At 51.9% G+C, this 57,024-nt stretch carries 58 protein-coding genes, 3 tRNA genes and 1 pseudogene (2 of these 62 only partly in view); 16 read left to right on the top strand and 46 right to left on the bottom strand.

Translation table 11 applies throughout. The features are described from left to right. From WMW72_RS24255 to WMW72_RS24290, 8 genes are all read right to left on the bottom strand, one after another. Positions 1 to 7 carry the start of a YnfA family protein gene (locus tag WMW72_RS24255; RefSeq protein WP_341418163.1) on the bottom strand. 320 nt of this gene lie to the left of the window's left edge, so 7 of the gene's 327 nt are visible here — the first part of the coding sequence; the start codon lies at positions 5 to 7; its stop codon lies off the left edge, out of view. Between the two features lie 199 nt (positions 8 to 206). Next, positions 207 to 1,010 carry an energy-coupling factor transporter transmembrane component T family protein gene (locus WMW72_RS24260; protein ID WP_341418164.1) on the bottom strand — a complete coding sequence of 268 codons (804 nt, stop codon included), beginning with the start codon at positions 1,008 to 1,010 and terminating at the stop codon, positions 207 to 209. Continuing rightward, positions 998 to 1,897 (bottom strand): energy-coupling factor ABC transporter ATP-binding protein, encoded by a 900-nt coding sequence (locus WMW72_RS24265; RefSeq protein ID WP_341418165.1) that lies wholly within the window; start codon positions 1,895 to 1,897, stop codon positions 998 to 1,000. The genes WMW72_RS24260 and WMW72_RS24265 overlap by 13 nt, the downstream gene beginning before the upstream one ends. After that, positions 1,894 to 2,706: an ATP-binding cassette domain-containing protein gene (locus WMW72_RS24270; protein WP_341418166.1), complete on the bottom strand. Its 813-nt coding sequence runs from the start codon at positions 2,704 to 2,706 to the stop codon at positions 1,894 to 1,896. The genes WMW72_RS24265 and WMW72_RS24270 overlap by 4 nt, the downstream gene beginning before the upstream one ends. 65 nt (positions 2,707 to 2,771) lie before the next feature. Beyond that, positions 2,772 to 3,254: a CD3072 family TudS-related putative desulfidase gene (locus tag WMW72_RS24275; RefSeq protein WP_341418167.1), complete on the bottom strand. Its 483-nt coding sequence runs from the start codon at positions 3,252 to 3,254 to the stop codon at positions 2,772 to 2,774. Positions 3,255 to 3,265: 11 nt separating this feature from the next. Continuing rightward, complete coding sequence (locus tag WMW72_RS24280) at positions 3,266 to 3,832, bottom strand: CD3073 family putative ECF transporter S component (RefSeq protein WP_341418168.1); 567 nt, start codon at positions 3,830 to 3,832, stop codon at positions 3,266 to 3,268. A 400-nt stretch (positions 3,833 to 4,232) separates the two neighbouring features. Further along, the gene (locus tag WMW72_RS24285) at positions 4,233 to 5,066 is read right to left on the bottom strand and encodes a 1,4-dihydroxy-6-naphtoate synthase (protein WP_341418169.1); all 834 of its coding nucleotides are present in this window, start codon (positions 5,064 to 5,066) and stop codon (positions 4,233 to 4,235) included. Next, the gene (locus tag WMW72_RS24290; protein WP_341418170.1) at positions 5,063 to 5,800 is read right to left on the bottom strand and encodes a futalosine hydrolase; all 738 of its coding nucleotides are present in this window, start codon (positions 5,798 to 5,800) and stop codon (positions 5,063 to 5,065) included. Before WMW72_RS24290 ends, WMW72_RS24285 begins: the two co-directional genes overlap by 4 nt. Positions 5,801 to 5,968: 168 nt before the next feature. Between WMW72_RS24290 and WMW72_RS24295 the strand changes: the two genes are divergently transcribed. The 6 genes from WMW72_RS24295 to WMW72_RS24320 all read left to right on the top strand — a co-directional run bounded on the left by WMW72_RS24295 (position 5,969) and on the right by WMW72_RS24320 (position 12,913). Further along, positions 5,969 to 6,988: a Gfo/Idh/MocA family protein gene (locus WMW72_RS24295; protein ID WP_341418171.1), complete on the top strand. Its 1,020-nt coding sequence runs from the start codon at positions 5,969 to 5,971 to the stop codon at positions 6,986 to 6,988. Between the two features lie 295 nt (positions 6,989 to 7,283). Then, a complete protein-coding gene (locus WMW72_RS24300) occupies positions 7,284 to 8,384 on the top strand; it encodes a citrate synthase/methylcitrate synthase (protein ID WP_341418172.1) in 1,101 nt (366 codons plus the stop codon). A 368-nt stretch (positions 8,385 to 8,752) separates the two neighbouring features. Then, a complete protein-coding gene (gene cls / locus WMW72_RS24305; RefSeq protein ID WP_341418173.1) occupies positions 8,753 to 10,201 on the top strand; it encodes a cardiolipin synthase in 1,449 nt (482 codons plus the stop codon). A 367-nt stretch (positions 10,202 to 10,568) separates the two neighbouring features. Beyond that, a complete protein-coding gene (locus tag WMW72_RS24310; RefSeq protein ID WP_341418174.1) occupies positions 10,569 to 10,808 on the top strand; it encodes a DUF1904 family protein in 240 nt (79 codons plus the stop codon). An 85-nt stretch (positions 10,809 to 10,893) separates the two neighbouring features. After that, the gene (gene msrA / locus WMW72_RS24315) at positions 10,894 to 11,859 is read left to right on the top strand and encodes a peptide-methionine (S)-S-oxide reductase MsrA (protein ID WP_341418175.1); all 966 of its coding nucleotides are present in this window, start codon (positions 10,894 to 10,896) and stop codon (positions 11,857 to 11,859) included. A gap of 118 nt (positions 11,860 to 11,977) precedes the next feature. Then, on the top strand, positions 11,978 to 12,913 hold the full coding sequence (locus WMW72_RS24320) for an alpha/beta hydrolase (protein ID WP_341418176.1): 936 nt from the start codon (positions 11,978 to 11,980) through the stop codon (positions 12,911 to 12,913). 95 nt (positions 12,914 to 13,008) lie between these two features. Here the strand turns inward: WMW72_RS24320 and WMW72_RS24325 are convergent, their stop codons facing one another. Next, a complete protein-coding gene (locus WMW72_RS24325) occupies positions 13,009 to 13,293 on the bottom strand; it encodes a hypothetical protein (RefSeq protein ID WP_341418177.1) in 285 nt (94 codons plus the stop codon). 248 nt (positions 13,294 to 13,541) lie between these two features. Further along, positions 13,542 to 13,766: a DUF1128 domain-containing protein gene (locus WMW72_RS24330; RefSeq protein WP_341418178.1), complete on the bottom strand. Its 225-nt coding sequence runs from the start codon at positions 13,764 to 13,766 to the stop codon at positions 13,542 to 13,544. 170 nt (positions 13,767 to 13,936) lie between these two features. Here WMW72_RS24330 and WMW72_RS24335 point away from each other — a divergent pair, with 170 nt between their 5' ends. Further along, entirely contained in the window at positions 13,937 to 14,338 is a 402-nt protein-coding gene (locus tag WMW72_RS24335) for a secondary thiamine-phosphate synthase enzyme YjbQ (protein ID WP_341418179.1), read from the top strand. A gap of 93 nt (positions 14,339 to 14,431) precedes the next feature. Here WMW72_RS24335 and WMW72_RS24340 read toward each other — a convergent pair whose 3' ends face one another. From WMW72_RS24340 to WMW72_RS24350, 3 genes are all read right to left on the bottom strand, one after another. Continuing rightward, positions 14,432 to 15,019, bottom strand: coding sequence for a TetR/AcrR family transcriptional regulator (locus WMW72_RS24340; RefSeq protein ID WP_341418180.1), 588 nt, complete (start codon positions 15,017 to 15,019; stop codon positions 14,432 to 14,434). A gap of 156 nt (positions 15,020 to 15,175) precedes the next feature. Further along, on the bottom strand, positions 15,176 to 15,817 hold the full coding sequence (locus WMW72_RS24345; protein ID WP_341418181.1) for a YigZ family protein: 642 nt from the start codon (positions 15,815 to 15,817) through the stop codon (positions 15,176 to 15,178). Positions 15,818 to 15,955: 138 nt separating this feature from the next. Continuing rightward, the gene (locus WMW72_RS24350) at positions 15,956 to 17,311 is read right to left on the bottom strand and encodes a glucose-6-phosphate isomerase (RefSeq protein WP_341418182.1); all 1,356 of its coding nucleotides are present in this window, start codon (positions 17,309 to 17,311) and stop codon (positions 15,956 to 15,958) included. An 83-nt stretch (positions 17,312 to 17,394) separates the two neighbouring features. Here WMW72_RS24350 and WMW72_RS24355 point away from each other — a divergent pair, with 83 nt between their 5' ends. After that, the gene (locus WMW72_RS24355) at positions 17,395 to 18,729 is read left to right on the top strand and encodes an NAD(P)-binding domain-containing protein (protein ID WP_341418183.1); all 1,335 of its coding nucleotides are present in this window, start codon (positions 17,395 to 17,397) and stop codon (positions 18,727 to 18,729) included. A gap of 119 nt (positions 18,730 to 18,848) precedes the next feature. On the opposite strand, the gene ppnP is transcribed toward WMW72_RS24355, so the two are convergent. Together ppnP and tkt are read right to left on the bottom strand one after the other, a co-directional pair. Beyond that, positions 18,849 to 19,166, bottom strand: a complete 318-nt coding sequence (ppnP, locus tag WMW72_RS24360) for a pyrimidine/purine nucleoside phosphorylase (protein ID WP_341418184.1) — start codon at positions 19,164 to 19,166, stop codon at positions 18,849 to 18,851. Positions 19,167 to 19,185: 19 nt separating this feature from the next. Continuing rightward, a complete protein-coding gene (tkt, locus tag WMW72_RS24365) occupies positions 19,186 to 21,189 on the bottom strand; it encodes a transketolase (RefSeq protein ID WP_341418185.1) in 2,004 nt (667 codons plus the stop codon). Positions 21,190 to 21,504: 315 nt separating this feature from the next. Between tkt and WMW72_RS24370 the strand changes: the two genes are divergently transcribed. After that, positions 21,505 to 22,650 carry a GGDEF domain-containing protein gene (locus tag WMW72_RS24370; RefSeq protein WP_341418186.1) on the top strand — a complete coding sequence of 382 codons (1,146 nt, stop codon included), beginning with the start codon at positions 21,505 to 21,507 and terminating at the stop codon, positions 22,648 to 22,650. A 117-nt stretch (positions 22,651 to 22,767) separates the two neighbouring features. On the opposite strand, the gene purU is transcribed toward WMW72_RS24370, so the two are convergent. Together purU and WMW72_RS24380 are read right to left on the bottom strand one after the other, a co-directional pair. After that, the gene (gene purU, locus WMW72_RS24375; RefSeq protein ID WP_341418187.1) at positions 22,768 to 23,661 is read right to left on the bottom strand and encodes a formyltetrahydrofolate deformylase; all 894 of its coding nucleotides are present in this window, start codon (positions 23,659 to 23,661) and stop codon (positions 22,768 to 22,770) included. Positions 23,662 to 23,768: 107 nt separating this feature from the next. After that, a complete protein-coding gene (locus tag WMW72_RS24380) occupies positions 23,769 to 24,896 on the bottom strand; it encodes a deoxyribonuclease IV (protein ID WP_341418188.1) in 1,128 nt (375 codons plus the stop codon). A gap of 174 nt (positions 24,897 to 25,070) precedes the next feature. Here WMW72_RS24380 and WMW72_RS24385 point away from each other — a divergent pair, with 174 nt between their 5' ends. Beyond that, on the top strand, positions 25,071 to 25,514 hold the full coding sequence (locus WMW72_RS24385; protein ID WP_341418189.1) for a DUF2621 domain-containing protein: 444 nt from the start codon (positions 25,071 to 25,073) through the stop codon (positions 25,512 to 25,514). A gap of 141 nt (positions 25,515 to 25,655) precedes the next feature. Here WMW72_RS24385 and WMW72_RS24390 read toward each other — a convergent pair whose 3' ends face one another. From WMW72_RS24390 to WMW72_RS24415, 6 genes are all read right to left on the bottom strand, one after another. Next, positions 25,656 to 27,026 (bottom strand): S-layer homology domain-containing protein, encoded by a 1,371-nt coding sequence (locus WMW72_RS24390; protein WP_341418190.1) that lies wholly within the window; start codon positions 27,024 to 27,026, stop codon positions 25,656 to 25,658. A gap of 73 nt (positions 27,027 to 27,099) precedes the next feature. Further along, positions 27,100 to 27,867 (bottom strand): glycerophosphodiester phosphodiesterase, encoded by a 768-nt coding sequence (locus WMW72_RS24395; protein ID WP_341418191.1) that lies wholly within the window; start codon positions 27,865 to 27,867, stop codon positions 27,100 to 27,102. Between the two features lie 372 nt (positions 27,868 to 28,239). After that, complete coding sequence (locus WMW72_RS24400) at positions 28,240 to 28,428, bottom strand: YjfB family protein (protein WP_341418192.1); 189 nt, start codon at positions 28,426 to 28,428, stop codon at positions 28,240 to 28,242. A gap of 223 nt (positions 28,429 to 28,651) precedes the next feature. After that, positions 28,652 to 28,734: transfer RNA gene (locus WMW72_RS24405), tRNA-Leu, on the bottom strand. 96 nt (positions 28,735 to 28,830) lie between these two features. Then, a complete protein-coding gene (locus tag WMW72_RS24410; RefSeq protein ID WP_341418193.1) occupies positions 28,831 to 29,250 on the bottom strand; it encodes a pyridoxamine 5'-phosphate oxidase family protein in 420 nt (139 codons plus the stop codon). An 86-nt stretch (positions 29,251 to 29,336) separates the two neighbouring features. Continuing rightward, positions 29,337 to 31,652 (bottom strand): sensor histidine kinase, encoded by a 2,316-nt coding sequence (locus tag WMW72_RS24415; RefSeq protein WP_341418194.1) that lies wholly within the window; start codon positions 31,650 to 31,652, stop codon positions 29,337 to 29,339. A gap of 73 nt (positions 31,653 to 31,725) precedes the next feature. On the opposite strand from WMW72_RS24415, the gene WMW72_RS24420 reads away from it, so the two are divergent. Continuing rightward, positions 31,726 to 31,926: a hypothetical protein gene (locus WMW72_RS24420; RefSeq protein WP_341418195.1), complete on the top strand. Its 201-nt coding sequence runs from the start codon at positions 31,726 to 31,728 to the stop codon at positions 31,924 to 31,926. A 344-nt stretch (positions 31,927 to 32,270) separates the two neighbouring features. Then, positions 32,271 to 33,203, top strand: a complete 933-nt coding sequence (gene corA / locus WMW72_RS24425; RefSeq protein WP_341418196.1) for a magnesium/cobalt transporter CorA — start codon at positions 32,271 to 32,273, stop codon at positions 33,201 to 33,203. Positions 33,204 to 33,566: 363 nt separating this feature from the next. Here the strand turns inward: corA and WMW72_RS24430 are convergent. The 3 genes from WMW72_RS24430 to WMW72_RS24440 all read right to left on the bottom strand — a co-directional run bounded on the left by WMW72_RS24430 (position 33,567) and on the right by WMW72_RS24440 (position 34,232). Beyond that, positions 33,567 to 33,654 (bottom strand) — tRNA-Ser (locus WMW72_RS24430). A gap of 7 nt (positions 33,655 to 33,661) precedes the next feature. Further along, positions 33,662 to 33,737, bottom strand: a tRNA-Asn gene (locus WMW72_RS24435). 18 nt (positions 33,738 to 33,755) lie between these two features. Next, entirely contained in the window at positions 33,756 to 34,232 is a 477-nt protein-coding gene (locus WMW72_RS24440) for a SprT family protein (protein WP_341418197.1), read from the bottom strand. Between the two features lie 141 nt (positions 34,233 to 34,373). Here WMW72_RS24440 and WMW72_RS24445 point away from each other — a divergent pair, with 141 nt between their 5' ends. Then, positions 34,374 to 34,739, top strand: coding sequence for a hydrolase/acyltransferase (locus WMW72_RS24445; protein ID WP_341418198.1), 366 nt, complete (start codon positions 34,374 to 34,376; stop codon positions 34,737 to 34,739). 79 nt (positions 34,740 to 34,818) lie between these two features. Then, on the top strand, positions 34,819 to 34,962 hold the full coding sequence (gene cmpA / locus WMW72_RS24450) for a cortex morphogenetic protein CmpA (protein WP_341418199.1): 144 nt from the start codon (positions 34,819 to 34,821) through the stop codon (positions 34,960 to 34,962). 83 nt (positions 34,963 to 35,045) lie between these two features. Here cmpA and WMW72_RS24455 read toward each other — a convergent pair whose 3' ends face one another. From WMW72_RS24455 to WMW72_RS24505, 11 genes and pseudogenes are all read right to left on the bottom strand, one after another. Further along, positions 35,046 to 37,280 (bottom strand): Tex family protein, encoded by a 2,235-nt coding sequence (locus tag WMW72_RS24455; RefSeq protein ID WP_341418200.1) that lies wholly within the window; start codon positions 37,278 to 37,280, stop codon positions 35,046 to 35,048. 66 nt (positions 37,281 to 37,346) lie between these two features. Beyond that, entirely contained in the window at positions 37,347 to 37,697 is a 351-nt protein-coding gene (locus WMW72_RS24460; RefSeq protein WP_072331189.1) for a type II toxin-antitoxin system PemK/MazF family toxin, read from the bottom strand. Positions 37,698 to 37,700: 3 nt separating this feature from the next. Further along, positions 37,701 to 37,982: a CopG family ribbon-helix-helix protein gene (locus WMW72_RS24465; protein ID WP_072331191.1), complete on the bottom strand. Its 282-nt coding sequence runs from the start codon at positions 37,980 to 37,982 to the stop codon at positions 37,701 to 37,703. 234 nt (positions 37,983 to 38,216) lie between these two features. Further along, positions 38,217 to 39,407 (bottom strand): alanine racemase, encoded by a 1,191-nt coding sequence (gene alr, locus WMW72_RS24470; RefSeq protein WP_341418201.1) that lies wholly within the window; start codon positions 39,405 to 39,407, stop codon positions 38,217 to 38,219. Positions 39,408 to 39,653: 246 nt separating this feature from the next. Further along, on the bottom strand, positions 39,654 to 41,087 hold the full coding sequence (locus WMW72_RS24475) for a LolA family protein (RefSeq protein ID WP_341418202.1): 1,434 nt from the start codon (positions 41,085 to 41,087) through the stop codon (positions 39,654 to 39,656). A gap of 126 nt (positions 41,088 to 41,213) precedes the next feature. Then, positions 41,214 to 42,182, bottom strand: a pseudogene (locus tag WMW72_RS24480) (undecaprenyl-phosphate glucose phosphotransferase); the annotation flags it as partial. A gap of 276 nt (positions 42,183 to 42,458) precedes the next feature. Beyond that, positions 42,459 to 42,866 carry a divergent PAP2 family protein gene (locus WMW72_RS24485; RefSeq protein ID WP_341418203.1) on the bottom strand — a complete coding sequence of 136 codons (408 nt, stop codon included), beginning with the start codon at positions 42,864 to 42,866 and terminating at the stop codon, positions 42,459 to 42,461. Positions 42,867 to 42,881: 15 nt separating this feature from the next. Next, entirely contained in the window at positions 42,882 to 43,244 is a 363-nt protein-coding gene (locus WMW72_RS24490) for an EamA family transporter (RefSeq protein WP_341418204.1), read from the bottom strand. 8 nt (positions 43,245 to 43,252) lie between these two features. Beyond that, positions 43,253 to 45,079: a hypothetical protein gene (locus WMW72_RS24495; RefSeq protein WP_341418205.1), complete on the bottom strand. Its 1,827-nt coding sequence runs from the start codon at positions 45,077 to 45,079 to the stop codon at positions 43,253 to 43,255. A gap of 14 nt (positions 45,080 to 45,093) precedes the next feature. After that, positions 45,094 to 45,999: a decaprenyl-phosphate phosphoribosyltransferase gene (locus WMW72_RS24500; protein WP_341418246.1), complete on the bottom strand. Its 906-nt coding sequence runs from the start codon at positions 45,997 to 45,999 to the stop codon at positions 45,094 to 45,096. Positions 46,000 to 47,536: 1,537 nt separating this feature from the next. Beyond that, positions 47,537 to 47,689 carry a hypothetical protein gene (locus tag WMW72_RS24505; protein WP_341418206.1) on the bottom strand — a complete coding sequence of 51 codons (153 nt, stop codon included), beginning with the start codon at positions 47,687 to 47,689 and terminating at the stop codon, positions 47,537 to 47,539. A gap of 352 nt (positions 47,690 to 48,041) precedes the next feature. Between WMW72_RS24505 and WMW72_RS24510 the strand changes: the two genes are divergently transcribed. After that, entirely contained in the window at positions 48,042 to 48,227 is a 186-nt protein-coding gene (locus tag WMW72_RS24510) for a hypothetical protein (RefSeq protein ID WP_341418207.1), read from the top strand. Next, complete coding sequence (locus WMW72_RS24515) at positions 48,202 to 48,564, top strand: transposase (protein ID WP_341418208.1); 363 nt, start codon at positions 48,202 to 48,204, stop codon at positions 48,562 to 48,564. Before WMW72_RS24510 ends, WMW72_RS24515 begins: the two co-directional genes overlap by 26 nt. 15 nt (positions 48,565 to 48,579) lie before the next feature. Here WMW72_RS24515 and WMW72_RS24520 read toward each other — a convergent pair whose 3' ends face one another. The 9 genes from WMW72_RS24520 to WMW72_RS24560 form a co-directional block, all read right to left on the bottom strand. Further along, a complete protein-coding gene (locus tag WMW72_RS24520; RefSeq protein ID WP_341418209.1) occupies positions 48,580 to 49,986 on the bottom strand; it encodes an undecaprenyl-phosphate glucose phosphotransferase in 1,407 nt (468 codons plus the stop codon). Positions 49,987 to 49,993: 7 nt separating this feature from the next. After that, complete coding sequence (locus WMW72_RS24525; protein ID WP_341418210.1) at positions 49,994 to 50,863, bottom strand: glycosyltransferase family 2 protein; 870 nt, start codon at positions 50,861 to 50,863, stop codon at positions 49,994 to 49,996. Positions 50,864 to 50,865: 2 nt separating this feature from the next. Next, positions 50,866 to 51,795 carry a glycosyltransferase family 2 protein gene (locus tag WMW72_RS24530; RefSeq protein ID WP_341418211.1) on the bottom strand — a complete coding sequence of 310 codons (930 nt, stop codon included), beginning with the start codon at positions 51,793 to 51,795 and terminating at the stop codon, positions 50,866 to 50,868. Between the two features lie 133 nt (positions 51,796 to 51,928). Continuing rightward, on the bottom strand, positions 51,929 to 52,780 hold the full coding sequence (rfbD, locus tag WMW72_RS24535; protein ID WP_341418212.1) for a dTDP-4-dehydrorhamnose reductase: 852 nt from the start codon (positions 52,778 to 52,780) through the stop codon (positions 51,929 to 51,931). Beyond that, positions 52,777 to 53,799: a dTDP-glucose 4,6-dehydratase gene (gene rfbB, locus WMW72_RS24540; protein WP_341418213.1), complete on the bottom strand. Its 1,023-nt coding sequence runs from the start codon at positions 53,797 to 53,799 to the stop codon at positions 52,777 to 52,779. The genes rfbD and rfbB overlap by 4 nt, the downstream gene beginning before the upstream one ends. 14 nt (positions 53,800 to 53,813) lie before the next feature. Then, on the bottom strand, positions 53,814 to 54,362 hold the full coding sequence (gene rfbC, locus WMW72_RS24545) for a dTDP-4-dehydrorhamnose 3,5-epimerase (protein WP_341418247.1): 549 nt from the start codon (positions 54,360 to 54,362) through the stop codon (positions 53,814 to 53,816). Between the two features lie 11 nt (positions 54,363 to 54,373). Continuing rightward, positions 54,374 to 55,117, bottom strand: coding sequence for a sugar phosphate nucleotidyltransferase (locus WMW72_RS24550; protein WP_341418214.1), 744 nt, complete (start codon positions 55,115 to 55,117; stop codon positions 54,374 to 54,376). 166 nt (positions 55,118 to 55,283) lie between these two features. Beyond that, positions 55,284 to 56,651, bottom strand: coding sequence for a sugar phosphate nucleotidyltransferase (locus WMW72_RS24555; protein ID WP_341418215.1), 1,368 nt, complete (start codon positions 56,649 to 56,651; stop codon positions 55,284 to 55,286). Then, a protein-coding gene (locus tag WMW72_RS24560) for a GDP-mannose 4,6-dehydratase (protein ID WP_341418216.1) crosses the window boundary here: on the bottom strand, positions 56,648 to 57,024 show its final stretch. 574 nt of this gene lie beyond the right edge of the window; only the last 377 of its 951 coding nucleotides appear in the window; its start codon lies beyond the right edge, outside the window; its stop codon occupies positions 56,648 to 56,650. Before WMW72_RS24560 ends, WMW72_RS24555 begins: the two co-directional genes overlap by 4 nt.

Below are 57,024 nucleotides of genomic sequence, written 5' to 3' on the forward strand. Positions count from 1 at the left end.
CGACCATAGTCAACCTCCCGGATCATGTCTAGCCGCTCCTGCAGCCTGCCCCTGATATCAAACTACCTGCGCAACCCATAGTAACGCCTTCTCTAGGATAGACCAACCCTCAGCCGCAAGCAACTGCCGCCGCAAGCCAGCGGAACAGCAAAAAGACCGCCGCCACCAGGTCGAAAACGACCGGGCAGGGCGATCTATTGAGCTTTTTACCACGTTGAGAAGAAAGGGATCAATCCTAGCAGAAGCACCGTCGACGCGAGCACCAGGTAGTCCCGGAGCTGCAGCCGGTAGATCCGGATCGGTGTGCGCCCCTCGTCCCCGGTGTAGCAGCGCGATTCCATCGCCGTCGCCAAATCCTTCGCTCTCAGGATCGAGAGCACGAACAGAGGCAGCAGCATCGGCAGCACGCCGCCGAACCGACTGAGAACACCCTTGCGGTGAAACCCGCCGCCTCGGGCCGTTTGCGCCTTGCGGATCTTATCGAATTCCTCCAGCAGCAGCGGAAGGAACCGCAGCGCGATGGAGAACATCATCACCGCTTCATGAACGGGGACCTTCCACTTTTTCAGCCCGCCAAGCAGCAGTTCGAGTCCCTCAGCCAGGACGACCGGGGAGGTGGTACGAACCACCAGGGACAGCACGAGCACAATCCCCAGGATCTGCTCGCACATCTTGACCCCTCGAATCGCCCCTTCATAAGAGAATTCCATGAAGCCCCACTGGATCAGCGTCTCCCCGGGCGCCGTGAGCAGCGTAGCTTGGTAGATCATCGTAAACACAAAGAATAATACCAGCGAAAGCACCGTGATGGCCAGGATGCGCCAGGATAGCTTGGCTACCCCCCACAGCCCGAACAGCAGCACAACCAGGAAGCTTTTCAGCCCCAAGTGCTGGGTGAGCAGGAGGGCCAGCGTGTACAGCAGTGCCGCCACGATCTTCATCCGGGGGTCCCAGCGCTCCAGCAGGGAATTCTTCTTCTGATAAATTAAATAGCTGGCTACTGAAGCCATGGGCTTTCCCCCTTCGCGGATGGCTGCTTCCGGCCGCACAGCCGGATAAGCTCAGGGACAACCTCCCGCAGATCCCAAGGCCGGTCCAGGGAGACGCCATGCGTCTCCGCCAGCAGCTCCGCCAGCGCCAGGGCCGCAGGCAGCTCCCAGCCCATCGCGCCGAGCAGCGACCGGTCGGACAGCACCTGCCTCGGAGGCCCGTCAGCGATGAAGTCACCCTCCTTGAGCACCAGCACGCGCGACGCATGCTCCAGGATCTCCTCCAGTTGGTGGCTGACCCATAATATCGTCGTACCTTGCTCGGCGTTGAGCCCATGCAGCATCTCGAACAGCGCCGTTCTTGACGGATAATCGAGTCCGGCCGTCGGCTCATCGAGGATGATCAGCTCTGGCTCCAGTACGACGACTCCGGCGATGGCGACCCGCCGCTTCTCGCCTCCGCTGAGCTCGAACGGGCTGCGCGACGCGAACGTCTCGTAGTCCAAGCCAACCGACTCCATTGCGCGCTTCACCTTCGCCTGCTTCTCCTCCGGCGTATACGGGCTTTGCCGCAAGCCGAAGGCGATATCCTCCTCGACCGTCGACGAGAACAGCTGATGCTCCGGGTATTGGAAGATAAACCCGACCCGATCGAACAGCTCGGGGCGCTTGGCGCCGTAAGGGTCCGTATTCTCCAGCAGTATCTGACCGAAGGTCGGCTTCAGGAAGCCCTTGATCAGCTGCATAAACGTAGACTTGCCCGAGCCGGACTTGCCGGCCACGGCCAGCATCTCCCCGCTCGGAATATCGAGCTTCACCTGCTTCAGGATCAGCGTGAGGTCCGCGGGACGCGACTTCCTCCGGCGCCTCTCGTAGGAGAAGGCTACTTCGTTCAGTGATGTATTCATAGCCAACCCCTCAATTCCTGCAGGTCTGCCGACAACGAAACAGGGAAGCCTGCACGGCGCAGAGCGAGGGTTATGCTTCGCTCAAAAGGCAGCTCCAGCCCGCACGAGACCAGGAGTTTTTCGTCCTGCAGCAGCTCCTCCGGCTTGCCGATCCGCCGAACGCGCCCTTCCTGAAAGAGCACCAGGCGGTCCGCCTCCAGTACTTCTTCCAGATGATGCGTAATATAGATCATGGCGAAGGGGTGCGCCTCACGCGCAGCGCGCAGCGTCTCGACGAATTCCTTGCGCGCGATCGGGTCCAGCATCGAGGTCGATTCGTCCAGGATCAGGTACCGCGGTGCAAGCGCCAGCACGGAGGCTAGCGCCAGCTTCTGCTTCTCGCCGCCGGAAAGCTGCGTGACGAGCCGATCCTCGCCCGCATCCAGCTTCACGACATCCAGCGCCCAGCGGATGCGGCTCTGCATCTCGCTTTGCGGCCAGCCGATGTTGGACAGTCCGAAAGCAATGTCCTCGCCTACCGATACGCCGACCTGCTGGTTCTCCGGATTTTGAAAGACGATCTGAACGGAGCGGCGAATGGCCGCGAGACTGGCCGGGTCCGACGTCGAGAGGCCGTCCACCGTAATGCTTCCTTTCGTAGGCTGCTCGATGCCGTTCAGCAGCCGCGTCAGGGAGGATTTGCCCGAGCCGTTGGGTCCAAGAAAAGCCACGAATTCATCCGGCGCGATGTCCAGATCGATATCCCGGAGCGCCCAACGGTCGGAGTCGTTCCCGAAGTAAGAGAACGAAGTATCGCGTATGGATATCATAAGGTCTCACAGCCTTTTCCAAATGGTTTGGTACAAAAGCTCGTAAGCTTGCTGTCCATCACGCCTTACGTATGGACTGGCCCAAAGACGCTTTTCTCGTCCGAAGGATCGAAATGCCCTTCATCCGTATTCGGGATTTGCCAGAAGAAATCGACGCGCACGCCTTCCTCAGCCGATAGAGCCAGGAAGTCCTGGATGAAGACACCGCGGCCCGGATCGCATGAGGGGCTGCCAGAGATGGCAAGCCCGCCGACGATCGTATAGCCGTGATCCTGATAAACCTTGAGCTGCTCGACCACTGGGGCCAGGATCTTACGGTTATGCGCATGAAACTCAGGCGTATCGTACTCTTCTACGGTCATCGGAGGACGCTCGGGTCCTAAAAAGGTAAACTCGGGGCAGGGAAGCTGCACGATGCCATACTCCTGCTCATGGGCCCAGTCGACGGCCGCCTTCATCACGCCGGGACTGCGGGCTTCGCCCGCTACGACCGCGCTCTGGTTCAATACACAATGGGAAGCCACCAAAATTTGTTTACTCCGCTTCATCGTGTATCACCTCAACCTTTGATGGAGCGATCGGGACGCTTCAGCAGCGACTGCGGGATGCCTTTGACCACATAGTAGATCAGCACCGCAGACAGCACCTTGTCGATCAGGTTGTCGAACAATCTAGGCAGGAACGTAGCTGTAAATACGCTGGAGCCGGCTTTCTTCAGCCACAGAACGGCGATATCCTGTGCTCCGCCTGTCAACCCGCCGAATACGGCGACGGCGATTACCGTACCGACCGCCGGGCAGACAACGCCCAGAATCAGGCCGGCAATGACAGAGGAGGATAATGTATAGCGGCGTTTGACGGCGATATAGCCGACGATCAATCCGACCAGCGCGTTAACAACAGCGAATGGAATCGAGGTATAGGATTTCGTCACGCCGAGCACTAAGTTCGTCAGGATGCCGACGAGCATCCCCCAGAAGGGGCCGTACACGACTGCGATAAAAATAGTTCCGATCGTATCCAGGAACAGAAACGGAATTTTCAAACTGCCGATGACGGTTCCGGCAATCACGTTGATAGCGACCGCAAGCGCGCCTAGCGTAATGATCAATGTTTTTTGGTTCATGTGAGAGGACCTCCTAAAGTTTATACAGAGCTATAGGCTTTACGATGAAATGCGGCGTTTAAAAGTAAACGCACAATCCCTCCCTTGTACATAAACGAGATAACATTTTGGCGCCTTACGAATGTCATCTACCGACGAATAAAACCAAGTAAAGTTATTGAATAACTATAGAATCATTGTAGGATCTTTCGGGTAAATGTCAAGAATTTTGTCGAATAAAATTTTCCCACCTGCAAGATAGACGGATGCAGCACACCTTTCATGCAAGATGAAGGAAAGATACGTGTGGAGCTATTACGCCAAATGAAGGCTTGATGCTAACCTTTCTCTCGGCTTCCATAAACAAAAAGCCCGCCGGAACCCCGGCGGGCTGAAAAACAATGGATGGCGACCTATAGTCTTACCGCAAGGCTGCGGGATCGATGCTAGGCACCAGTCCCTCACGGGCAGCCCGGCCGAGCAACGCTTCCACAGCGGCATAGCCGTCTGCTCCCAGATCGGCCGTGAACTCGTTCACGTACAGATCGATATGGGCCTGCGTCACCTCCGGCGACATCTCCTGCGCATGACGCTGCACGTAATCGCGGGACGCCTCAGGATGCGCCCAGGCGTATTCGACGGACTGGCGAATCCAGCCTGCGATCGCCTCCCGGTCGAGTCCCCGGCGCGCGATGATCGCGCCGAGCGGGATCGGCAGCCCGGTGTCGCTTTCCCACCAGCTACCGAGGTCCGTCACCAGCGACAGCCCGTAGGACGGATAAGTGAAGCGCGCCTCATGGATGACAAGGCCTGCATCGATCAAGCCATCGCGCACGGCAGGCATGATCTCATGGAACGGCATGACCACGATCTCGCCGACACCTCCGGGCACGTTCTGAGCCGCCCACAGGCGGAACAGCAGGTAGGCCGTCGAGCGCTCGCTCGGCACCGCTACTCGGCGGCCGGACAGCGCAGCGGCTCCGTCATCGCTGCCCCCGGCGCGCAGCACCAGGGGGCCGCAGCCCCGGCCCAGCGCGCCGCCGCAAGGGATCAGCGCATAGTCGGACAGCACCCATGGGAGGGCGGCGAACGAAATCTTCATCACGTCCAACCCTTCCTCGCTGGTTGCCAGACGGTTCGTGATATCGATATCGGCGAACGTAACATCCAGCTCGGGAGCGCCTGGCACGAGACCGTGCGCCAGCGCATGGAAAACAAACGTGTCATTCGGACACGGAGAGTAAGCTATTTTCATGATAAAACCTCCTTGAGTACGGCTCCGGCTGCTTCCAGAGCCTTCAATGCATCGCCGATCCGCCAAGCGTCCCGGTCGCGCGGGCCGATCGCGTTAGAGATCGCCCTGAGCTCCAGCACGGGCACTCCCTGCTGCTGAGCAGCAATCGCGACGCCGTAGCCCTCCATCGCCTCAGCCAGCGCGCCCGGTACCCGCGCCGCCAGTTCCTCAGCCGTAGCGGCCGTTCCCGTGACGGTGGTCACCGTCAGCACAGGGCCCAAGCGGGCCTCCAGCCCTGCCGCTTGCAGTGCTGCCGTCCAGGCCGAGGCAAGCGACGCCTCGACCTGCACGCGCGAGGAGCCGAAGCCCAGCTCGTCCACCGTGCGGAAGCCATCCGGCGTCTCCGCGCCCAGATCGGCCGCGATAATCTCGCCCGCCACGGCCAGCCCGCCCAGGCCGATATAGCCGGCGAAGCCACCGCCGATGCCGGCGCTGATCACGAGGCCGTATGCCCCCGGGGCTGCGGCCAGCGCGGCAGCTGTGCTAGCAGCGGCTGCCGCTGGGCCGACGCCGGCGGCAAGCACGTCGAACCGGCCGCAGGACTCGCCGGTCCGGGTCAGCCCGCGCAGCACGGCCTCCTTCTCCGCCTCCACCGCGGTCACGATCAGCACGCGTGCACCGCCAAGGTGCGTGAAGCTGCTTTGGGCTTCAGTCTGCCCGGACTGTCCCGCGGCATCTGGAAATGGTATATGCATCGTCGTCATTCTCCTTCGAGTCGAAACCTAATCTATCCTTACTCCGAGTATACCACTTCTCTTTCCGTTGTTGCTAACCTTGTGTGGGCAGGAAAATGCCCGTTCAGGGTCGAAAAAGACAGCTATCCAAGCGCATTTGCAGCTATTTGAGAAAGGAACGATACTGATATGATCCGATTCGGCATTATCGGCACCAACTGGATTACCGAGGCCTTCCTGAAGGCCGCTGCTCTGACGGAGGGCTTCGAGCTGACCTCTGTTTACTCGCGCAGCGAGGACAAGGCCCGCAGCTTTGCGGCGCAGTGGGGAGCCGCTCACAGCTATTCTGATCTCGAGGCCTTCGCCGCCAGCCCGCACCTGGACGCCGTATATATCGCGAGTCCGACCTCGCTGCACGCCGAGCAGGCCATGCTGTGCATGCGCCATGGCAAGCATGTGCTCTGCGAGAAGCCCCTCGCCTCCAACGCACACGAAATTGAAGCCATGGTCGCGACCTCGCAGGCACACGGCGTCTTGCTGATGGAAGCGTTGAAGACGACGCTATTGCCTAACTTCGAAGCCATCCGTGAGAACTTGCCCAGGATCGGGAAGGTGCGCCGCTATGTAGCGAACTACGGCCAGTATTCGTCCCGCTATGACGCCTATAAGCAGGGGACGGTGCTCAATGCGTTCGATCCGGCCTTCTCCAACGGCTCTCTCATGGATTTGGGCGTCTATGGTGTCTATCCGCTGATCACCTTGTTCGGCCCGCCTCAAAAAGTCCTTGCAACGGGTGTACTGCTGGAATCCGGCGTGGATGGGGAAGGCAGCGTGCTGATGACGTATCCGGGCATGGAGGCGGTCGTGATGCATGCGAAGATCACCAACTCTTCGCTGCCCTCGGAAATTCAGGGCGAGGACGGCAGCCTGGTCATCGACAAGATCAGCCAGCCCGGCCGCGTAGAGCTGTATCTCCGCGACGGGTCCCGCGAGGATCTCACCAGGCCGCAGGACGAGCAGACGATGGTGTACGAGCTTCGGGAGTTTCTGGGCATTCTGGAGCGCGGTGAGCGGGAGTCCTCGGTCAATTCTCACCTGCGGTCGCTGCAAACCATGCAGGTCCTGGACGAAGCCCGGCGGCAGATCGGACTGGTGTTTCCGGCTGACCTGAAAGCCGCGGCTGCCTCCTCTTCCGAAGGCACGCGCTAAGCGCGGCCTTCCCCTGTGTCGGCGTCGCGAAGCAGGGAACCGGGCTAAGCCCGGTCCCTAGCCTTCGACGGGCAGAGTAACGAAAGCAATTGGCCGGATCTTCCCATGCCCCTCCTTCTCCTTAGTGAAGAAGCTTCAGCACCTGCAGACTCCGCTGTTTTTACCGTCATCAATCTGCCCTTCCATTTCCAATCCCATTCAAACCTTATCGGTTCGATAAATTAAATGAATTGGTATTCATCCAGGTGATAGAATATGATTATTATCACAGTAAACCATAGATGGAGGAATATCCATGTCATCGAATTTGTACGTACCGGGGTTGGAAGGCATCGTAGCGACGCAAACGGGAATCAGTATGGTGGACGGAGAGAACGGGAGACTGGTCTACCGCGGCTGCTGGGCGAAGGATCTGGTGATCGGACATTCCTTTGAAGAAGCTGCCTATCTGTTGTGGCACGGCCGTCTTCCCGATAGCAAGGAGCTGGTCCAGCTGAAGGAGACGCTGCAGACTCACCGCGTCTTGCCGGTGTCTATCGTGCGGCTGATCGAGGCACTGCCGCCGGACCTTGATGTAATGAGCGCACTCCGTACGATCATATCAGGGATGGGCGGCAACTTTCAGGCTTGGCCCCCTACGATCGATGACGGCATTCGGCTCACGGCCGCGGTCCCTACGATCATTGCGGCCGTCTACCGGAGGAGCAAGGGTCTTCCGGCGGTTACGCCTGACCCTAAGCTCGACACCGTCGCCCATTACCTATACCTGCTCACCGGCACGGCTCCCACCCCGTCCCAGGTGGCGGCGATGAGTGCCTACGGGATCTTGACGATGGAGCACGGGCTGAATGCCTCGACGTTCGCAGCAAGGGTCGTCACCTCGACGGCGTCGGATCTTGCATCCGCGGTATGCGCCGCCATCGGCGCGATGAAGGGCCCGCTTCATGGCGGAGCCCCGAGCGAAGTTCTCTCGATGCTGGACGAGATTGGCACCAAGTCTAAGGCGGAGCCGTGGCTGCGCGAGCGGCTGGAGCGCGGAGAGCGGCTTATGGGCTTCGGCCACCGCGTGTACAAGACGCGCGACCCACGCGCCGAAGCGCTCCGGACCGTGACGGCATCGCTGACGAGCGATGATCCGTGGCTCGACCTCGCCGTGCATGTAGAGAACACGGCCATCCGCCTCCTCGAGGAGTATAAGCCGGGAAGGCGGCTTTATACGAACGTGGAGTTTTTTGCGGCGGCGGTTATGCGTTCGGTATCGATGCCGGCGGAACTGTTCACCCCCACGTTCACGGCGAGCCGCATGGTCGGCTGGACCGCCCACATCGTCGAGCAGGCCGCCAATAACCGGATTTTCCGGCCTCAATCGACGTATACCGGGACTCTCCCCGAGTAAGCTGGCACAGGGTTCGGGCGCGGCAACAGCGCGTCACCGGACCCTTTGTCGTTCAGTCCCGATTGTGTGCCGGATCAGCTCAGCGTACAGCCCTTATTTAACCGAACCGAACCGAACCGCTCCGCTTTGACCGGAACCTCCACCGATTGATTGCGGAAGCCGGCTCAGCCTCTTCATGCCTCATGCCAACCTGTGAAACGGCATACCCTCGACACTCCGCCCACCGCTAGCACGACTTAGTACCCAAGAGCCCCTCTCGCCTATCCCCCTCCCAACCTTTCCCTCGGACGCATCTTATATTATGATGGAAGGTAGTCTGTCGTAAGTATAAAGAGTTTGAAGAAAGAAAGCCGAGGTGCTCGCATTGTATGGCTATCCTACATGAAGGCTACGCCCTGATCCCCATCCTGAACATACTGCTTGCCATCACGGTGATTTTCCTGGAACGGCGCAATGTCGGAGTCACTTGGGCCTGGCTGATGGTGCTCTTCTTCCTGCCCGGGGTCGGGTTCCTTCTCTACCTGATTCTGGGCCAGAACCTGAGCCGCCGCAAAATATACAAGCTCCAAAACGAGCGGGAGCGCCAGATCGTCAATGCCCTGGTCGAGCAGCAGAAGGAAGATTTGCGGCAGGACCGTATTCCTTACCGGGATACGGCTATCATGAATTATCAGGACATGATCTATATGAACCTATCCAGCGCCTACGCCCTGTATACACAGGATAATGAGGTGGTCCTGTATACGGACGGGACCGAGAAATTCGAGGCGCTGCTGGCCGACATCGGCCAGGCCGAGGATCATGTGCATCTGATGTATTTCATTATCCGCCATGACTCGCTCGGGACCCGGCTGATGGAGGCGCTGACCCGCAAGGCACGCGAAGGGGTGATCGTGAGGCTGATGTATGACGCGATCGGCTGCTACTCCCTGCCAAAGAGCTTTTTCCACGAGCTGAGAGAAGCCGGAGGTGAGGTCGCTGCCTTCTTCCCGTCACGCATCCCATATCTGAATCTGAGGGTGAATTACCGCAACCACCGCAAGCTCGCCATCATCGACGGTAAGCTGGGGTATATCGGAGGATTCAACGTAGGTAATGAGTATCTCGGTCTCAGCAAGCGATTCGGCTATTGGCGCGATACTCACCTGAAGCTATCCGGGGGCTCCGTGCTGCATATGCAGGCCCTGTTTTTCTTGGATTGGGCGCTTGCCCACCGGCAGGAGATCGAGCTGGCCCCACGCTATTTCCCGCTGATTCCCAATCCAGGACGGGTGGGCATGCAGATCGTTTCCAGCGGACCGGATTCGGAATGGCAGCAGATCAAGCATGCCTACATCAAGATGATCGTAACGGCAAAGGAATACATCTATATCCAAACGCCTTATTTCATTCCGGATGAAAGTCTGATCACTGCGCTGAAGATGGCTGCTCTCTCTGGGGTAGACGTGAAAATTATGATCCCGATCAAGCCCGATCATAAGCTCGTCTACTGGGCGTCGCTCTCCTACATCGGCGAGCTGCTGCCCTTCGGCGTGCAATGCTACCTATATGAGAAGGGCTTCCTACATGCCAAGACGATCGTTGCTGACGGACGGGTCGCCTCCGTTGGTACTGCCAATGTAGATATCCGCAGCTTCAAGCTGAACTTCGAGGTCAATGCGTTCATCTACGATACGGAAACGGCGGAAAAGCTGAAGCTCGTCTTCGAGGACGATATGAAGCACAGCCGCTGGCTGACGCAGGCCGGGTACCAAAACCGGCCGCTGCTGCATAAATTCCGGGAGCCTTGCGCCCGCCTGCTGTCACCGATTTTCTGAACATTCGCGCAGCAGACAAGAAGTGGGCATCCAGTTCCTCTGTGGCCTCGTCCGATGTTTCCGAATGGTCCCGTCATAACCGTCTTGGCCCCTTCCGCTACCAATAACTGGACCGGAGCCAGACCAATTACCTCTATACTCTCCACAAATACCAATAGGGAGAAGAAGCCGCTTCATGCCGCTTCTTCTCCCTATTTTGCTTTTGCCGGACACTTCCGCACCACGTTCCGCACCGATCATCAACTCGGATGATTTACCGTCTGACCAGCTGTCGGACTGGCAAACTCCGCTTTCCAGCTACTTGGCTATCTGCATGCACAATATCCCGCATCGTAAATAGAATCGACTCCCTCCCCGAGGCGCCGTCATGCCGGCCATGCTCATTCCGATCTCCAATCTGGCTTCGGCCGGTATTTTCAATGGCGAGCTCGTCCCCTCCTTCCCCTTCGTGCATGTCTGGTGGTTCGAGCGGGGTCAGGAGACCCGGGACCGCATGGCGCAGTCCATCAACAGCCATCTCCGGGAAGCGGGCATCGCGGAGTCCGAGGTCGCTTTCTCCACGTTCCATGCGTCCAGCTACTATGACGGCGGCCAGCACTTCGGCTGATGCCCCCGCAGGAAAGACAAGACATTATCAAATCGGGTATACTAGAAGAAGCATCACTTATTCCAACCCAAAGAGGTGATTTCGCGTGTCCCTATCTCAACATGAACTTGCTACGTTCGCCGGAGGCTGCTTCTGGTGCATGGTCACTCCTTTCGAGGAAATGCCCGGCATTGTCAGCATCGTATCCGGCTATACGGGAGGCCATACCGAGAACCCGACTTACCAGGAGGTCTGCTCCGATACAACCGGTCATACAGAGGCGGTTCAGATTACGTTCGACCCTGCTCTGTTCCCTTATGAAGAGCTGGTCGAGCTATACTGGCGGCAGATCGATCCGACCGATGCCGGAGGGCAGTTCTGCGACCGCGGCTCTTCTTACCGCACCGCAATCTTCTATCACACCGATGAACAGCGGGCAATTGCAGAGGCTTCCAAGCAGCGGCTCCAGGAAAGCGGACGCTTCGAGCAGCCGGTCGTGACCCCGATCCTGCCTGCCGAGGTGTTCTATCCGGCCGAAGAATATCATCAGGATTACCATAAGAAAAACCCGCTCCGCTACAAGATGTACCGCCGCGGCTCCGGGCGCGACGATTATCTGAAGCAGCACTGGAACACCGACGAGGAGAAGAGCTCCCTGAAAGACAAGCTTACGCCCATGCAATGGAAGGTTACGCAGGAGAACGGCACCGAGCCTGCTTTCCATAACGAGTACTGGGATAACCATCAGGAAGGCCTCTACGTGGACATCGTATCCGGCGAGCCGCTGTTCAGCTCCAAGGACAAATTCGACTCGGGCTGCGGCTGGCCCAGCTTCACCAAGCCTCTCTCCCAAGGAATAATCGAGGAGAAGCAGGACTACAGCCACTTCATGATCCGCACCGAGGTACGCAGCCGCAAGGCTGATTCCCATCTCGGACATGTCTTCAACGACGGTCCCCGGGAGCTAGGCGGGCTGCGTTACTGCATCAATTCCGCCTCGCTGCGCTTTATTCCGAAGGAAGAGCTGGAGCAGGAAGGCTACGGCCGTTACGCTTCGTGGTTTGAATCCTAATATGCGGAGAAGCCCCCTGACGGCAGGGGGCTTTTTTTGTGGCTTCTGAGCCCTGCCCTTGCTACGGCAAAATTTGGGACAACCTATCTCTAACTCGGATGTTGAAAGGAGACCAGCTGTGTTTATTTATATCTTAGCGATCGTGCTCGCCGTGCTGCTGCTCGCCGTCGTGGCAGCCAGCTTCTACTTCTACCGTCTCGCCATAGCCCGGACCGATAAGAGCTTCCTGTCCGGCAATCCAGACCTCCGCTCCAACGAGGAGACCCCCGTCACCGAAGCGCTGGATTGGCTGGATCAGCAGCCGCTGGAGCAGGTAAGCCTGCGCTCCGACGACGGCCTGCTGCTGCAGGGCTACTACCTGGCGGCACCTGCCCCGAGCAGGCAGACCGTTATCCTGGTTCACGGCTACTCCGGTCATGCCAAGCAGAATGCAGCCTTCGCCAAGTTCTACCGGGAGCAGCTCGGCTTCAGTGTGCTGCTCCCGGACAATCGCGGCCATGGCCGCAGCGAAGGCGGCGTGATCGGCTTCGGCTGGCTGGACCGCAAGGACCAGCTGCGCTGGATCGACTACGTGCTGCAGCGCAGCGGTCCACAGACGGAGCTGCTGCTGCATGGCGTCTCTATGGGCGGAGCCACTGTGCTGATGACCAGCGGGGAGACGCTTCCTACCCAGGCCAAGGCGATCATCTCCGATTGCGCCTACACCTCGGTTCGCGAGCAGCTGGCCTACCAGCTGAAGCGGATATACCGCTTGCCGGCCTTCCCGCTGCTTGGCAGCACCAGCCTCCTCGCCAGGCTGCTGGCTGGGTATTCCTTCGCTGAGGCGTCGGCGGTCAAACAGGTCCGTCAGGCGAAGGTGCCTATTTTATTTATCCACGGGACGGGAGATACCTTTGTTCCGTTCGATATGGTACATACCTTGTATGAAAACTGCTCCAGCGAAAAGGCCCTGTTCATCGTGCCTGAAGCGGGACACGGTCTCTCTTATCGCGTCGATCCGGCCAGCTACCGGCAGGCCGTGCAGCAATTTATAGGCAAGTACATGACATTATGAACAGAACCTCCCCCTAGAAGATAGCAAACCCAAAAATCCATTCCTCCGAAGAGAAATGGATTCGCGTAGGGAATATTCGACCGTGATCGGCCGGATTACCAGAAGCCGTCGAAACCGCCGCCAAAGCCGAAGCCGGGAAATCCTCCGAACCCGAAGCCTCCGGCGAAAGGCGACGTACCGATTGCAAGCAAATCGAAGAGAACGAGCGGAATAATGGCTGAAGTCCGGACCGTTTTCCCTTTGCTGCGGACTGACACGAGCAGCTTGCCGCCGCTGATTTTGACCAACTTGCCATGGACAACAGAACCGTCTTTTTTCACCGCATAGATGGATTTACCAACCAGCTTGGCAACATCTTGCTTGCGGACTGCTTTGTGCATCCATATCCACCTCCAATTGGGATCGTCAGGCCTGCTTCGCATCATGGTGAACAGGCGTTAACGCTATATTGTACGGGGTCTTCATCTCCCCCGCCTGTACGGTCGTCCCCTACCGCTCAAGTTGTGCGGTTGTCCGGCTGCCCTGGATGATCACGCAAAAAGAACGCAAAAAAGGCAGCGAAACCCGCTGCCCCTGCTGCTATGCGCCCGGCTCTGTCCGAGCTGCCGATGCTTATGTTTCCGTACACTTACGTCCGGCGAAGCCGGCCCAGCTCCAACGTAATGGCCTCGATCTCACTGATGCTGAATTGGTTTTTAGCGGCCACCATGCTGTAGATGTCACGCAGATCCTCGTACTGCTCGTCATTCAGCGAGGTCGCTTTCAGGGCTGCCCCCGAAGCCATACGGAGTTTTTTCTTGATCTCCTCAATCATATAATCCGTGTTTTCCAACGTATTGTTCGCCAAATCCATGTAGGAACCTCCCAAGCTTGTATGCATTGACTCCTATTGTACCATGTTTGGACCGGCCGCGCTCCGTGTAGATAGAGAAGAAAGGGCTCTCATGGAAGAAAATCAGCGGGCCGGTATGGTAAGATGCATAGTGAATAGGGAAGTTACCTGGACCGAAAGGAAGGATACCCATGATCCATAAGCTCAGCATCCAAACCCATCACCGCGACGAGATGATCGACATCACACGGCAAGTCCATGATCTGTTAAAACAGGAGCAGCTGGAGGACGGAATCGCTGTTGTGTATTCCCCTCATACGACCGCCGGTATAACAATTCAGGAGAATGCCGATCCGGACGTCAAGCACGATGTGCTGATGCGCCTGGACGAAGTATACCCCTGGGAGCATCCCAAGTACCGTCACGACGAAGGCAACACCGCTTCCCATCTGAAAACGATGACCGTCGGCTCTTCGCAGACGATCCTTATTGCCGGCTCCCGACTGGTTCTTGGGCGCTGGCAAGGCATCTATTTATGTGAATTCGACGGACCGCGGGAACGCACTTTCTTGGTAAAGTTGATCCGCGGATAAGCAGAAAAGCAGACAAGCAGACCAGCGTTTAAGCATTAATACGATGAAGCGAGGGGCTGCAAAGAAGTCTCGGCTGTTGTAGGTTCGGATAAATTATCCTTGCAGCCCCTCGCACAAATATTTGACATGTTGTTCAGCTAGCTTCTTCACATCCTTGAAGCTTTGACTGTAATGAATATTATAAGAGATGAATCCGTGCATGGACATGAACAAGCTCCATGGCAAATTGTACATTTTGTTCTCGCTGTTATCCTGCTTGGCGACGACTGAACGAACGACGGTAGCGAATAAGTCCAGGCACTGGGCCTGCTCGGTCCTGGAGTAGCGCTGCAGCTCCGGGTCCTTGATCATGAACATGATCTCGTAGTGATTCGGATTCTCCAGGCCGAACTTGATGAACTCCAGCATCAGCTTCTCCAGTTGGGCCATATCCCCCAGCCGTGTCCGCCGCAGCATCTCCCGCTGCTGGTTCAACAATTGCCGGAAATCCTCTGTGACCAGCGCGTAAAACAATTCTGCTTTCTCACTGAAGTGATAATACAACGCCCCATGACTGTACCCCATCGCTTTTGCGATGCTTCGCATCGTTAAAGCATGATAGCCGTGTTCGATGAACAACTGGCGCGCCTCACACAAAATACGGTTGCGGCTCAGCTCCTGCTCGACTGCTTTTCTTGCCAAATCTTCTCAACTCCTCTTAGCTAGCCTGATGATTTGTAGAGGTAGTTCGGGAAAGTCCCCGGTCTGCCGCAGGCGCCCCCTTCAGATAACCTTCAACATTCCCGGTGTGAAAACTAACTTTCGAACTAGCCATTGTATGGGAAGGATGCCGGCTCCCTAGACAGGAAGCTCGGCATGCTCTACATAACGACTTTCGCCCTTGTCGATGGCGCCCTGCCCTTGCGTCAGATCCGTCATCCATTCGACGAATGCGTCAGCCTCGGCCTCCAGCGGCCAGCAGAGCAGGGTGACTTTATCTGTAAACTCAGTCTCGCCCATCATCGTGCCTCGGTTTCTCAGCTCATTCTCAACTTTGCCCAGCCACGTATAATCGAGGCCGACCCTGACTTCGCGGTGCAGCACACGGTAAACCTGCTCGGCAGCAGAAAGTCCGGTTACAGCGCCATCCGTATACGCACGGATTAAGCCGCCTGCCCCCAGCATGATGCCTCCGAAGTAGCGGGTAACGACCACGGCTACATTTTTCAGCCCCTGGTTCTTGATGACCTCCAGAATAGGCTTGCCCGCTGTCCCGCTAGGCTCCCCATCATCGGAGGCCTTCTGGATTTCGTCACGCTCCCCGATCATGTAAGCTGAGCAGTTGTGGGTGGCCGACCAGTGCTCCTTCTTGATGCCCTCGATAAAAGCAATGGCTTCTTCTTCATCGCTTACCGGCTTGGCGAAGCCGATGAATCGGGATTTCTTGATCACGATTTCCGCAAAACCGAATTGCTTAACCGTTCGATAGTACAGCAGCATGCAGGCGCCACCCTCCTTTCATACTGAATTAACGCCGTAAAAATTCCCTATTTTTTACATTTGAAAATGATTTTGCAAAAAAAGCGATCATCCCTAAGGATGAACCGCTTCTTTCACCTACAGCTAGCAGACTGGGCTTTACTTGTCCAGTCTAGCCTCCAGCTCGGCTTTTTCCCGCTCGTAGCCGGGCTTGCCCAGCAGAGCAAACATATTTTTCTTATACGCCTCAACACCAGGCTGATCGAACGGATTAACGCCGAGCAGGTATCCACTGATGCCGCATGCCTTTTCAAAGAAATACACCATATATCCGAAGGTGTACGCGCTTGTGTCCGGCAGTGTGACGATCAAGTTCGGTACTCCGCCGTCCGTGTGAGCCAGCATCGTGCCCTGGAATGCTTTTTTGTTGACGAAGTCCATCGTCTTGCCTGCGAGGAAGTTCAGGCCGTCGAGATCCTGCTCATCTTGGCCGATCGTAATATGCTCAGCCACTTCGCGAACCTGAATAACGGTCTCCAGCAGATTCCGGTTGCCTTCCTGGATGAATTGTCCCATGGAGTGCAGATCGGTCGAGAAGTCTACGGAAGCCGGGAAAATCCCCTTGCTGTCCTTGCCTTCGCTCTCGCCGAACAACTGCTTCCACCACTCCGACACATAGTGCAGCGACGGCTCATAGTTCACGAGAATTTCCGTCGTCTTTCCCTTGCGGTAGAGTGCATTGCGGACCGCTGCGTACTGGTACGCCTCGTTCTCCGCAAGATTCGGATTCGAATACACTTCGCGGGCATCTGCCGCGCCGCGCATCATCGCCTCGATGTCGATGCCTGCTGTTGCAATCGGCAGCAAGCCTACTGCAGTAAGAACCGAATAGCGGCCGCCGACATCATCCGGAATGACGAAGGTTTCGTAGCCTTCCTCGTCGGACAGCTTCTTCAGAGCGCCTTTCGCCTGGTCCGTTGTCGCATAGATCCGCTTGCGGGCTTCTTCCTTGCCATACTTCTTCTCCAGCAGCTCGCGGAAAATACGGAAGGCAATCGCAGGCTCGGTCGTCGTACCGGACTTGGAGATGACGTTCACGGAAATATCCTTGCCTTCGAGCAGCTCCAGCAGGTGCGTGACATACGTTGAGCTGATATTTTGTCCGACGAAGTAAATTTCCGGCGTCTTCCGCTTATCCTTCGGCAATTGGTTGTAGAAGCCGTGCGTCAGCATCTCGAGTGCTGCGCGCGCGCCCAGGTATGAGCCGCCGATTCCTACGACGATCAGCGCGTCGGAATTGGACTGAATACGCTTCGCTGCCTCTTGAATGCGGGCGAACTCGGCTTTATCGTAATTGACAGGGAGATCGATCCATCCCAGATAGTCATTGCCTGCGCCGGTACCGTTATGAAGCTGCTCATGAGCGGCAGCTACCGCTGCGGACAAATAGTCCACCTCATGTTTACCTACAAAATCAAGCGCCTTGCTGTAGTCGAACTGAAGCTTGTCTGTCATGCGTCTTCATTCCTCCGATCCGAACCATAGGTTCTCTATGTAAGCTAAACATTCGTGATTCCTTAAACTTAGCATACTTTATCTTGCTTCCGAAACGCAAGAGTACATTCACAGGTTTCCATCAAAATGCTAGAATATACCCAGGAGGGATCGCCATGAAAACGATCGGATTTATCGGGCTAGGGACGATGGGCAAGCCCATGGCCGGGAACCTGTTGAAAAAAGGATACAGCGTTACCGTCTATAATCGTACGGCAGGCAAGGCGGACGAGCTCGTCGCGCTGGGCGCGGCGAGCGCATCCAGTGCCGCAGAGGCTGCCCGAGGCAGCGATGTGGTCATTACGATGCTCAGCAAGGACGACGTCGTGCTGGAGACCGTCTTCGGCGAGCAGGGCATCGCACTAGGCCTGCATCCCGGACAAACGGTGATTGACTGCAGCACCGTGTCTCCCGAAACGAGCCGCAGGCTGTATCAGGAATTCGCTACGCATCTCGTCGACTTCCTCGATGCTCCGGTGACCGGCAGCAAGCCCGCCGCAGAAGGCGGCACGCTCGTCTTCATGGTCGGCGGCCAGGAAGAGACACTCGATGCTCAGCGCGATGTCTTCGAGGCCATGGGCAGTAAAATCGTCTACATGGGCCCGTCAGGCGCCGGCTCCTACACGAAGCTCGCGCATAATACGATGGTCGGCATCAACGCCCTGGCGCTGATGGAGGGCCTCTCGATTGCCGCCAAGGCGGGACTGGCCGCTGACCAGTTCCTTGAGGTCGTGCAGGCCGGCTCCGCCTACAGCAAGCAAGCCGAGCTGAAGGGACCTAAGATCCTGAAGCGGGACTTCAGCAACCAGTTCTCCGTGCAATGGATGCTAAAGGACCTGCTGCTTGCGAGCGAGGCCGCGGAGCAGTTCCACATGCCCGCGCCGATGCTTCATAACGCGACGGATATTTTCCGAATGGCTCAGGAACGGGGACTCGGTGAGCTCGATCTCAGCGCTGTGGTCCAATGCTATGAGGATTGGATGCATCTGCAGATCGGACAAGCCGAGACGCCTCTGCACCCGGGGGAGCCGCAGCTTCTTGCCGAACGCCGCCGCAATACCCGCCTGCAGATGAATATTGGGCTGCACCTGTCCGTGTATCAATGGGAGCAGGAGGGCTCCTTCTCCGGCCAGCTGATCGAGGGAACGCTCGTCGACCTGTCGGAGAGCGGCATGCGTATCCTGAGCAGCTTCCCGCTGGCCAAGGATATGTTCATTGTGATCCACTTCCCTCAAGAAGCCGGACTGCCGCCTGTGACGGCTCGCATCATCCGGATCGACCCGGATCACGGACAATTCCTCTACGGATGCTTGCTGTCCGGACTGCCGCCGCATGTCCGCCTGAAGATCGAGGAATACATCCGTATCAAGTCGGAGTAAGATACTGCTGCAAGCAGTTCCTGCCCTGCCTACGATACGACAAACCCCGCCCGTGCTCTCCGTCGTCAACGACGAAGAGCACGGGCGGGGTTTTGCTTGTCCAACTGACAAAGAACCGCTTATTCTTGAATATACGAGCAGATGTAATCCGTAGCCGAACGAACGTCCAGCTTGAACTTCTCGCCCTTAGGCACCGTAAACTCCCCGGTTCCATTGATCTCCAGCCACTCACTGGCACCCGGCAGCAGCACCTTCAGCTCGCCGGCTTGAATCTCCATGATTTCCTTCGTATCGGTGCCGAATTCATACTCGCCCGGCAGCATGATGCCGAGCGTCTTTTTCGTGCCGTCGGCGAAGACAACCGTGCGGCTCGTCACTTTTCCTTCAAAATAAATGTTAGCCTTCGTTAGGACGGTAACTTGTTCGAATTGGGACATGGCTTGTTCGTGTCTCCTTTTACTTAAGCAGTTGTTTGACGCGGTCAACGACGTTCTCTACCGTAAAGCCATACTCGCGAATCACGATCGGTCCCGGAGCGGATGCGCCGAATCTGTCGATACCGAGCACGCTGCCCTGGTCGCCGACATAGCGGTCCCAGCCGAACGAATGCCCCATCTCTACAGCAAGACGAGCCTTGACCTCCGGCAGGATCACGGAATCCTTGTAGGCTTGATCCTGACGGTCGAACAGTTCCCAGCTCGGCATGCTGATTACGCGTACCGCGATGCCTTCCTCAGCCAGTTGCTTCTGAGCGGCTACCGCCAGTTGGACTTCCGTACCTGTCGCGATAATCTGGGCCTGAGGCTTGCCATTCGCGCTATCTGCGATGACATAGGCACCGCGTTCCACTTCACCCTGTGCGGAGCCTGGCAGAGCCGCAGCAGCCTGACGGGAGAAAATGAGGGCAACCGGACCTTTTTTGTTAGCTACCGCATAACGCCATGCGCCTACAGTCTCGGTGCCGTCCGCAGGACGGATCACGGTAACGCCAGGAATGACGCGCAAGGCAGCCAATTGCTCGATCGGCTCATGCGTCGGACCGTCTTCACCAACGCCGATGCTGTCATGTGTGAACACGTAGATCGCAGGCACGTCCATAATAGACGCCAAACGGATCGCAGGACGCAGATAGTCGGAGAAGACGAAGAACGTGCCGCCGAAAACCTTAAGCCCGCCATGCAGCAGCATACCGTTCACAGCAGCGCCCATACCGAACTCGCGCACGCCGTAATAGATGTTGCGACCGCTGTAATCCTTGGCCGTCAGCGTTCCCAGACCCTTCATATGCGTCATGGTGGACGACTCCAGGTCAGCGGATCCGCCTACCAGCGAAGGAACCTGCTGAGCGATCGCGTTCAGTACGATACCGGAAGCTGTGCGTGTGCCCTTGTCAGCCGGTACATCCGCAGGAATCAAGGAATCCCAGCCTTCCGGAAGTTCGCCGCTAATGGCTGCTTCCAGCTGCTTCGCCAGCTCCGGATGAGCCTCGCCGTATGCCTTCACCAATGCATTCCATGCTTCGAAACGATCAATATTGCGGCGCTTGATATCCGCAAAGTGCGTTTGAACCGCTTCCGGCACATAGAAATGCTGGTTCTCGTCCCAGCCGTATACGCGCTTGGTCAATACGATCTCGTCTACGCCGAGCGGGGAGCCGTGTGGGCCGACATGGCCGCCCTTGCCAGCCTTGTTCGGGCTGCCGTAGCCGATGACCGTCTTCACCTCGATCAGCGTCGGACGGAAGTCCGCCTGCGCATCCAGCACAGCCTTGTGGATCGCGTCGAGATCATTGCCCTCTTCCACGCGAAGCACTTGCCAGCCGTAGCCTTCGAAACGCTGCAGCACGTTCTCGGAGAAGCTCAGGTTCAGCTCGCCATCCAGGGAGATATCATTCGAATCATACAGCACGATCAGCTTGCCAAGCTTCAGATGGCCAGCCAGGGAAGCCGCTTCGGAGGAAAGCCCCTCCATCAGATCCCCGTCGCCGCAGATCGCATAGGTATAGTGATCGATAACATGGAAGTCATCGCGGTTGTAGACAGCACCCAGATGCGCCTCGGCCATCGCCATACCTACCGCCATGCCGAGCCCTTGTCCGAGCGGGCCAGTCGTTGCGTCTACCCCTGCCGTATGGCCGACTTCGGGATGTCCAGGGGTCTTGCTGCCCCATTGACGGAAGTTTTTGATCTCATCCATGGACAGATCATAGCCCGACAGATGCAGCAAGCTATATAAAAGCATCGATCCATGTCCGGCGGACAATACGAAGCGGTCGCGGTTGATCCAAGTCGGAGCGTCCGGATTATGCTTCATTAGCTTGGCAAACAGCTCATAGCCCATTGGAGCTGCACCCATCGGCATTCCCGGATGGCCGGATTTCGCTTTCTCAATGGCATCGATAGACAGCGTACGGATCGTATCCACCGACAATTGATCGATCGTCTTGTTAGAAACAGTCATGAGTATCCTCCCAAATTCAAATTCAATATTTTCCTGCTGCAAAGTGATAAAGCAGGCTAAGCAAATATCCTTTATTGTACCATCCACTCCTATAGTTTGCCAAATCGAATCCGAAAGCATGCCTCCCGAATATCCCTGCGTTCCTATGCCTCCGCCCTGTTTGACAAGGCTTTTCAAAACATATAAAAATATTAATTGGAGTCGGAGGATTTGGGATTTCACTGTCGAATTAGTGACTTTAGCACTTAGGAGTTGGAAGGTTTTCCAGGAAAAAGATGTGCCATTCGCACTATACATACGGGCGGGAGTCGATCTATGAATCAAACACTGCTAGCGCTGGCCAATACGAGCCAGACTTATCGTAAAATGCTGAATTTGTACTGGAGCACGATTCTGCTGACGGTGATCTTGGAATTTGCCATTCAGCGGCTGCATTTTCAGGTCAGCCCCGCCGACATTCTGCCGTCACTCATCTGGCAAGCCTTTCTGCTAGCGCTGCTCACGGGAGGCGTCGACCTGCTCTACCGCTACCGCAATGTGCAGAGCGACTGGCTGCTGATTATGATGGGCATCCTGTATGCGTCCTCCATCATCGTGATGAACCCGACGATCGGGATCGTGCCCGCGATCTTCATCTTTCCCATTCTGACATCTGTTCTCGCCTTCAATCGAAAAAGAATCGCCGGGGTCTTCTTCCTCGTACTGGTCAGCTTCGCCCTGCTGTACGCCCTAAGCTCCCCGCTTCGTCATACGATGCAGCCCATGCACATGATCGGCATCCTGTTTCTGTACACGGGAACGACGGTCATCGCTCTAGCCATTACAAGCAGCGGCATCGAGCTGCTGAACAACCTCAAGCACGCCACAGAGGCCAAGCAGGAGCTGCTGGTCAAGAACATCATCATGGATACGCTCTCCAAAATTGACGCGCTTACCGATGTGTACAACCACAAAACCTTCCATGAGTATCTGGAAAAGCTGATCGAGCAAAATGAGCTGAATGAGCTTTCCCTGCAGCTCGCGATCCTCGACATCGATAATTTCAAACGGATCAACGATACGTACGGCCACTGGGTCGGCGATATCGTCCTGATGCGCGTAGCCTCGATTATCAAGGAAACGGTAACGCCACATGATTTCGTCGCCCGTTACGGCGGAGAGGAATTTGCCGTTATTTTCACCGAGAAAACATTGGACGAAGCCCATCGACTCTCCGAGCTGATCCGTCAGAGACTGTTCGTGACGATGCATCCGGAGCTGAACTCCAAGTCGGTCACGATCAGTATCGGCTTGCAGGAGTACGCTAAGGGAAAGGGCAAGGAAGCGCTATTCAAGGGAGCCGATGCCTCCCTATACGCAGCGAAGCGCACAGGGAAAAATAAAACCGTCATTCACTCCTTTCCGCAGGACGTGATGCCTTCAATCTCACCGGGCTTTGTACCCAAGAAAGCCGCTGAGTAGGCCGCTTGTCCAGTTCTCCAGAGAGCCGCGGCGCCCCGTACCGCCTAATCTAGCCAAGAAGGCCTCCATCTCTCTAGCGGAGATGAAGGCCTTCTTTCTTCATTTCATATGCTTGGTTTAGCTGAACACAACCGTCTTGTTCTCATGGACGATAACACGATCCTCGACGTGCCAATTCACAGCTTTGGCAAGAACCGTCCGTTCGATATGGCGGCCGATCCGCTTGAGATCGTCCACATTATCCCGATGGCTGACCCGCTGGACATCCTGCTCGATAATCGGACCTCCGTCCAGCTCCTCCGTCACGTAGTGAGCCGTAGCCCCGATAATCTTCACGCCGCGGTTATGCGCCTGGGCATACGGCTTGCCGCCGACGAAGGCCGGCAGGAAGGAGTGATGGATATTGATGATCTTGTTCGGGAAATGCTCGATGAAGGTCGGGGAAATAATCTGCATGTACCGTGCCAAAATAATCGCGTCCACGTTCCCCTTCACCAGCTCCAGATGGCGGCGCTCCGCCTCGGCTTTCGTATCCGCCGTTACCGGAATATGGTGATACGGGATGCCGAGAGACTCGACCAGGTCCCGCATCTCGTTGTGATTGCTGATGACCATCGCGATCTCCGCGTCCAGGTCGCCGGACTGCCAATGCCACAGCAGCTCCAGCAGGCAGTGGTCTTCCTTGGAGACGAGGATGGCCAGACGCTTCTTGCGGCTCGCCCGCGTGATGCTCCATTCCATCGAGAACTTCTCCGCGATCTTCGAGAAGTCTGCCTTCAGCTGCTGGCGGCGGTTGTCCAGATCCTCCAGATCGAACTCGATCCGGATGAAAAACAGACCGCCCTGAGCCGGCTCCATCGTATACTGGTCAGACTGGATAATATTCGCACCGTAGTCAAATAAAAACCGGGATACCGCAGCAACGATGCCCGGTTGGTCCGGACACGATACGAGCATGCGCGCCCGATTGGCGAGCGCATTGTTTTTTTGCTTGGTGATTTTGGGGACCATGTACCTGCTCTACTCCTTTATTCAACACATCTGGGGCGACTTTGCGCCTGTTGTTTCCCTGCTCTGGCGGCTGCCCGCTAGCCTTACCTTCTACCCTACAACGATCCTTAGACCGCTGTCAGCACATGCTCACCTGCGAACCAGGCGGTCAGACGCTGGTTCACCTGCTCCTCGCTCAGCTCCGGGAACAAGCTCTCGGCGGCGATCAGGTCGTACAGCCGTTCCATCGGCTCGCGTCCGTCGGCCTTCTTGGCCTTCGCGTCGTTCTTCAGCAGCTCCCATGTCGACAGCACGAATTGCCGCGGGTCCAGCTCCTGCTTCTTGAAGAAATGAGCCAGCTTCTCCACATCGGACAAGAAGCCGTCTCCGAACCGCTGCTTCACCGTATCGCTAAGCAGCGCAATCTCCGCTTCGTACATCGGACGCTGCGACGTGGAATCCTTGCCGATCCATGGCGTCTCGAGGATAAACGGCAGATGCTTCAACTGATCGTGATGCACGACGTTGTACATCGTCTTGAAGCCGAGCCAGCCTGCTCCGACCGGTGCGTGGCGGTCCTTGGCTGCGCCCCGCGGGTTTTTGCTGTCATTCAGGTGAATGACAGCCAGCCGATCCAGACCTACCGTACGGTCGAAGTGATCCAGCACGCCGTCCAGGTTGTTCACGATGTCGTAGCCGGCATCATTCACGTGGCAGGTGTCCAGACAAACCGTCAGCCTGTCGTTGCGCTCGACCTGCTCCATGATGGAGGCCAGCTCCTCGAAGCTGCGCCCGATTTCCGTGCCCTTACCAGCCATCGTCTCGAGCGCGATATGAACATTCGTATCCTTCACGCCTTCGAGTACCTCGTTCAACCCTTCGGCAATACGGGCGACTCCGTAATCGGCGTCTTTGTCCGTATACGCACCCGGATGAAGCACGATCTGCTTCACGCCGAGATAATCGGTGCGCCGGATCTCCTCCTGAAGGAAACGAACGGCAAGCTCATAGGTGTCGTCCTTGTAGGAACCCAAATTGACAATGTACGGGGCATGCACGATAATCTCGCCGATGCCGTGCTCCGCCATCACTGCGCGGCCTTCGTCGATGTATTGCTCCTGGATCGGCTTGCGGCGCGTGTTCTGAGGGGCGCCTGTATAGATCATAAATGTACCCGAGCCGTAGCTGACGGCTTCATTGGCTGCATTCAGCAGCCCTTTATCTGAAAACGAAACGTGTGAGCCGATTCGAACCATGTCGCCTTCCACTCCCTTTTCTAGCGATTGCTTGCTTAACTACCTCATATTTTACTAGGAATACGGCAAGAAATCTAGGAAAGGAATTTCCCTTTTGCCCTGCGGCATGCATTTTATTGCACGGTAAATTGCGGTATAATGGAAATTGAGGTGACCAGCGTGGTTTCATTTGTGATGAGTAACGCCCCGCATCCGGCGTTTATGTGGTTTATTATCTTCTGGGTTTTCGTGCTGCTGTTTGCGATGTCGGTAGGCGGCTATTTTATGTTCCGCAAGTTTTTCAAGGTGCTGCCGATGGCGGACGGCAAGTCCAAGCTGGACTGGCAGAATCATTACGTGGAGGCCTCACGGCATCTGTGGACCGATGAGGCCAAGGCTTTCCTGGACGTGCTCGTCGAGCCGGTTCCGACGCCATTCCGCGATATTGCCAAGCATTCCATCGCGGCGCGTATCGGACAGCTCGCACTGGAGGAGAAGGCTCCAGCCGTCACACAAGATCTCTGCATCAAGGGGTACATTCTGGCGACACCGAAGCGGGACTATAAGAGCCTGATCACCTTCCTGGACAAGAAGGAGATCGACTACTCGCCTTACAAGCATCTGCTGAACCAGGCGTGAGGCGACTCAGGTACTGCCGCATCCGGGTATGGCGGGCAGCTCTGTCAGGACCGCTCGCCGGATGACTGACGGCGCTGCATGAACGAATAAGGCTTCCTTTCCCCTAAGGGGAGGGAAGCCTTATTCGTATTCGGACAGCCCTTACTTTTTCTTCTTGGTATCCGGCTGTTGATTGGCTAACTTGACAGAGAGCGTAACGTTGTAGTTGGTCGGCTTCTTCACGTTGGGATCCCGCAGCTGAGACCGGAAGCCGACGAACGATATGCCGTTCACATCCAGCGTAACGGGGAACTCTTCCTTCTTCATGAAGGAAACTCTCCCGTCCATCACGATGTACAGATCGACGTCTTCCTTGGCCTTGAAGTCGATGGTCAAATACTTGCTGCCCTGCGTCTGAACGGCCGCCTCGAGATCTCCGCCGGTGGCCACATTCTTCGTCAATACGCCCTTTTCGTCGAAATAATCCCTCGGCTTAATCACCGATTTGTCCGTCCAATCCCGTGAGCCCGGATCTCCCGGGTGATTCTGAATCCCCCCGGGTGCATTGTTCGGCACCGACGTTCCCGGTGCGGCTCCCGTTGGAGAATTTCCTGTAGGGGTGGTCGCTGTTTTTCCATCCAGGTCCACCGTCGAATAGAAATTTAACCAGGTCTTGTTCTTCAGGAAATGATAGACCCGATCCAGGATGACTACGGCCTCCGCCCGGGTGACGGGGTCACGGGGACGGAACCGTCCATTGTCCGTCGGAGACATGATGCCGTTGAGCTTCAGCCCTGCCAGACCCTTGGCCTGCACATTGGACAGCTGATCGTCACCCAGGGTGCAGTCGCTCGTTCCTGTGCCGATCATCAACGTCTTATACACGGTAGGGTCTCCCGCGCGCATCCAGCCGCTGGTCGTATAGCGCCCGTCGGATACGGCAAAGCCGTAAGCCGGCCGGTCCTCCAGCAAACTCACGGGCATATCCTTGTATTGCTGGATAGCTGCACAAGCGTCGTTATCCGATACCTTGTCCAGGCTGACCAGCTTATTGCCGAACATCGCATACAGGATTTGCGCCAATTCCAGGCGTGAGAGCTGCTGATCGGGATTGAAGGCAAGCTCCCCCTCCTTATCCACACCGAAGCCGCCGATGCGGAAGCTCGCGTCGTACAGGTCGATAATCGGCTTATAAGCCCAATGGTCGGCGGTGACGTCGGCGAAGTAGGCGATCTTGTTCAGATCTGTTGCTTTGGCATTGGGCCGGTATGTGTCGAATAGCCGGTATACCATGGCGGTCCATTCCGCCTTACTGATGGCCTGATCCGGACGGAAGAGACCGTCAGGATACCCGGTTATGATCTGTTTACTTGTCATGACATCAATGGAGCTGGTGGCCCATACATAGCTAGAAGTGACATCGCTATAGCGGCTCGCGGCCTGAATCGGCTGAATCGGAAGCACAGACAGCCCTACCGCCGCAGTCATGGCTACCGCAATGCGGCGCAGCCACTGGTGTGGCATCTTGTTCATGGTTGATTCTACCTCCCGTCTCTTTAACCTATATCGGACGGAGCGGGATATTATTTTACCTATTTAGAGGAAATTACCGGGACCTTGTCTCCAGAATCTCTCGCAGTCTGGCTGGGTAATCCGTAATGATCCCAGAGAAGCCTGCCTCGACGGCCCGCTGCAGCTGCTCCGGCTCGTTAATCGTGTATGGATAAACCTGCAGTCCCTGGCTTACAGCCTGCGCCACATCGTCAGCATCCATGCTTAAATAATACGGGTGCAGGGAGTACACCTCCATGCCCGACAGCTCGGCCAGCCGGCTGTGGTCGATGAAATCCCCCACGTACAACAAACCTACGCGAAGCTCAGGCCGGTCTTGCTTCAGGCGATACAAAGTTTTATGGGAAAAGGAAGATATCACGGCCGTATCCAGACGTCCGAACTCGCTCAGCAGCCGCTGTAGCTCAGCGGATAGACGCGGACTATAGGCACACTTGACCTCTACGTTGATCATGATGTCAGCAGGAATGGCGGCAAAAACGTCTGCCAGCAGTGGAACCCGCTCCCCGGCGAATGACTCTCCGAACCAACTGCCCGCATCCAGCCGTCCAATCTCCAACGCAGTTAGCTGGTGGATGTACCCGCTGCCGTCTGTCGTCCGGTCAACCGTATGATCGTGACAGACGATCAGCGCACCATCTGCCGATTCATTAATATCAAGCTCCAAGGCATTCGCACCATGCGTCAGTGCCAGCTGGAACGAAGCTAGCGTATTCTCCGGCGCTTCTCCCGCAGCCCCACGGTGGCCGATAATCAATGGCGTCGTATGAGATAAATCGGGGCTTTTAATCAGATCTGACATAAGGGTAATCCTCCTCAGCATGAATGAATGATGGCAAGAGCCGTTCACTCCCGGCTGATGTCCTCCCTTATTATCCGCCGTACCTGTGCCGATTTCAAGGTTTATGGGCCGTATCCCACGTTAAGAAGCTGTAAAGGCCAGAAAGTGTCACTGGGCCTCGGGTACAGTCCAGCAGTGGAAATTGGAGGGGCGCTCGGAAGCCTGACCGTCATCGTTCTTTCGCTTGCTGGCCCCGGGATTCTGCGGATGCCCACAGCCTGACAGGGCACGAAAAAAGCCTGTCCTGACCTGCGCACAGCGGCGCCGATCAGACAGGCATGGCGGAACAGAGCTCCGCCGCTTGCTTACACGTACGTACTGCCTCAGGCAGAGCTACGCGCGGATGTCCACGTTCTTACCCAGATGCGCCGGTTGGGCGGCGGCGAAGTCCTGCAGCAGCACAGCTGCCTGTGCGGCTTGCGTGTCCTTCGTCTTGCTGAGGAGAGCAATCCCCACAGCCTGCTTCAGAGCATCCGGACTGGAAGTAGCGTTCAAGGCTGCTTGAATTTGCAATCGGATCACCTACATTCGCTTAGTCATCCGAGCAGCCCGGCCGAGCTGTTCGAACACTTCCATAATACGCCAATTCCTCCTCCCCCGTAAAGCGGGAGCGGGAGACTGCTCTTGTTCCTCAGCGGGAAGGACCAATTTCTAAGTGCAATGTCACGGTTATAGACCTGGACCTGCAAGTCATAAACAAAGAAGCCCGCCATACAAGGCGAGCTTCTTCTCAGGTATTGCAATATGCGGTTGAGAGGACTCGAACCTCCACGAGCGTACGCCCACTACCCCCTCAAGATAGCGTGTCTGCCATTCCACCACAACCGCGCGAATATTGATTATTATAATCGTTTTTGAAGAAATAGTAAAGGGGGGAATTAGTCAATTTTGACTAACTCCCGCTTCTTGTCGGATTCTGCGGATCTATCCTTGCCATACGCGTGTTTGCTTGTCCTCTCCCGTATACTCGATACGCTGTGGAGTCAGCTTTAAGATCGCGTACTCGGGATCATGTGGCCCCTGGAACCACTCCTGAAAGGAATCTTTCCATAGTCGCTGTCTCAGACTGTCCTCGGTGCATACCTCGGCTGTAGCTTCGATCTGCAAAATATCCGGCGATTTCTTTCCATCGTAGCCGACTAATACGTGGACATTCGGGTTGTTCCGCAGCTCGTCCACCTTGTCCGTCTTGGAGTTCGTAGCCAGGTAAATCGTCAGTTCCTCATGAAATAAAGCCATATACCGGACCTTCGGCTTCTGGCCATCGATCGTACCGAATGAACAAATACGGTTGGCCGCCAGAATGTCTACGATTTGCCGGTCGAGCTGTTGGGTCTGCTGCATAACGAAAGTCTCCCTTCCAAAGTTAGGCTGTTCGTTATATTCCCCCAAAAGCTCCCTTTCCAAACATAGACAAGTTATCGGGAAGCTTACAGAGATGCCGCCTTCTTCAGCGGAACCGCAATCCGGTACTTCACGCCGCTCCCGCGGCTTGCCGTCACTTCCCACTGCCCGTTCAGGAACAATACCCGCCCCCTCATCTGCTCCATGCCAATACCGTAACGTCCCTGATTCTTGTGCCCGGACTCCTGATAGTCGAAGCCAACCCCGTCATCCTCATACGTTAAGCAAAGAACCTGCCCGGACGCACTCAAGGTAAGGGTAACATGAGAGGCTTGCGAATGCTTCTTCGCATTATTGATCCATTCCTGTACGATACGGAATATATGCTTTTTCGTGATTAGTTCTTCCACTTCAATCAGGTCGCCGCTCTCCGCACGGAAGGTAATGTGGAATGGACTATTAGCGGCTTCTTGCTCCAGCCAGTTCCGCATAGTCGGGATCAATCCGATCTCACTAAGCAAGAACGGGTTTAATTCGAAGCAATTTTGACGCAGATTTGCATTAATCAGCTCAACAAAATTGATAATATGGGCCGCATGGCTCCGGTCCGCCGGGTCCATCACCACTTTGTCCAACAGGGACACGAACTTTCTTTTCAGAAAAAACAGGTCCTGCATCGTCGTATCATGAAGATCCGTGGCGATGCGGATTCGTTCCGCTTCCTGCAGCTCATACATCAGCTTTCGGAACCACTGGATGTCCTGGGCTGCCTGCTCATTAGGAAGCTGGGAGGCTAATTGCTCCAAGCGCAGCGTAAGCTTCCGGATTAGGTACAAGTTCTCCAAGCTAACGGCCAGATAGGTCGTAATGAGACGGAGCCACTGCACTTCTTCCCTGGTAAGGAGCGTGTTTGATTTCTTGCGCGTCAGAATCAGATAGCTCACATATTCTTCATGCCGGTTAACCTCGACGCAGGTGTAGGAAGAATGATCCGACAGCGAGCCTGAGAGGATCAGCTGTTCAACCTCCTCCGTATCGATGCTGCCGTGAGCGACCGTCTCGATCGTATCCGGGTACCGAAACACAATCGCCCCCCCTGCAACCTCGAGCGTATCCACAATATCCGCCACGAGCAGATCCTTTAACTCCAGGAAGCTGGAGATGCTTTCCAGGCGCTTGGAGATTTTCTTCAGCGCAGATTGCAGAGCAAACTTCCTCGGGAACATCACCGGCTCCAGCTTGGTTGTAAAATACTCTGCCGTGTACAGCACTGAAGCCACGAGTACCACCGATGAAACAAAGACAAAGAGAAGGTGACGGGCATCGATATCCCCTGGGAATACAAACGCATAGAAGCCGGTAAACACGCTGCAAGGAATAAGCGATAGCGCTACGGCCAGGACAAAGCGCCGAATAACATTGCCGATATCATACAGCTGCTCCGAGGCAATCAGATACGCGAACGATAAAGGGAACAACAGGATGAATACACTGGAGTATACCGATGTCACGATCTGATGACCGGCCAGCACCTTAGGGAGCACGGTGAAGCAGATGAAGGGCAGAAAGGAAATAAACAGGCACACCCAGACGCTCTTGATAATGGTCGACAGGTATGATTTCTCTTGCCGATGCTTGATATACAGGTAGGTCAGCAGTCCGATATTGATAAAAAATACGATCGCAAAAAAGGACAAGGTTACCGGATTATGCAGTAAATAAGCTTTGTACGCCAGTGGAGGGACAAAGTACAGCGTTCGGATGCCTACGCCCGCTACGACAATAGCATACAAATATTTCAATATGCCTCTCTTCAGGACCACATGGCATTTCTCCTGCAGGAAGACCAGCAAGAAATGCAGGAAAACCACCTGAAGGGCCATCATGCCGTTAGCTATCATGAATTTGCCCAAAGCGTCTCCCCGGACCGATGCCCCGAAGCTGAGCCAAATGATCCCGCAGATCATGAAAAAGAGAGCGAGCATCCTCGCCGAAGGCGAACGGCGCATCTTCACAGCCAAGAGCAGAGCCATCACCAAGCTTATGATCCCTACTCCTAGAGGAACCATATGATAGATCGGGATGTGACTGTCCTCCATCACCAAGGTCATTTCGGTCCCGTCCCTGGCCACAACCACTTCCCGCGCCTGCTCAACGGTCCTCCATTTCTGGATCTGCGGGGACAGGTCGGGCGACATGCCATCCACTCTGATCACACGATCTCCTACCTGAAGATTGGCTCCGGCTCCCGCCTGATCCAATTCCTTGATCACCCATTCTTGAGAGGCATCAAGTTTAACATAAATACCCAAATAAGGGGATTTAAAGGTGATCATTAAGCACCAGACAACCGATAGGGTAAGGGTCAAAAAAATAATCCATTTGTACCATTTTTTCTTCATATTTTTAACCTCTTCGCGACATTATTTGCTATAATGAAATCGTTACAACATTCCACGGAAAAGGGTGACCCTTATGAACCTCATCCAATTATCGCCTCAACTTCACCAAACGGTAAAGCAAATGAAAGAAACCGGCTTGAACAGCAAGGATCTTGCTTCCGCTTCCCAAACTTCTGTTGCAACGCTGTCTGAGGTCGAGTCCTATGCTGTAATGAAAACCTTCAATCTTCCTGAAAAGGCAAAAAGAACGCTAGAACCACGCTCCGAATGGTAATCGTTCCTTTGATGTAGTCATATTTTAACAAATGAAAAAAGGATTGTATATTAGCGCTTGCTAAGCATACAATCCTTTTTTTTCACGAAAGGGCTGCTGAGTCGTCATGCGGCCTGCGAGGACTCGAACCTCCTCGGCCGTATGTCCGCTCCCCATCAAGATAGCGTGTCTGCCATTCCACCATAACCTTAAATCAATGTAATTTATTATATCGGACTGTCCTGCTGCTGACAACCCTGTTGCGGGCGAGTTGAACGGAGCCTCCGGCTTGTTTGGGAAGCTTCTCCGGGGTGTGGTAAACTATCACTATCACTCCCTATTCCCATCAGGCAAGAGGTGTTCCGATGCTGGTCTATGAAGCTTCCGGTCGTCAAGCGACCGAACAGCCGCTGCGCCTGCCGCATAGCGGCGAAACCGTGTGGATTCATCTGGAGAAGCCAGAGCCGTCCGAGGTTGAGCACGTGCTCGGTGAATTATTCCACTGCCATCCCCTTGTCATCGAGGATTGCATTCAGTTGAATCAACGCCCCAAAATGGACCGTTATGCGGACCATATTTTCCTGACGTTCTTCCCTGTGCTGGACCAGCAGCTGCATACGGCCGAAATGGCCTTCGTCATCGGCGAGAACTATGTGGTCACGATCTGCAAGGAATCGCTCCCGGTTCTGGAGGAGCTGAAAAGCTATTTTCTACAGATGGACGAGAGCATGGCTTCGCCGGGCAGTATTCTATACCGGCTGCTGGACCGGTTTGTCGATGATTATACCCAGATCATCAATCTGGTCGAGGATCGGCTGGACCGGCTGGAGAGAGCTATTTTTCGCAATCCGTACCTTCAGGTTTCGCGGGAGGTATTCACACTGAAGAGAACTCTTCATCAGCTGCGCCGCATCATTGTCGAAGAGAAGACCGTGCTGGGCACCATCGGACACCAAAATTTCCCTTATATGAAGATGGAAGCCGACGTCTATTTCATAGATATTTACGATCATATCTCCCGGGTCGTGGACTCCATCGACATGTTCCGAGAGTCCTTATTCGGTCTGCTCGAGCTCCAGATGGGCATGAAGTCGGACCGCATGAACGAGATTATGAAGACCTTAACCATTATCAGCTGTATTTTCCTGCCGCTTACGTTTATTGTCGGCTTGTATGGGATGAACTTCGAGAATATGCCCGAAATTCACTGGCCGTGGGGCTATGCGTACGTATGGCTCGTCCTGATCGCGACTTCAATTGGGATGTGGCTGATTTTTAAGTGGAAGAAGTGGTTGTAGAAGATGGGGCGGGACGTACCTTCTGTTCGGGTTCGGCTACCTCTTCCTTGCGGAAAAGAAAAGCGCGCCGCCAGTTGGCTGGTTTTACGGAGAGAGAGGGATGCTCGCGGCTTCGCCTGCGAGACTCCGCGCGCCTTGCCTTTGCGCTTCGACGCCCCCTCTGCTCGGGTTCGACTCCCTCTTCCTTGTGGAAAAGAAAACGCGCTGCCAGTGAGTACGGAGAGAGAGGGATACTCGCGGCTCCGCCTGCGAGACTCCGCGCGCCATGCCTTTGCGCTCCGACGCCCCCTCTGCTCGGGTTCGAATCCCTCTCTCTCCGTAAAGATAAAAAAGCTGCCTATGCAGGCAGCCTTTTTATCTTTACGGAGAGAGAGGGATTCGAACCCTCGCACCACTTGCGCAGTCTAACCCCTTAGCAGAGGGTCCCCTTGAGCCACTTGGGTATCTCTCCAGAATGTTGGCTCCCCGAACAGGACTCGAACCTGTGACAACTCGATTAACAGTCGAGTGCTCTACCAACTGAGCTATCAGGGAAGGACAATTTTTAATTTATCATGAATGAGAATCCAAGTCAAGCTTTACCAGCTTGAGTTTTCCTTTGCAATGTCCGCATACAAAACGCCGCGGATCTGTCTTTCGTTTACGCAAATATTCAGCCGAACAAGCCAGACAAACGAGCTTGTACCGGTAAGGTTCCTTCCGCTGCAGATCAGCCGGCAGCGACTTGCAATAGCGGGTGCCCCCGACAAGGGCCAGCAGCTTTTTGAAATCGTCATCCCGGTGCTGATAGCCGTGTCCCAGAATATGAAGGTGATAATGGCATAGCTCATGCTTAATAATTTTCTCAACGTCCTGCTCGCCGAATTGCTCGAATTGAAGCCAGCTGATCTCAATATCATGGCTTCCGGTGAAATAGCGGCCTCCCGTTGATTTCAATCGTTTGTTAAACCTCGCCTGATGCTCGAAAGGACGTCCAAACGACGACAGCGAAATTTGCTCCACCCACTGCTGCAGCTGCCGATCATTCATGCTCCATGATCCCACCCCTAAGCTCATTTCTCTGTAGGTTTCTCACTTGAATTGTAACCGCAGGTTACGCTACACTGTCAAGTAGGAATCTTGCCCGCACGACTAAGTTTTTATTCGGTTCTGACGATAGGAGAGATAAGAATGACATCCAAAACGAAATACGCGCTGCTCCAGCATCAAGACCAGCTGGAATTTGTCGAAATGCCTGCTACGCATATGTACCAGCTCGCCGCGCTTAACCAGCGCCTGCACAAGGAATTGGAGAAGCTGACGGTTCCGGGGATACCGGCCCTGCCTCATTTTATCGCCGAATTCCAGGGTCTGGAGATTGTGAAGCCGGGCTATGAGCTGCAGCAAGGGCTCGCCTACATCAACAGGCTGGAGCAAACATTCGCAGCCCTTCAAGCCCAGGAGAAGCAGTACCCGCTAGTTTCCCTACTGACGGAAATCCGTGCCCTCCAAGCTCAATTGGAGCAGTGGTACGAAGAGGAAGAAGAGCTCGCCTAGAAATACGGACCTGCACCGTACAGTACCCTCGCCCATATGCTATATCAACTAGCAGCTTAGAGGGAAAGGGCTGATCGTCTTGCCACAATGGCTTTGCAACCAATTGATGCGTGCCTTCTACAACAAAAACAGGCGGCAAATCCGCTTGCTTAACGATTGCTGGTATTTCTACCGGACCCGCAAGTCCGATACGGAAGCTCCAGGCTTCCATTCGCAGCTCTAATCGATGGAAGAACGTTGCCGAATGGCCAAATAGAGCATAGCCCCCGAGTGCGGCCGATGCTCTATTTGTTATGCGGATAAAGGTCAAGGCTTCTTCATCGTTAAGCCGACCCGGCCCTTCTTCACATCCACGTTCAACACCCACACAGTCACCACATCGCCTACGGATACGACATCCATCGGATGCTTGACATATGAGTTGCTAAGCTGGGAAATATGGACCAGCCCGTCGTTCTTGATCCCGATATCCACGAAGGCACCGAAATCGATGACGTTACGGACTGTCCCCTTCAACTCCATCCCCGGCGTCAGATCCTCCAGCTGCAGCACATCCGTGCGGAACAGCGGAGCCTCCAGCTCCTCGCGCGGGTCGCGTCCCGGCCGCAGCAGCGAATCCAGGATGTCGCGCAGCGTCGGCACTCCTACACCGAGCTTGTCGGCCAGTTCTGCAGGCTCCAGACGCTGCAGAACAGCCTTCAACTCCTCGCTGCCCAGCTTGGACACATCCAGTTTCTGGTCGCGGAACAGCTTGTCCACTACGGCGTACGACTCCGGATGGATCGGCGTATTGTCTAGCGGATTGCCCCCGCCGGGAATTCGCAGGAAGCCTACGCACTGCTCGAAGGCCTTGGCGCCGAGGCGGGGAACCTTCTGCAGCTGTGTCCGGCTCGCGAACTTGCCGTTCTCATCGCGGAACTTCACAATATTTTTCGCCAACGTGCCGTTGATTCCGGATACGTAAGAAAGCAGCGAAGCTGACGCCGTGTTCACATCGACGCCCACGTGGTTAACCGCCGATTCGACGACGAAGGTCAGGCTTTCATCCAGCCGCTTCTGCGTCACGTCATGCTGGTATTGGCCGACGCCGATCGCCTTGGGCTCGATCTTCACGAGCTCGGCCAGCGGGTCCTGAAGCCGTCTGGCGATGGATATGGCGCTGCGCTCCGACACGTCGAGGTCGGGGAACTCCGCCTGCGCCAGCTTGGAGGCTGAATACACGCTAGCGCCCGCTTCATTCACAATCAGATAAGCTAGCTTACGGGATTTCACTTCGCTGATCAGCTCGGCGACGAACTGCTCCGTCTCCCGCGAAGCGGTCCCGTTGCCGATGACAATCAGCTCTACGCTATAGCTTTCGATCAGACGCTTGAATACGGCTTTGGCCTCGGCGACTTTATTGTTCGGAGGTGTCGGGTAGGTAACGGCAATCTCCAGCATTTTACCGGTATCGTCGATCACGGCCAGCTTACAGCCTGTCCGGTAGGCCGGGTCGACACCCAGGACCACCTTGCCCTTGACCGGCGGCTGCAGCAGCAGATTCCGCAGATTCTCCGCGAACACCTGGATCGCCTTCTCCTCGGCCTTCTCGGTCATTTCTCCCCGAACTTCACGCTCAATGGATGGAGCGAGCAGACGCTTATACGCATCCTCAATGACGGCGGTCAGCGTATCGCGGGTCACGGACGGGCCCTTGATCAGCTGCTTGCCGATGAAGTCGTGAATGCGGTCCGTCTGTACATCCAGCGAGACCTTGAGCACATCCTCACGCTCTCCCCGGTTAATCGCGAGTATACGGTGAGGCGGAAGCTTGCGGACCGGCTCCTGGTAGCTGTAATACATCTCGTACACAGACTCCTGATCGGCCTTGCGCGCCTCCGTGCTGACAATGCCTTGCTCGAACGTATGCCGGCGCACCCAGGCGCGGATCTTCGCATCGTCAGCCACCTGTTCGGCTATAATATCCATCGCGCCCTGAATGGCCTCCTCCGCTGTTGAGACGGCTCTGTCTTCATTGACATACTTTGAAGCCTCAGCCGTCAGATTGCCCTGTCTCGGCTGCGATAACAGCCACTGGGCAAGCGGCTCCAGTCCCTTCTCCTTGGCGACGCTGGCGCGGGTCTTGCGCTTCTGCCGGTAAGGACGGTACAGATCCTCAACCTCCTGCAGCTTGCCGGCCCGCTCAATCGAAGCGCGCAGCTCGCCGGTCAGCTTGCCCTGCTCCTCGATCAAGCGCATCACTTCCAGCTTGCGGCTCTCCAGGTTGCGCAGATACGTAAGACGCTCTTCGATGTCGCGCAGCTGGTTTTCATCCAGCTCGCCCGTCATTTCCTTGCGGTACCGCGCGATGAAAGGGATCGTATTGCCCTCGTCCAGCAGGCCGACGGTCGTCTTGACCCGACCGCCGCCAATCTGCAGCTCGTCTGCGATCTGCCTCGTGATCCGCTCTTGAATGGCCGCCTTCTTTTCCTCCGTCAGCTCCATGGTTACAGTCTCTTCTGCTCCTGTTTGGCTGACTTGCTTCCCTTGTTCGTTCGCCATCTCTCCGTCTCCTCCCGGGCACAAAAAAACGAGGGCATCAGACACCCCCGCTCATGAGCCGCATCATCAAAACTCGATCAGTCCAACGCTAATCTGCAACGCATCATCGACCTTGCGCATGGTTTCATCATCCAAATGCGTAATCTTGTCCGTCAGACGCTGCTTGTCAATCGTCCGGATTTGCTCAAGCAAAATAACGGAATCTCTGTCAAACCCGTGCGCTTCCGCGTCAATCTCCACATGAGTCGGCAGCTTGGCCTTCTGAATCTGTGCCGTAATCGCCGCCACGATCACCGTGGGACTGAAGCGATTGCCAATATCATTCTGAATGATCAGCACAGGACGAATCCCTCCCTGCTCCGAACCGACAACCGGTGAGAGATCCGCGAAAAAAACATCGCCACGTTTGACAATCAATGGCTACACCCCGCTAACGAGACGGTCAAGCGTAAGATCCGCTTCTTCTTCCGCCTGGAAGGCTTCCGAGGCCATATTGAGATTGATTTTCGCCATTTCCATGTACCCGCGCTGCATCGACTCCCTCAGATGCCGTTTCTTCCGCTCGCCGAGATACAGCTTCATCGCCTGGCGGATAAACTCGCTGCGGTTCGAGTTCTCCTTCTCCACCAGGTGATCCACTTCCTCCAGCAGATAGTCCGGCAAACTGATCATGATGCGCTTCGTGTTATGAGCATTGGCCACCTATTCATGCACCCCCAAGAGACATACAAAAAGCTTATTTCCATTATGGCAATCTTCCAGTAAAAATATACAAGATCAATATATGCTCTGAGTATATCAATTATGTTATACCGCACGTGATCTTCTGAGTATGCTACCCTTACATATTCGCGGCAAAGAAAGAAAATCCTCTCAAGTTTCAGCAAAATATGCAGTGGAAATTCCATCCACCTGGGATTTTGTCCTTCTTAGAGCCTACTGCTCCCACAAATGGCGAAGCAGCGGATTCACCGATCGTACCACCCTTCCACCTTTCACATACACCCTGGGAACCCGGTGTGAGATCATACAGACCACTTCATAATTAATCGTCCCGAGCCATGCTGCATGCTCCTCAGCGGTAATCCGCTCCTGGCCCTGCATGCCTAGGATTACAACTTCTTCCTCCATAGATATATCGGCAAGTCCGGTCACATTCAACATACATTGATCCATACAAATTCTTCCAACGACCGGGACGCGCTGCCCCCGGATCAGCACCTGCGCCTTGTCCGTCAGCATCCGGGAGAAGCCGTCGGCATAGCCGATCGGCAGCGTCGCTATCGTCTCTTCACCACTCGTCCGGTACACGGCCCCATAGCTAATGCCCTCGCCAGCAGAGACTTGCTTCACCATCACGACGCCTGTCTTGATGCTGAGTACAGGCTCCAGCTCTATCAGCGTCTTGTTGACTTCCTCCGATGGATATAGCCCGTACATGGCAATACCCAGACGCACCATATTGAACGTCATCGTCGGCAAATCGATCGCTGCGGCGCTGTTGCCCGCATGTATGTACGGAAATTCGATGCCCCGTTCCTGAAAATGACGAACCACCTGCGTGAAGCGATCGTATTGGCCGCGGGTATGGCTTTTATCCGCCTCATCGGCACAGGCATAATGGGTAAACACCCCTTCGACCTCGATGCCCGTCGTGTGCCGCGCCCGCTCTATGAACCGGATCGCCGCTTCAGCGTCTCCGATCCCGAGCCGGTTCATGCCGGAATCTATTTTAATATGTATACGAAGGGGACGTGCCTTGGCCTCAGGTAGCACCAGCCGTTCCCATGCCATCAGGACCTCTTCCGTATATACATTTAATGCAATGTCTTGCTCCCAGGCCGTTAACAGCCCTTCTGGAGGCGTGTACCCCAGCACTAGAATCGGCGCGGTAATGCCTGCTCTGCGCAGCTCCAAGCCTTCGTCCAAGAACGCGACGGCGATATATTCAACTCCGCAGCTCAGCGCTTCGCGGCACACCTCAACGGCGCCATGCCCATAGGCATCCGCCTTCACGACCGCCATCATGCGCACCTCTGCAGGCAGCGCCTCGCGGAACGACTCCAGGTTATGGCGCAGCGCATCCAGCGAAATCTCGACCCGCGTCGGCCGATAAAATGAATCCACTTACTCCACCTTCTTCTGCCTCATTTGATGCAATATCCCCATGTTAATCCGGCTCTCTGGGACTGTCAACCGATAGATTGGTGATGGGAGCGTGACACTACAGTCTGCTGCCAATTGCCCCCATACCTCTGCGATATCTATACTTATTCGAGGAACCATACTTTATTTCACGCCGCCCCGGAAAAACAAGCAGGCCCCGCAACTCTGCAGCTGCGAGGCTCTTATCCTATGGCTAAACGCTACTATCTATTTCCCCATCTCGCCTTGAACGGCCTGGGCCACCTTGATCATCTCCGTATCCGGGAGATCGCCTGTCGACAGCCGGAATTCAACACCGTCATAAGTCCAGGTCAGCGTCCTCTTCGCATCTCCAGTTACGACGCCCAAGGTGAAGCCCAGATCCATAATATCCCCCGGCAGGATGGACGCTGTTTTTTCTTTGGGCCGCGACTCGATCAGCGTGTAACTATAGGTGCCTGAGTAACGGAGCATGACGGCTTTGTCCTCGCCCAGCTTGATCTCCGTCATATCCTGCTTCTTCACGCCGCTCGGCATATAGCTAGGCTCAATGATGCCGAAGGAGAGCTGATTAGCTCCTGCTGTAGATGCTTTGTCCGATGCGCCGGACTTAGAGGCTGCTGCTCCTGTCTGACCTCCGCCTGGGGCTGCTCCATTTGCCGCTTTATCGGTGCCTGTAGTTCCGTTTGCTGCTTTGTTCGTGCCTGTAGTTCCTGCAGCTCCATTTGCGGCTTGACCACTGACAGCTGCGCCTGACGTCGCAGTCGCTTTATCTGTTGTTGCCGGTGCTTGAGCTCCAGGAGCCGCCTTGCCGGCTGCTGCACCGTTTCCTGCAGTCGCTTTGTCACTGCCTGCAGGGGCTGGCTGCTTGCTGTCGGTTTGGCTGCCGCTTGCGCTACCTGCTTTCTGGCCTTGGCCTCCTGCCTGCCCGCTTACCGCCGTATCCTTCGTACCCTTGGCAGCTCCCGTTTTACCCGCTACTCCGTGATCATGACCTACCGTCGGCAGCGTCTTCATACTCGTCCCCGTCATATTACGCTGCATGTCGAACTGATCCTTCTCGAACTTCGTACCGAATTCGAATTTATCGAACTTCACGATAACCATCACATTATTATTGGCATCGGCCACTTCCACATGCTGTGGCGCATAATTCTTCTTGTCCAGCCATACCTTCTGACGGGCCAGCGAGCCGTTCTGGTAATTCGCCTCTACGTCGAAGACGTACGAGTTCTCATCCTTGGTGAACTGCCGCTCATTGTCTATAAGAATGGATTGAACAAGCGATTGGTACAAATAAACCTGTCCCTGATTTTCCGGCCAGTCACTCTGAAAGCGGAAACTCTTGTTCAAATGCGGCGTCAGAACGAATACGCCGTCGTCATTGCGCAGTACAATTTGCGTAATATCCTTCTTCGCATTCGTCAACGAAATCCGGTAATACGAATCTGCCATAAAGCAGACCTCAACCGCATACTCCTGCGGCTCCGTGCCCGTATTCAGTGTCATTCGTCCCTCAGCATGATAACTACTCAGCTTGCTCACAACCCCATCCAGATCCTTAACGACCGAGCCCGCATCCTTCTTTCCGATCAGCCCGCACCCCGAAAGTACCAAGCTCAAGACCAGCATCAGAGCCACCGCCCATTTGAACCGCCGCATAGCCTTCATCCCTCCACGACATTATCGATTTGCATCTGATAACATGTCTATGTGGGGGGTTGTTCGATTATGCAGACAAGGTTGGGCCAGGAACTAAAAACTCCTATAACCGTGAGGTTATAGGAGCTAGTAAGCATTCTTATTGATGAATCCATTGACGATCGTCTTCCAGATAATCCGAATATCGAATAGAAAAGTCCAATTTTCAATGTAAAAAATATCGTATTTGATCCGGTCCTCGATCGACGTATCGCCGCGGAGTCCATTGGATTGAGCCCAGCCTGTGATCCCCGGACGGATATGATGCTTGACCATATACTTCGGAATCTCTTCCCTGAATTGATCGACGAAAAAAGGACGCTCCGGACGCGGTCCGACGACACTCATATGGCCGAACAACACATTGCAAAACTGCGGAAGCTCATCCAGACTCGTCTTCCGAAGGAACGAGCCGAATTTCGTCTTGCGCGGATCGTTCTCGGTCGTCCATTTCGTATCGGAGCTGTCTTCACTTTGCACACGCATCGAACGAAACTTGTACATCATGAAGTTCCGTCTGTTTAACCCGACACGCTCCTGCTTGAAAATGACCGGCCCCGGCGACGTGAACTTGATCCCGACCGCAATCAGAATCAATAGCGGCGAAGTCATAATGATGGCCGCCAAAGAGAACGCTATATCGAACAGCCGTTTAAAGAACCGGTTGCGCATCTCGTCGAGCGGGATATCCCGAACGTTGATCAGCGGCATACCCGCGAAATTATCGAAGTACGGCCTCGATGGCAGGAAATCGAAATAGTCGGGAATAATGAGCGTCTTCACGCCTGCCTTCTCACACGTGTTGATAATGCGTCCATACTTGCTGTGCGCAGCTAGCGGAAGCGCAATAATGACCTCATCCACCAGTTCTGAGCCCAGCACACTCTCCAACTCATCCACCCGGCCAATAATGCTGCTGTAGCTCTCGAAACCGGGTTCGTGGTTCTCGTGGTAATCATCCAGGAAGCCTACCACTTCGTAGCCGAGCTCAGGATGCTGCATCAGATTGTGGTAGAAGTTCCTTCCGAGTGTTCCGGCACCCAGGATCAGGACAAACGGCCCAACTGGACAAGTTTGGCCAGAGGTTTTTACAGATGCAGATGCCGGTAAACTGCAAGAAAAAACCGGATTTACAAAAGAAACCAGCTTCCTTCGTTCGCGTATGGCTCATACATATTCTTCATCCTCACTATGCGCGGTTTTTGATCCAATTGCTACTAATTCCCTGCAAATGAATTGGACGAAACTAGCCTCAAATCCTTGTCATGACTGGCTTTTTGATTATTCAGCAAGCCCTAAATAACAACCTGCATTATTGTCAGATTAAATAAGTTAAAGAAATAACGATGTCATATATCCAACAATAACCCCAAGCCCTACCCCTCCAAGAACCTCCGTTCTCGTATGACCCTGTGATTCTCTGTGAGTCTTAAATACTACATTTGAAGAAGAATTGATATGATTCAAATTTTTAGCATGTTCTCCAAGCGCTTTACGTATTCCCGTTGCATCAATAATTATAATAAAAGAAAATGCCACTCCCAATGCAAATAAGCCACTATCTATTCCACTAGAAAATCCAATTGCCGCAGTAGTTGAAACTGCTACTGTAGTATGAGTACTAGGGAAACCACCATTACCTACCATAGACCTCGCCTTCGCACCATACTTCACAAAATTTAGGATGTACTTAAGAATACCAGAACATAGCCATCCTAAGAAGGGGGCTAAGAATAACACTTGCAACTCACCTCTTTAAGATTTTGAAATTGTGATAACTCCTGAAATAATTAATAATAGTCCAATTATCTTGATTAATGATATTTGTTCATTTAAAAATAAAACTGACAAAGCAACAACAATAACATAGCTGAAGCCAACCATTGGATAGGCAATCGAAAGTGGGATTTTAGAAATGGCGACTACCCATATAACTGCTGATACTCCGTAAAATAAAAAACCAATTATGACATAGAAATTCGTAAAGTATTTGCATAGCTTTTCTAGCAAAGAAAATGTTTCAAAATCACCTATTCTATTAGTTCCAAATTTCATAGCTATTTGGGCTATAGCGCTCAATATAATCGATATAAATACTAAGATATATGGTGACTTCATAGTGTCCTCTATTCTATTTTAAAAGATGATATACTAAAACTAAGATCTCGCTTATCTAAACCATATCCCAAGTCACTAGGTTTATCAGAACCATCGTTAGAAACAATCTTAATTATACTATGTTGTCCAGTGCTCACTGTATGGTTAATTTTTATCGCACTATCAACAGGAATCTGACCTTGATAAATTATCTCATCGTTAAAGTAAATACTTGCATTTCTTAATTTATAAAAACTCTTAATATCAAAGCTAATATTGTGAGTTGCATTATCCCCTATTACTAACAGATAAGAATTAGATGCTACCCATCTCCACTTCGCTGTAATATCACCTTCTACACTGTACCACCCTTCTCCAAAACCTGCTTCAATATTGTTAACAAATATATCTTCGTTCCCCAGATATACTCTCGAAACTAAAATTCTTCTATCTAAAGCAGCCTTACTTCGACCATTAATATATCCTATATAATTACTAGATTGGTCCCTAACAATCGACTTTCTTAGTTCCCCATCAAAACCGAAAATATTCATAGGAAATACAGTGTTTTCCAAAAACTCAGTTCCCTGTATCCTCTCCAGAATTATTTCAGGCTCCGGATTATACATACTTGGAAAACCTACTACTGCCATCTTAGCAAGAGGACCGAGCTTCAAGTAATTTCCGAAGTCGTGCTCCTTTATGCAATAAGCAGTAACTACTCCTGTAGTACAAATATATAATATTGAAAATAATACTGTTTTTTTAGTATCAAATTTATCAATAAACCGGAAGCACCCAAAAATCAACACAGGTATATACCAAAGAGAGTAACGGTTGATATACATCATTCCAGAGTTCCAATTCCACTGAGTTGCATTAACTATTGAAATGAATAGTAGTAATACTGAAAGAATAAGTACATTCTTATGTCCTTTAAAGCAAAGATAGATGAAAAATAGTAATAGAACGGGAGTATATACAATAATCCCGAAATTAAGATCAAAAAAGAGGCTCCATATTTTGGGGAAAGTAATAAATTTAAGAGAAGAAAAGCCAGCCTTAGTGATTAAACTAAACTCTCGAAAATTAAGATAATAAAAAATATAGGGTATTATATTTATAGTAGATATCAGTGATAGAAAAATAAAATCAATTCTAGTTTTGGTATCTTTCATTAACTGTGAGCGATGTTTGAAAAACTCAGATATCAATAAATATAGAGATAGTACAGAAATTGCAGGATTTTGCAAAGCAGCTAAAGAAAAAAACAACATAGTAAAATTAATTTTTTTTTCATTTAGATACAAAAAACCCAAAGACATTAATACATAACTAAATACCTCTGGGTGGGACCAATCTAAATAAAAAACAACAGGACTACAAATAGTAATTAAGCAAAGCATTAACTTGGATTTATTATTTATAACAGGACTTTTAAGTATTTTAAGAAGTAGCAGCAGGAAAAGAATGCAGTTGGTTATTTGAAAGCTTTTAAGTGCATTTATATTAAAAAAATCTAGAACAAAATATGTAAAAGAATTAATTAGTGAGTAAAACCAAAAATGATATGAGTAGTACTCCCCCTTTAAGCTTTGGAAATACCCAAAATAATTCTTCTCTAACGGAAAGGTAATATTGTTTTTTTGCTCTAGAGCGTCTCGTTCAACCATATCTGTAGATCTAAGCTCAGGAGAAAGGTGATTTTTTATTGAAATGGTCATTCCTAGATATTCTCGACCATCACCTGTTAATACCGGCTGATGAATAAAGGCTACACTCATTAATATACATGAAAAAAGGGCAAAAAATACAATTAAAAATCTATTATTTTTTTTTTTAAATAAACTATTCATCGTATCACTCCCACTCACTCAAACATATATAAAACAGAGATGGTTAGACAAGCATACATAATAACTGTCACTAATAACGGTTTATCAGTGAACAAAAGCTTATCCGGTGCCCCACCTTCATTCTTTATATGAACCAAGTATAAGTATCTGAACATCCCATACATAACAAAGGGGATTGTCCACATCAAATGAAGCGTTCTTCCAGAAGTAAAAGTAAATAAAGCATAACTAACAATGGTAGCTGAAGTCACTACATTATTCATTTGGTCTATCATTGGTACAGTATAATTTTGTAAAACCTTACGATGAATAGTGCTGTTATTATCAAGCAATATTAGCTCATGCCTTCTTTTATTCACAGCCAAAAAAAGAGCCAGCAACATAGTACAAACTAAAAACCATGGAGTTAAATACACATTAATAATAATAGCCCCTCCGATGGCCCTTAACACAAACCCTGCCGCTATACACATAATATCAAGAATAACTATGTGCTTGACTTTTAACGAGTAACACACATTTATTATAAAATATACCAGAAGCAAAACACCAAAAAGCAGATTTAAATACAATGAGACCATAATAGTTATTAAAAATATACCGCCTGCGGTCACTATTGCTCCTATAGGATTTAATTGACCAGATGCAATAGGACGGAATTTCTTTATTGGATGTTGTCGATCAGCATGTCTGTCCAAATAATCATTCAACACGTAAACACAACTTGAAATCAAACAATAACATACAAATCCAAAAACTGATTGCACAACCATTACAGAGTTGGATTTATCAATGCTAAAAACTAATGCAGCAAAAACTAATAAGTTCTTAGTCCACTGTTTCCATCTCATTTCTTCTAACATTAATAAGAAATAATTCTTCCTTCCTTGTTGTCTGCGTATATCCACGTGTGCTTCCATTTGAAACTGGTTAACCCCTCTCATTATTAAAATAGGATGCGTTATGAGCGAGAAAAACGAAGAAAACGCCACTCCAGATTTCCCCTGATTTTAGCCCGCTTACTTTCTTTGCGGTTAGTCCACTGGTAATAACTGCTTCGGGAAAAGGGCACATAGTTTCGCACACAGCTCTGGAAGCGGTGTTGGTAGATCTATGAATAGATCTGCCCCCAGTCTTTGGCGAAGTCGTGCATCGCTTTTTTAGGATGTTATTCTCCTCTTTCAACTCATGGATTCGCTTTTGCAAGGTCCCGCAGAACTTTGTCATCTGACTTCAGTTGGCTACTGCCTAGGAATGTTCTGCCCCATTCTACTTGAGTCATTGGCCGCTTCGTCTTTAACGAATTGTCCCAGCAAGCCGAAAGGCGCAAGTGAAGTGCTCGGAATTCCGGATTCTTCGCGATTATGACAATCGCCGCGCGATAAATCAGGACCTGCAGTCGACAACATCCGTTCTTACAAATCGTGGTATCACGCCGATCGATGGTGCGCGAAAATTACCTCCGGTAGCTTTGTTTAGTGTACCGCCCGTCAATGACAAGTACTTTCGCATCCTTAATTCCATTTTGGTTGGCGTATTATCGTCTAGTTCTTTATTATTCTTGACGTATATTGACGTGATGCAGATTAACTTGTACCACTTGAGTTCCACGTGGCTTTAAATAGTAAAACAACGGAAACCAGTAATGACCTGTCAGTTCAACGCCGAGAATAACATCTTCCAGTTCGTGCTCCTGTTTCAGAGATAACTATATTCCAGATACTTATCGAACTGCCCTTTCAATCGAAAATAGAAAAAAGGCTACTTTCCAATGCCTACGGAGGAATGCCTTCAGCGCATCAGTCATACCGTTCGGAAAAGTATCGTCAGGAAGATCCCGAACATATTCTTCTTCATCATACCGACGGCTTAAGCATTCTAGATATCGCAAAATACTTAGCACAACGGTGCTAAAAGGTCAATCCCTATGTCAATAAAACTCAGGCACTCGAGCCGGAATCTGCATTGCGAGAGGAGCAACGCTCCGACAGATCTCCCGATTTGACGGCCCAGGCGAAAGGTAATTCATTTCCCTAGCTACTCCTATGAAGTCATGGCCCAACTTCTCCTGGCTCATCATGTACATACAGCATCACAAAGTCATGACTACCTCTTCGCATGTCCCCCAGAAGCAATTTCGATTGCTTGCTACCCAACATTTGTAACCCTCTAGAATTCGTTATTACCTGGAACATCGCGATGCAGACTTTGATACCAAGCGGTCCGAAGAACTGTGGTGTATCAGAAAGTCGAATACATGCTGTAGACCAAAGAGTTAAAATCGCTCTGTGACGTCTACGTGCCTTATGCCGAGAACTGGCATTCAGGTGATCGGCAAAACGGTCGAAAATCTGCCTCCGGTTCCTGGATAGCTTCATTGATCCGTAACTCCGAGTATAAGCAACATAGAACGCTGAGCTTGCTGGCTGGCCTTGATTTAAGTCACAGGTGAAGTGTTCAATTCGTTAGAGGGGCGCCGCGGAGCCAAGAATTCGTTGGTTTTCTAAAGGCGTGGGCAAAGTGTTTGGTATTAGCTACATCTGTGCCGATGATCCGGCATTTTCCCTGAAATTTTCGCAATACTTGTTTGCTAAATTGATTATGCTTCATCTAGAGCGTCCTCCTCATTTAAGGCAGTGAATGTTACCTAAATTCGAACCCCAGTGTATAGGAGGTGCTTTTTCATTTCAAACCACAAATTAATTCGTATTAGCATCGCTTGTATAACATAATTGACTTGGCGATCACCCTGCAACAACTATTAAATTGATAACCGAAAACGCTACAATACCAGAAGGGAAGATTAAATTGTGCCCCAACTATAGGAATGGATTACTGCTTTGCTCCACTGTTACAAGCTTATCTGCTGAGTTCAAACCAGTCGAGCTAGGGCCTGTACGTAAACTTTACAACTCGCAGAGATCTGGTAAAATAAGGAATATGGGAAGTTAACTGATGAAGAATGAAACATGTTGCTATCGAACCGGATTCGGAGCAAGTCATTGTCGATACCACCATCGTCCGCGTCCATCAACATGGAGCGGACGCAAAATGGGGCAGAACTGGCAAGCCATCGGACGTTCGCGACCGATGGCTGACCACTAAAATTCATGCGATGGTAGATGCACTCGACTACCCGCTGCTTTGAATTGACGCCAGGACAAGACCACGATTCTATAACCGGTTATCGCCTTCTTCATGAACTGGACTTCTCACCGGGCGAAGTGTTGGCTGATCAGGCCTACGATACCAATGCTATTCTGGAGTTTTTGCAAAGCCGAGCGATTACTCCGGTTATCCCAAGCAAATGCAATCGGCGAGTAAATCGTCCGTTAGATTCTGAAACGTATAAAGAGCGACACTTGATTGAATGCTTTTTCAACAAAGTAACAAACTATCGACGCCTGGCCACTCGCTATGAAAAAACAGCGAACATGTTCATGGCTTTTTTGACGCTGCTTTCCATTCGTTTATGGCTCAAATAGGTTTGCTTACAGGCCCTAGTAAGCATTCTTATTGATAAATCCATTGATGATCGTCTTCCAGATAATCCGAATATCGAATAGAAAAGTCCAATTCTCAATGTAAAAAATATCGTATTGGATCCGGTCCTCGATCGATGTGTCGCCGCGGAGTCCATTGGACTGAGCCCAGCCTGTGATCCCCGGGCGAATATGATGCTTGACCATATACTTCGGAATCTCTTCCTTGAACTGATCCACGAAAAAAGGACGCTCCGGACGTGGTCCCACGACGCTCATATGGCCGAACAACACATTGAAAAACTGCGGCAGCTCATCCAGACTCGTTTTTCTTAGGAAGGTACCCAGCTTCGTCTTGCGCGGATCGTTCTCCGTCGTCCACTTCGTGTCGGAGGAATTATCACTCTGCACCTTCATGGATCTGAACTTGTACATCATAAAATGCCGTCTGTTCAACCCGACACGTTCCTGCTTGAAAATCACCGGCCCCGGAGAGGTTAGCTTGATGCCAATAGCGATCAAAATCAACAAAGGCGAAGTGATCAGAATAGCCGTCAGAGAGAACGCTATATCGAACAGCCGCTTGAAAAAACGATTCCGCATTTCGTCCAAAGGGATATCCCGAACATTAATCAATGGCATTCCAGCGAAGTTATCGAAATACGGTTTCGACGGCAAAAAGTCGAAGTAGTCAGGAATAATGAGCGTCTTCACTCCAGCCTTCTCGCACGTATTGATGATGCGTCCATACTTACTATGCGCAGTTAGCGGAAGCGCAATAATGACCTCATCCACCAGTTCGGAGTTCAGCACACTCTCCAGCTCATCCACCCGACCAATAATGCTGCTGTAGCTCTCGAAACCGGGTTCGTGGTTCTCGTGGTAATCATCCAGGAAGCCTACCACTTCGTAGCCGAGCTCAGGATGCTGCATCAGGTTGTGGTAGAAGTTTCTTCCTAGCGTTCCGGCACCTAGGATTAGGATAAACTGCTTGTTGAAGCCCTTCCTTCTCAGACGCTTCAGAGAGAATTTCAGAATGTATCTGTAGAAGCTGACAAGCAGGATACTATTGACCAGAAACATCAACAAGTAGGACCGGGACAGGTTCAGTTCCTTGAAAATAAACAGCAAACTCAACAGTACGAACAGGCTGATCGTATAAATCTGGATAATGGTAAAAAGTTCGTAAGAAAATCGTTTCTTTCGCTTAGGTGTATAGAAGCTGGATAAATAACCAATCCCGATGACGATAAGAGCATAAATAACGCTCCATAATGCATAATTCTCCACAGGCAGCGAGGGCTCAAAATCAATCCACCCGCTTCTGAACTTCAGCCACCAAGAGAATAAAAAAACCAGTTGTATACAAGCGAAGTCAGTCGCTGCGTAAATCTGCGATAGAAAGCCTTGGCTCCGGCGTATCAATATTTCTTCACCTCACGGATCCAAATCTGTTCAGTAATAATGAAAGTCCTAATTTGACTGCAATTCCAGTATACACCAAACCCGTCACAAGTGCTGGATATTTTTTGGAATAATGCTTCTTATGAAATAAAACCATGGCCCGATGAAACTCATAGATGATCTTAAAAGGCTTCCTCCGGCTGCTGGCGCCCTTGTAATGCGTAATCTGTGTATAAGGGTAGTAATGAATCTGCCAGCCCGCTTCCTTTATTCTATAACACCAGTCGATATCCTCGCCATACATAAAAAAATCCTCATCGAGCATCCCGACTTGATCGATCGCCTCTCGCCGCACCATCATGAAGGCTCCGACCAGGCAATCTACCGGATAGTCTTGGTCCGGATCGAGATAGCCGAGCTGATACTGATTAAATTTCGGCTTGTCCGGGAACAGCTTGGACAGACCGAATGCATAGTAAAAGGAAGCCGAAGGCGTAGGAAAGCCGCGGCGGCATGCTTTGTCTAGGGAGCCGTCAGGCAGGACGACCTTACAACCCGCTGCACCCACCTTCGGATGGCTATCCATGAAGTCCAGCATCGTCTGCAGCGTATCCGGCTGCACGATGGTATCGGAGTTAAGCAGCAGAATGTAGCGGCCGCGGGCGATGCGCATGCCTTGGTTGTTGGCTTTGGAGAAGCCTTGATTCAAGTCATTCACGAGCAAGCTGACCTCGGAGCCAAATTCTGTGCGAATCGCGCCCACCGAAGCATCAGATGACGCGTTATCTACGACAATAATCTCGTACGCCTGCTCCAGCACCGATTGCCGGACGCTGTGGATACAATTGACTGTCAACCGGCAAGTATTATAGTTTACGATAATTACACTCAGATCCATAGTTAGTCCTTTATCGACATCAATTTTAGCAAGAAGCCTATATTGTGAAGGAACCCATGTTTGAGAAACCGTTCACGATACACCATCTTTATTTTACGAAACCGAGGAGCCGTCTTCAATCGAATGAACTGTTCCACTACATCCCGTTGCCGCGCTGGCAACCGATCCCCATATTGGGATCGGAAAGCTTCCGCCTGCTCAAACAGGAATGATATGGACTTCTTTTTGTAGGTACTGTACATTTGATTGGGCAGCGTATAAGCGGAAGCACCCAAGGTATTCGAACCATGCTGCCGGTAGTCGATAGAAGCTTCATGAATAAATACGATACGCCCGAAAGCGGAAGCTACAACCGCGATCCACCAATCATGCATGATTGCCTGCGGGGGGATGGGACATGCAAGTTCAGCAAGCCTCCGGTTGATAATCATCGTACAGCCGGTCACCACATTTTGTGTCAGCATACGAGACAGCGAGGTTTGCGTCGGGTCCAGGTGCTGATAATGTACAAAAGAGGACGATAACTGGCGAAGATCCGCATCCACAACCTGAAGATCGCCATGAACAAGGAGGGGAGTATGCATCCCCAGCTCCTTCTCTAGCAACTGGATTTCCCGCTTGCTGCGACTCACTTTGTCGGGATGCCACACATCATCCTGGTCGCAGAACATTACGTAGTTCACATTAGGATCCTCAAGTGCTGCTTCGACTAAACAAGCAAAGCTGAGCTTCGCCCCAAGGTTTTCCTTAGCATCGACCCACTGCACATAGGGAAACTGACTCCGTTTATGCTGAAGAAGACGTAACGTTTGATCTGTCGATCCGTCATCCCTCAGTACCAGACGAAAGTTGGAATCCGTTTGGGCTAACAAGGAGTCTAGCTGAGCCTCAAGGTACTTCTCCCCATTATAGGTGGATAGGACGACAGCCATATCTACGGGGGATGAGGCCATGGCTGCTCGCCTCCTTTCCTAGTTTACTCAACTTATATTCTTACCCGCCTCAAACGAAAAAGCAAGTGGGGATGTCCACTTGCTCTCAAAATGAGCGCTTAACTGTACAACTCTATTTGGTATTTTGCAAATATTTCTTCAAGAACTCCTTTAGCCCTTCTCGCCAAGGCCGAAGGTCTTGAAGTACATTGGTCCGAATACTCATATGGTCCATCACCGAAAACGGCGGTCTTGCTGCTGGCCTCGGAAACTCCTCCGTCGTGCAAGGCTCCAGACGAACCGTCACCTGAGCCTCCTCGAAAATCGCCTTAGCGAATTCATACCAGGAACAAGCACCGGTATTTGAAGCATGGTATATGCCGTATTTATCCGTGACAACCAACTCCAGCAAAAACTTACTCAAATCCTCCGTAAACGTCGGTGAGCCAACCTGATCATGCACGACTTTCAGGTGTTCCCGCTCTGTGGCCAACTTGAGCATCGTCTTCACGAAATTATTGCCGTGCAGCCCGTACACCCAAGACGTCCTCACGATAAAAAATTTGCGCGACAAGCTTTGCACCAGTAGCTCTCCGGCACGCTTCGATTTCCCGTATACACCAGACGGATTCGTATTGTCATATTCTCGGTAGGGAGTCGTCCCATGACCATCGAAAACGTAGTCTGTGCTGATATAACAAAACTTGCTACCGACTACATTCGCCGCATTCACCAAATTCCTGGTGCCAACAGCGTTAACCGCATAGGCATAGTCAGCCTCTTGCTCCGCCAAATCGACGGCTGTGTAAGCTGCACAGTGAATTATGACATCCGGCTGAAATTGCTGCACTTGTTCCATACATGCCTTATCGTCGACAATATCCAACTGCTTACTTCCAAGTCCCACTACTTGGTGAGACTCAGCAAAAAGACTCACCACATCCTGCCCCAACTGCCCTGTAGCCCCGGTTACAAGTACCTTCATTTCTTCTCACCAAGACGTTCTGCGTACTGTTTTTCATAGTACGCCTGGTAATCGCCCGTTTGGATTCGCTTCCACCATTCTTGATTATCGAGATACCACCGAATGGTCTCTTGAATACCCGTCTCAAAATGATACGCCGGCTTCCAGCCAAGATCTCTCATAATCTTGGTTGCGTCAATGCCATAGCGACGATCATGCCCCGGGCGATCCTTGACATATTGAATCAGGCTTTCGGATTTGCCGAGCTGCTGGAGGATCGTTTTCACTATATGGATATTAGTTCTTTCGTTATTTCCTCCGATATTGTATACCTCACCGCTCACACCTTGATGCATGACCAAATCGATAGCGCTGCAGTGATCCTCCACATATAACCAGTCGCGAATGTTGAGCCCGTCTCCATAAACCGGCAGAGGTCGGTCAGCCAATGCATTCGCAATGATTAAAGGAATCAGCTTCTCTGGAAATTGGTAAGGTCCGTAGTTATTCGAACAGCGCGTAATATTCACGTTCATCCCGTAGGTTTCGTGATAAGCCCGGACAAAAAAATCCCCCCCTGCTTTGCTGGCAGAATAAGGACTATTGGGCGCAAGCGGCGTCTCTTCCGTAAACAGCCCCGTCTCCTCAAGAGATCCATATACCTCATCGGTTGAAACCTGAACAAACTTAGACACTCCAAAGGCTTTAGCTGCATCTAGCAGCACCTGGGTTCCCAGTACATTAGTTTTCAGGAAAATTTGCGGATCGGAAATGCTGCGATCCACATGAGACTCCGCGGCGAAGTTCACCACGATATCCACTCCTTGCTCGAACAACCCTTGAACCGCTACCGTATCTGTAATATCCACCTTAGAGAAGGTGTACCGTGGATTATCCTCTACACTCGTCAAGTTCTCCAAATTTCCTGCGTACGTCAATGCATCCACATTGATTACGTGATATTCCTGATATTTGTTCAGCAGGTACATGACAAAATTACTGCCGATAAAGCCTGCGCCACCTGTAACCAGTACTCTCATGCGATAAACCTCCACTATTCAAAAAGTTCTTTGGCATCCTTCAAAGCAGGATGCGTTCCATCCTTGATGGACAAAATAGGCGTTTGTGTCGGCCAATCGATAGCCAGCTCATGGTCATTCCAAGCGATACCTCGATCGTGCTCTGGTGAGTAAAGTTCGTCCACCTTATACAACACCTCGGTGTTAGGAACAAGCGTGCAGAAGCCATGGGCAAAACCTTTCGGAACAAGAAGCTGCCGTTTATTGGAAGCACTTAGAATAACCCCAACCCATTTCCCAAATGAGGGAGAACTCTGCCTGATATCCACTGCAACGTCATAAATTGCACCGGCCGCGACGCGAACAAGCTTAGTCTGCGCTTTGGGTTGCAACTGGTAATGAAGTCCTCGAATAATGCCCGCCTCGACAGACAGTGAATGATTATCTTGTACAAACGAAAAGTGAAGTCCCGCTTGTTCAAACTTAGCCGCGTTATAACTTTCCAAGAAAAATCCACGGTTGTCTCCAAACACCGGAGGTTCAATAATGAACACCCCGTCCAGCTTAGTTGATATAATGTTCATCATACACCTACCTATAATTTTAACTTGCCGAATTCCTGTCCAAATAAGAGATCCTTCGCCAGCTCATTGGCTTTCGCCAGAGATTCATGTGTGCCCGCATCCGTCCACCAGCCATCCAGAATGTCATAGGTCAGCTGGCCTTTTTGAATATAAGCGTTATTTACGTCCGTTATTTCCAGCTCACCACGGTTGGAGGGCTTTAGTGTTTTAATGATATCAAATACATGATGATCAAACATATATATGCCGGTAACCGCATAATTGGTCTTCGGATTTTGCGGCTTTTCTTCAATGGAAACAATTTGTTGCCCTCTTAGCTCAGGAACACCATAACGCTTCGGATCATGCACATTTTGGATGAGGATTTTTGCTCCAGTCTTTTGGTCGGAAAATCTTTGAACAAACGTAGAAATACTAGAATAAAATACATTATCACCCAAAATAACAACCATCTGGTCTTGATCAATAAATTGCTCGGCTAGCCCCAGTGCCTGTGCAATACCTCCTGCTTCGTCTTGAACTTTGTAGGTGAATGTAACTCCAAAATCTTTACCGCTGCCGAGCAGATTTACGACATCCCCCATATGGTCCTTACCCGTGACAATTAAGATATCGATAACGTTCGCTTCTTTCAATTTGGCTACACTATGGTAGATCATAGGGTACTTGCCAACTGGAAGTAGATGTTTATTGGTGACTTTGGTTAAAGGGAACAAGCGTGATCCCGTTCCGCCGGCTAGGATGATACCTTTCATCTTGTAAACCTCCGAATAAGATTACTTTCAACTATTGTATTTTTATATAGTAGAGCTCATTATTCAGTTCTTGTAATCACCCTCAGTGTTACTTATGAAACAATCAATAGTCCTCGTTACCAGATACAATCTTCAGCCGATTCACCTGGCAATATAATCCCTTTCATCATAAACCTACGAATGTTTGAATTTGATTCCAATCCATAGTCAATCTATAAATATCTAATTCTGATAATTCTTCTCCTCTTTGAACCTCAATAAACTCTAAATCAGTTAAAGCTCTCACAGCATGTTTTTTACCTTGTAGTATTTGAAATACATTCCCCGCTTTAACATGATGTATACGACTATCAATAATAATCTCTGCCTCACCGTTAACAATGGTCCATAATTCTGTCCGTTTTTTATGATAATGATAACTTAAATTTTTACCTTTCGAGATACATATTCTTCGGATTAATACCTCTTCACCTCCTGAGTATTTGGTGAAATCCAATACCCTATACCAACCCCATTGCTTTTCCTCATACATTAATCTATCATTAATACCATTCACAAAATCCTTTATTTTCTGACTCTCTTCTTTATCAGAAATCAATATTCCATCGCTACTCACAGCAATAATTGCATTAGAAATACCCAAAGTAACGACTGGAACATCTAATTCATTAATAATATGAGTATTTAAAGCCGTTTCATTTAAAACTCCTCTACCGGTAACAAAATTATTCATTTCTTCGGTTAACGTGTTCCATGTGCCAAGGTCTTTCCAATAACCAGTATACGGTACGACGACAATGTTTTCTGCCCTTTCAACAACTTCATAGTCAAAGCTGATTTTAGGCAGCATTGTGTAATTCGACTTTACGAACTCATAATCCAAGGGGATTTCTCTTTTACTAATAATTCCAAATAAATATTTTAGTCTGAACGCAAAGACACCACAGTTCCATAAGGCCCCTTGATCAACGAGCTCCTTTGCATTTTCATAATCTGGTTTTTCCCTAAATGATTTTACTGAAGAACAACTGGAATTCATCGCACCAGATTCTGGTACAATGTAACCGTACTTTTCTGAAGGGTATGTCGGCTTTACACCAATCAGAGCTAAATCAGCCTTCGTCTCATTTAATACCCCTTCCAGCGACTCCACGACCCGAAAAAAACTGGGATCGACATAGGGATCAACCGGAAGTACAACCACTATCTCATCCTCAGAGATGTGTTCCATTTCGTAGAGGTACAAACTAGCCAAAACAATGGCTGGAAAAGTATCTCTTCTCTCTGGTTCAATTACTAACCGGACATTATCCTTAATTTGATTAAATATCATTTCGGATTGTGATTGATTTGTCGTAATAATCGAATTATTATGCAAATTACATTGCTTTAATTGTTCCCACACTCTTTGGAGCATTGAAACATTTTTCCCACTATCATTTTGAAGAATTTTAAGAAACTGCTTGGACCTTGAATCATTAGAGAGTGGCCACAGTCTTTTACCAGACCCTCCGGACAGCAAAATAAGCTTCATGCCTCGTATTCACCCCCAATAACTCTCTGTCTCCAACTTTCTAAAGTTTCCTTCAAACTCTCCTTAAGTGACCTTTCCGGTTTCCATCCAGTGGATACCATTAACTTGGTATTGTTCCCCACAAAAAAAGGAACTTCCGCTGGTCTAAACTTTGCTTCGTCCACATTTACATCGATAGTTACATTTGATAGGTGAATTAGTTCATTTAAAATTTCTTGCACAGCTACAGGTTTATTACTGCAAACATTATATATTCCGTTTTCCACATCTTTTTCGACAAGCAAGACATAAGCTTTTGCAACATCACGTACATCTGTAAAATCCCGCACAGCGCTTAAATCTCCAACACTTAGATAAGGCCGGAAATTATTTT

Source organism: Paenibacillus filicis (assembly GCF_038070315.1).
GTDB classification, from domain to species: Bacteria; Bacillota; Bacilli; order Paenibacillales; family NBRC-103111; genus Paenibacillus_G; species Paenibacillus_G filicis.

Bases quoted from the DNA above. Each gene is read 5' to 3' on its own strand.
- WMW72_RS24260 (WP_341418164.1), bottom strand. From the start codon at position 1,010: ATGGCTTCAGTAGCCAGCTATTTAATTTATCAGAAGAAGAATTCCCTG.
- WMW72_RS24265 (WP_341418165.1), bottom strand. From the start codon at position 1,897: ATGAATACATCACTGAACGAAGTAGCCTTCTCCTACGAGAGGCGCCGG.
- WMW72_RS24270 (WP_341418166.1), bottom strand. From the start codon at position 2,706: ATGATATCCATACGCGATACTTCGTTCTCTTACTTCGGGAACGACTCC.
- WMW72_RS24275 (WP_341418167.1), bottom strand. From the start codon at position 3,254: ATGAAGCGGAGTAAACAAATTTTGGTGGCTTCCCATTGTGTATTGAAC.
- WMW72_RS24280 (WP_341418168.1), bottom strand. From the start codon at position 3,832: ATGAACCAAAAAACATTGATCATTACGCTAGGCGCGCTTGCGGTCGCT.
- WMW72_RS24285 (WP_341418169.1), bottom strand. From the start codon at position 5,066: ATGAAAATAGCTTACTCTCCGTGTCCGAATGACACGTTTGTTTTCCAT.
- WMW72_RS24290 (WP_341418170.1), bottom strand. From the start codon at position 5,800: ATGCATATACCATTTCCAGATGCCGCGGGACAGTCCGGGCAGACTGAA.
- WMW72_RS24295 (WP_341418171.1), top strand. From the start codon at position 5,969: ATGATCCGATTCGGCATTATCGGCACCAACTGGATTACCGAGGCCTTC.
- WMW72_RS24300 (WP_341418172.1), top strand. From the start codon at position 7,284: ATGTCATCGAATTTGTACGTACCGGGGTTGGAAGGCATCGTAGCGACG.
- cls (WP_341418173.1), top strand. From the start codon at position 8,753: ATGGCTATCCTACATGAAGGCTACGCCCTGATCCCCATCCTGAACATA.
- WMW72_RS24310 (WP_341418174.1), top strand. From the start codon at position 10,569: ATGCCGGCCATGCTCATTCCGATCTCCAATCTGGCTTCGGCCGGTATT.
- WMW72_RS24325 (WP_341418177.1), bottom strand. From the start codon at position 13,293: ATGCACAAAGCAGTCCGCAAGCAAGATGTTGCCAAGCTGGTTGGTAAA.
- WMW72_RS24330 (WP_341418178.1), bottom strand. From the start codon at position 13,766: ATGGATTTGGCGAACAATACGTTGGAAAACACGGATTATATGATTGAG.
- WMW72_RS24335 (WP_341418179.1), top strand. From the start codon at position 13,937: ATGATCCATAAGCTCAGCATCCAAACCCATCACCGCGACGAGATGATC.
- WMW72_RS24345 (WP_341418181.1), bottom strand. From the start codon at position 15,817: ATGCTGCTGTACTATCGAACGGTTAAGCAATTCGGTTTTGCGGAAATC.
- WMW72_RS24350 (WP_341418182.1), bottom strand. From the start codon at position 17,311: ATGACAGACAAGCTTCAGTTCGACTACAGCAAGGCGCTTGATTTTGTA.
- ppnP (WP_341418184.1), bottom strand. From the start codon at position 19,166: ATGTCCCAATTCGAACAAGTTACCGTCCTAACGAAGGCTAACATTTAT.
- tkt (WP_341418185.1), bottom strand. From the start codon at position 21,189: ATGACTGTTTCTAACAAGACGATCGATCAATTGTCGGTGGATACGATC.
- WMW72_RS24370 (WP_341418186.1), top strand. From the start codon at position 21,505: ATGAATCAAACACTGCTAGCGCTGGCCAATACGAGCCAGACTTATCGT.
- purU (WP_341418187.1), bottom strand. From the start codon at position 23,661: ATGGTCCCCAAAATCACCAAGCAAAAAAACAATGCGCTCGCCAATCGG.
- WMW72_RS24380 (WP_341418188.1), bottom strand. From the start codon at position 24,896: ATGGTTCGAATCGGCTCACACGTTTCGTTTTCAGATAAAGGGCTGCTG.
- WMW72_RS24385 (WP_341418189.1), top strand. From the start codon at position 25,071: ATGAGTAACGCCCCGCATCCGGCGTTTATGTGGTTTATTATCTTCTGG.
- WMW72_RS24390 (WP_341418190.1), bottom strand. From the start codon at position 27,026: ATGAACAAGATGCCACACCAGTGGCTGCGCCGCATTGCGGTAGCCATG.
- WMW72_RS24395 (WP_341418191.1), bottom strand. From the start codon at position 27,867: ATGTCAGATCTGATTAAAAGCCCCGATTTATCTCATACGACGCCATTG.
- WMW72_RS24410 (WP_341418193.1), bottom strand. From the start codon at position 29,250: ATGCAGCAGACCCAACAGCTCGACCGGCAAATCGTAGACATTCTGGCG.
- WMW72_RS24415 (WP_341418194.1), bottom strand. From the start codon at position 31,652: ATGAAGAAAAAATGGTACAAATGGATTATTTTTTTGACCCTTACCCTA.
- WMW72_RS24420 (WP_341418195.1), top strand. From the start codon at position 31,726: ATGAACCTCATCCAATTATCGCCTCAACTTCACCAAACGGTAAAGCAA.
- corA (WP_341418196.1), top strand. From the start codon at position 32,271: ATGCTGGTCTATGAAGCTTCCGGTCGTCAAGCGACCGAACAGCCGCTG.
- WMW72_RS24440 (WP_341418197.1), bottom strand. From the start codon at position 34,232: ATGAATGATCGGCAGCTGCAGCAGTGGGTGGAGCAAATTTCGCTGTCG.
- WMW72_RS24445 (WP_341418198.1), top strand. From the start codon at position 34,374: ATGACATCCAAAACGAAATACGCGCTGCTCCAGCATCAAGACCAGCTG.
- WMW72_RS24455 (WP_341418200.1), bottom strand. From the start codon at position 37,280: ATGGCGAACGAACAAGGGAAGCAAGTCAGCCAAACAGGAGCAGAAGAG.
- WMW72_RS24475 (WP_341418202.1), bottom strand. From the start codon at position 41,087: ATGCGGCGGTTCAAATGGGCGGTGGCTCTGATGCTGGTCTTGAGCTTG.
- WMW72_RS24490 (WP_341418204.1), bottom strand. From the start codon at position 43,244: ATGAAGTCACCATATATCTTAGTATTTATATCGATTATATTGAGCGCT.
- WMW72_RS24495 (WP_341418205.1), bottom strand. From the start codon at position 45,079: ATGAATAGTTTATTTAAAAAAAAAAATAATAGATTTTTAATTGTATTT.
- WMW72_RS24500 (WP_341418246.1), bottom strand. From the start codon at position 45,999: ATGGAAGCACACGTGGATATACGCAGACAACAAGGAAGGAAGAATTAT.
- WMW72_RS24505 (WP_341418206.1), bottom strand. From the start codon at position 47,689: ATGAAGCATAATCAATTTAGCAAACAAGTATTGCGAAAATTTCAGGGA.
- WMW72_RS24510 (WP_341418207.1), top strand. From the start codon at position 48,042: ATGAAACATGTTGCTATCGAACCGGATTCGGAGCAAGTCATTGTCGAT.
- WMW72_RS24515 (WP_341418208.1), top strand. From the start codon at position 48,202: ATGCACTCGACTACCCGCTGCTTTGAATTGACGCCAGGACAAGACCAC.
- WMW72_RS24525 (WP_341418210.1), bottom strand. From the start codon at position 50,863: ATGGATCTGAGTGTAATTATCGTAAACTATAATACTTGCCGGTTGACA.
- WMW72_RS24530 (WP_341418211.1), bottom strand. From the start codon at position 51,795: ATGGCTGTCGTCCTATCCACCTATAATGGGGAGAAGTACCTTGAGGCT.
- rfbD (WP_341418212.1), bottom strand. From the start codon at position 52,780: ATGAAGGTACTTGTAACCGGGGCTACAGGGCAGTTGGGGCAGGATGTG.
- rfbB (WP_341418213.1), bottom strand. From the start codon at position 53,799: ATGAGAGTACTGGTTACAGGTGGCGCAGGCTTTATCGGCAGTAATTTT.
- rfbC (WP_341418247.1), bottom strand. From the start codon at position 54,362: ATGAACATTATATCAACTAAGCTGGACGGGGTGTTCATTATTGAACCT.
- WMW72_RS24550 (WP_341418214.1), bottom strand. From the start codon at position 55,117: ATGAAAGGTATCATCCTAGCCGGCGGAACGGGATCACGCTTGTTCCCT.
- WMW72_RS24555 (WP_341418215.1), bottom strand. From the start codon at position 56,651: ATGAAGCTTATTTTGCTGTCCGGAGGGTCTGGTAAAAGACTGTGGCCA.